Origin of the sequence: Paracoccus zhejiangensis (assembly GCF_002847445.1) — a bacterium.
In the GTDB taxonomy this organism is placed as follows: Bacteria; Pseudomonadota; Alphaproteobacteria; order Rhodobacterales; family Rhodobacteraceae; genus Paracoccus; species Paracoccus zhejiangensis.
Genome location: NZ_CP025430.1, coordinates 3,900,241 through 3,955,747, shown reverse-complemented (window position 1 = coordinate 3,955,747; position 55,507 = coordinate 3,900,241). Strand labels below are relative to the sequence as shown.

The following is a 55,507-nucleotide window of genomic DNA, read 5'->3' as shown; positions in this document are numbered from 1 at the left end:
GGAAGACCATAGGTTCTTCGCGGGTGACTGCAGTGCGGGTATATTCGCGCCCCGCTGCGTGCGCGTTCCAACCGCCTGGAAGAACTTTCAGTTTCGGTTGTGGTTGTTGTTCTTTACCAGAACCAGGCACTAACGAACCCGTCGCCTCGTAACAGGCGGACAGCCACGTGTTACAGTGATCCAAACAAACGAGGTGCGACTAACACAATAAATACAATATGTTGCTCTAATAAGTAACTAGTAACGGACGTAACCGCGCATGAGCAAAGCCCGCTGTGAATTCTTGATCTACCCAACCGCCCCGGCGCGTCATCCTGAGACTCAAGAACAAGTCGCCCGACCAATCCCCCACCCCGCCGCGAGCCGAAACAAGAATCCGTGGTAGCCCGGTGGTAGCCCGCATAAAAAAACCGCCTCGGCGAAATGCCTAAGCGGTTGATTTAAATGGCGGACCCGGAGCGATTCGAACGCCCGACCCCTAGATTCGTAGTCTAGTGCTCTATCCAGCTGAGCTACGGGTCCGTCGTAGGGCGGTGATCTAGATGGTGGCCGCGGGGGATGCAAGGGCAAAATGTCGGAAAAATCAGTTTGCCGCCGCGGCCTCGCTTGCGGGCAGGATCGCCATGTCGCGCGGGATGTGGATCATGAACTCGCTGCCCTCGGAATCGCTGCGCAGAAGCTCCAGCCGGCCGCCATGGCCGCGGATCAGGTCGGCGGCGATGGTGAGGCCCAGACCGGTGCCGCCCTTGCGCGCGCTGCCGGTGAAGGGCTGGAACAGGTAGTCGCGGGCCTTGACCGGCAGTCCGGGCCCGGTATCGCCGACGCGGATCCACCAGTCGCTGTCGCCCTCGCCGGCACCGATCTCGACCGTGCCGGGCTGGCCCGCGCCCTCAATCGCCTGCCGGGCGTTGCGGGCGAGGTTCGACAGCACCCGGTACAGCTGTTCTCGGTCGGCGCGGATGTTCAGGCTGACGGGAATGTCGGTGACGAACTCGACCGGGTGCTTCGCCCCATCCCCGGCCAGCGACTCGGCCTCGATCACCTCGGCGGTCAGCTTGCCGAGGCTGAAGCGCGACAGCGAGGGCGCCGGCTCCTCGGCCTTGCCGAAGGCCAGCGTGGTCTCGCACAGGTTCACCGCCCGGCTGATCGAATTGACCAGCTTCGGCGCGGCCCGGCGCACCTTGGGATCGGCGCTGTCCTCCAGCCGGTCGGCAAAGATCTGGCTGGTGGTCAGGATGTTGCGCAGGTCATGGCTGATCTTGGCCACCGCCTGCCCCAGCTGCGCCATGCGTTCCTTCTGCTTCAGCGACGAGGTCACGGTCTTCTGCATCGAGGCCAGCGCCTGTTCGGCCTCGCGCAGCTCGGCGATGCGGGCGTCGGGCTGGATGATGTGACGCACATCCTCGGGCGCCTCGGCATAGGCGGACATGTGCTGGATGACCCGGCGCATGGGTTTCAGGATCAGCCGCTGCGCCACGAGGTTCAGCATCACCGCCGTCGCCACCGAGAAGGCTGCCGAGATCATCAGGATGCGCAGGCCGAAATCGACCATCGCCTGCTGCAGCGGCTGCGCGTCCATGGTGATCTCGATCAGCTGCCCGGCCTGGTTCACCGGCGCGCCGATGACCCGGATGACCCGGTGCCGCGAATCGCCAAGCTGCATCAGCGCATCGTCGATCGACCCCATCATCGAGGTCTCGCGCAGGTCATAAGTCGCCTCGACCGGGCCGGGCAGTTGCGAAGACAGCACAAGCTGGCGGATATCGTCGCGCCTCAGCACGACGTTGAAGACCCCGGCATTCTGCAGAAGTTCGCTTTCCAGTTCCGAGGCCAGCGTCTCGTCGGTCGCCAGCAGCGCCAGGCTGGCGATCTGGGCCCGTTCCAGCCGCGATTCCAGGTAGTCACGGCGGAAATCCGACAGCGCCGGCAACAGGATGAACAGCTCCGCCAGCACGACGAACAGGATCGTCAGTGCCGCAAACCTGCCGGACAAGGTATTCAGTCGCTTCATAATCCCGGTTCTGACGCCGTGCGTGATCCGCTTCAAATGGGTGCTCGCCCCATCGAGGTCAAACAAACGTGATCGCTTTCCGGTTCCCTGTCCATGGGTGCGGATTCGGTGGTTGACTTGGCAGCCCCCCTGCCCTATCCAGCGCATCTCGAATGAACCGGCGTCATGCGCACGGGCCCGAGGCTATTGCCTGTCCGTGCCTTTCCCGCTATCGCCACCCGCAAGAACACGACCCGGAGACAAGACCATGAAGCGCACCTTCCAACCCTCGAACCTTGTTCGTGCGCGCCGTCACGGCTTCCGCGCCCGCATGGCCACCAAGGCCGGCCGTCTGGTGCTGAACCGCCGCCGCGCCAAGGGCCGCAAGCGCCTGTCGGCCTGATCCTGCTGGCGGGCTTGCGCCCGCCGCATTGACCGGAGGCCCGGACGATGCCGCCTCTGCCCCATCCCGACGCTGATCCGCAGCCAAAGGATGCCGGCAGGGCGGCTTTTCGCATGGCCGACACCCTGCGCAAGCGCGCCGATTTCCTTGCCGCGGCCAAGGCCCGTCGTCAGGGAATGCCCGCCTTCCTGCTGCAAGCCCGTTTGCGTGGCGATGAGGCAGGGCCGCGCATCGGCTATACCTGCTCGAAGAAACTCGGCAATGCGGTGATGCGCAACCGCGCCAAGCGGCGGCTCAGGGCGTTGGCGCGCGAGGTTCTGCCGGGGCGGGCACGGGATGGCTGGGATTACGTGCTGGTCGGCCGGCCCGAGGCCACGGTCAGCCGCGACTTCGCCGCCATGCGGGCTGAACTGATCGCCGCGCTGGACAAGGTGCACCGGGCATGAGCCCGCTTGCCCATCTGCTGGCCCTGCCGGTACGCGGCTATCGCCTCGTGGCCTCGCCCTGGGTCGGGCATGGTTGCCGCTTCCAGCCCACCTGCTCGGCCTATGCGCTCGAGGCGCTGTCGCTGCATGGCGGGGTGAAGGGCGGCTGGCTGACCGCGCGCCGCATCTGTCGCTGTCATCCCTGGGGCGGGCATGGATATGACCCGGTGCCGGGCAGTCCCGGCGATCAGGCCGAGCGCGCCGGGTCCGATCATGTCTGATGCCCGGCCCATCCTGCGCGGGTTGATTGCCATTGTCGTCGCGGCCATCGCCGCGGTGGTCGTGTTTCTTCTGATTCTGGGAAGCTTCTGATGCTGGACGAAAGCGATACCGACGAGATCCATCCGCTGTTTGCCGGAGCCCCCTCTTCGACCGAGTTCCGCAAGTTGCGCAAGCGGCTGGTCCGCGACACCCGGGCCGCGATCGAGGATTACGGCATGATCCGCGAGGGCGACCGCTGGCTGGTCTGCCTGTCGGGGGGCAAGGACAGCTATACCCTGCTGGCGGTGCTGCATGAATTGCAGTGGCGCGGGCTGCTGCCGGTTGACCTGCTGGCCTGCAATCTCGACCAGGGTCAGCCGGGCTTTCCAGCGACCGTGCTGCCCGAGTTTCTCAGCCAGCGCGGCGTCGCCCACCGGATCGAGTATCAGGACACCTATTCCATCGTGAAAGAGAAGGTGCCGCAGGGCCGGACCTATTGTGCGCTCTGCTCGCGCCTGCGCCGGGGCAACCTTTACCGCATCGCGCGCGAGGAAGGCTGTTCCGCCGTGGTCCTCGGCCATCACCGCGACGATATTCTGGAAACATTTTTCATGAACCTCTTCCACGGCGGCAGGCTGGCGACCATGCCGCCGAAGCTGCTGAACGAAGAGGGCGATCTGACCGTGCTGCGCCCGCTCGCCTATATCGCCGAGGCGGATTGCGAGCGTTTTGCCCGGGCGATGAACTATCCGATCATCCCCTGCGATCTCTGCGGTAGCCAGGAAGGGTTGCAGCGGGTGCAGGTCAAGAAGCTTCTGGACGAGTGGGAGGCGCGGACCCCGGGCCGGCGGCAGGTGATGTTCCGGGCGCTGGCCAATGTCCGGCCCTCGCATCTGCTGGACCCGAACCTCTTCGATTTCAGCGCGCTGCTGCCCGAAAGCTCAAATGCGACGGAATTTGTGCTGCCGCAGGACGCGGAACATTAACCGAACGACAAGGCTTCTGCCCTAGACCTGTCGCCTGTGGCAGCCAGGCGAGGATGGAATGCGCTACGGATCGCTGATCGACAGATGGTGCCAGGGTCTCGGGCGGTTCGGGGGCAGCTTGCGCCGTCCACAGGCCCGCGACCGCATCGCGCTGCTACTGAAGCTGGAAAACATGGACCTGCTCGGCGACAGGCTGGGGCGAACCGGGCTGGCGCATCTGTTCACCCAGCTGTCCCTGCGCATGATCGGTACCATGCGCCCGCATGATTTCGTCCAATGCGCCTCGCCCGGCGTCTTCACCATCCTCCTGCGCACCCGATCCGAGATCGAGGCGATGCGCATCGCCCGGCGATTGCAGCTGCATTGCCAGTCCGAGGCGCATGTCGGCGGCATCACGCTGAACCCGGTGATCAGCGGCGTTCTGGTGCAGAACCTGGGCGCGCGCCATGTACTCTTGCGCCAGTTGATGACTTGCGGGCTGCATCACCTCTGTCCGACCGACCCTGCCCACCTGGGTCGCATCCGGCTGATCGCCTATGACGAGCGCGGCCAGGGCGCGCAGATCCCCGCCACCGTCGAGGAGGCGGCGCAGTCGGGCCAGATCGAGGCCTTTTTCCAGCCGCAGATCTGCTGCGATACCGGCGCCGTTACCGGCTTCGAGGCGCTGGCACGCTGGCATCACCCCAACCGCGGCCTGCTGACGCCGATGGATTTCATCCCCGGAATGCACCGGGCGGATCACGGGGCGCTGACGCTGACCATGCTGCGGCAATGCCTTGCGGCGCTGCAGCTCTGGGATGCACAGGGTTGGGGAGTGCAGACGGTTTCCCTGAACGTGGCGCAATCGGAACTGTCCGATCCGGATTTTGTCCAGATGGTGCTGTGGGAGCTGGAATGCCACCAGATAGCCCGCGGCCGGCTGGTGATCGAGGTGCTGGAGAGCATCGGGCCGATCAACAGCGGCGACCTGATCCGCTGGCATCTGCAGCAGCTGGCCCAGGCCGGTTGCCTGCTGGACCTCGACGATTTCGGCACCGGCTATGCCAATCTCGAATCCCTGCGCCATTTCGGCGTCAACCGGATCAAGATCGACCGCAGCTTTGTCACCAACTGCCACCGCGACCGGGACCAGCAGCGCATGATCAGGGCCATGCTCGCGCTGGCCGAGCAGCTGGGCATCTCGACCCTCGCCGAGGGTGTCGAATCGGCCGAGGAGCACAGCTTCCTGGCGCAGATGGGCTGCGGCCATGTGCAGGGCTATGCCATTGCCCGCCCGATGCCGATCACCGAGATCGGTGACTTCATGTCGCGCTTTCGCCGCGACCGCCCAACGCTGCCCGACCTGACCCCGCGCAAAGCGGGCTGAGCCAACGACTCAGCGCGAGCCAGCCGAGCGGGCGGCCGGAAGTCGACCCCGAGGAAGAACCTCGCGCGCCCCGGATCCGCCGTCACGACCGATCGCCGCAGCGCGGCGTCAGCTTGCCGCCCGGAGCGCCCGAAAACCAGCGCGCATCGCGACGATTTGCGCCCCCCGGGCCTTCGCTTTCACGGGATTCCGCTTGACCTTTCACCCCCCCTTCTGTTGAACCGGCGCGACTGACGCGATGACGGTGGACACGGAATGGAAGACAATAACCGCAATCTCATCCTGGCGACGGTCCTGTCGTTCCTGGTGATCCTGGTGTGGTACACCGTCTTCGCCCCGGAGCCTCCAGCCCCGCCGGCCGAGCCCACCGCCGTTACCCAGACCGAGGGCGGCGTCACCGCCCCTGCAAGTGAGGCAACGACCGCAGCCGCCACCGGCGGCGCGCAACTGGGAGAAGGGGCCGGCAGCACCGATCCTTCGGCCTCGGCTGGCCGCGTCACCATCGACTCGCCGGCGCTGTCGGGCTCGATCTCGCTGGCGGGCGGTCGCATCGACGACCTTCTGCTGCGCAACTATCACGAGACGCTGGACGACAAGTCGCCGCTCGTTCGGCTACTGACGCCCACCGCCCCGGGGGCTGATCAGCAGATCACCCAGACCGGCGCCAAACCCTATTACGCCGTCTATGGCTGGATGCCCGCCGCTGGCACCGATCCGGCGCTGGTCCCCGGCCCGGCGACGCTGTGGCAGGTCGAATCCGGCGATACGCTGGCGCCCGGCAAGCCGGTCACGCTGGTCTGGGACAATGGCGCCGGCCAGATCTTCCGCCGCATTTTCGAGCTGGATGACCATTACCTTTTCACCGTGACGCAATCGCTGGAAAACACCGGCACCGCCGCCTTCTCGGCCGCGCCCTATGGGATCATCGCCCGCCACGGCCTGCCCGATACGCAGAACTTCTTCGTGCTGCACGAGGGCGTCGTCGGCATGCATGACGGCGAGCTGATCGAGCAGAAATACGACGACATCGCCGAGCTAGACCCGATCGACCGCGAAGGCCGCGCCGATATCTACGAGGTCTCCGAGAACGGCTGGATCGGCTTCACCGACAAGTACTGGATGACCTCGCTGGCACCGGCACCGGGCCAGTCCTTCACCGCCGTGGCGAAATATGCCGATGGCGTGGACATCTATCAGACCGAGGCGCGCTTCCCGGTGCAGACCGCCGCCCCGGGCGCGACCGTCAGCGCCGGCAGCTACCTCTTCGCCGGTGCGAAGGTCTGGGAAGTCATCAAGGGCTATGAGGAAACCCCGGGTATCCAGCGTTTCGTCGACTCGATCGACTGGGGCTGGTTCTATTTCCTGACCAAGCCGATCTTCCGCCTGCTGCACTGGCTGAACGGCCATATCGGCAATATGGGCTGGGCGATCATCGCGCTGACCTTCATTCTGAAGCTGCTGGTCTTCCCACTGGCCCGCAAATCCTACGTCTCGATGGCGAAGATGAAGGAATTGCAGCCCGAAATGGAGGCGCTGAAAGAGACCACCGGCGATGACCGCGCCAAGTTCCAGAAAGGCATGATGGAGCTTTACAAGCGCGAGAAGGTGAACCCGGCCGCCGGCTGTCTGCCGGTGCTGTTGCAGATCCCGATCTTCTTCTCGCTCTACAAGGTGATCTTCGTCACCATCGAACTGCGCCACGCCCCCTGGGTCGGCTGGATCCGCGACCTCTCGGCGCCCGATCCCTCGAGCCTGTGGAACCTCTTCGGCATGCTGCCCTGGGCCGCGCCCGGCCAGGGAACGCTGTTGCACAGCGCCTCGCTGCCGATCCTGGCGATCATCCTCGGCATCAGCATGTGGATGCAGCAGAAGCTGAACCCGGCCCCCACCGATCCGGCGCAGAAGATGATCTTTGCCTGGATGCCCTGGGTGTTCATGTTCATGCTGGGCGGCTTCGCCTCGGGCCTGGTGCTGTACTGGATCACCAACAACGTGATCACCATCTTCCAGCAGTACACGATCATGTCGATGCACGGCCACCGGCCGGACCTGTTCGGCAATATCAAGTCCTCGATCCCGACGCGGCCCAAGAAGGGCAGTAAGTGACGGCACGGCTGGCCCATATCCGGTCCCATCCCATCAAGACCCTTGGTGCGGATGACCTGTCGGACGTGGTGCTGACCGCCGGCGAGCGACTGCCCGGCGACCGCCGCTATGCCGTGATGCACGAGGCGGCGCTGAAACATCTGACCGATGGGCAACTGACCCGCTGGCTGCCCAAGGCCGCCTTCCTGCGCGGCGCCGCCTGCTTCGACCTGCAGGCGGTGAAGGGCGGCTGGCGCGAGGGCCGGATCGCCCTGACCCACCCGGACCAGCCCGCGATCGAGATCGATCCCGAAAGTGCTGACGACCGGCAGGCGCTGATGGACTGGCTGGCCCCGCTCTGGGGCGCCGACAAGTCGCCGCCGGCCCAGTTGGTCCGAGGCGCCGAGGCGCTGACCGATCAGAAGACCCCGCTGGTCTCGATCCTGTCGCTGTCGTCGCTGAAGGCGCTGGAGGACCATCTGGGCCAGCCGCTCGGCATCGACCGCTGGCGTGGCAACCTGTGGGTCGAAGGCTGGGAGCCGCTGGCGGAGCGCGCAATGGTCGGGCAGGAGATCGCCATCGGCGACGCAAGGCTGACCGTGCGGGAACCGATCGGCCGCTGCATTGCCACCGATGCCGATACGGCAACCGGCAAGCGGCAACTCGACATGCTGGCCGCCCTCAACGACTTTACCGGCGACGAGGATTTCGGCATCTTCGCCGAGGTCACCCGTGGCGCAACCATCGCCCTCGGAGATGAGGTTCACGCATGAAGGTCGCCTTCCCCGTCGCCCCCGAACCCGAGGCCGAACCCGCCGAGGCGGCGCGGCTGCTGTTTGCCGGTCCGGTCGATTTCCTCAAGGGCGTGGTCGCCATGGACGGGCTGCCGCCCGCCGACCGGCCCGAGGTCTGCTTTGCCGGGCGCAGCAACGTGGGCAAGTCGAGCCTCATCAACGCGCTGACCGGCCGCAAGGGCCTTGCCCGTGCCTCGAACACGCCGGGCCGGACGCAGGAGATCAACTATTTCACCCTCGGCGATCACGGCTATCTGGTCGACCTGCCGGGCTATGGCTTTGCCAAGGCGCCGGTGGCGGTGGTGGCGAAGTGGCAGGCGCTGTTGAAGCAATACCTTGCCGGGCGGCCGACGCTGCGCCGCGCCTTCTGCCTGATCGACGCGCGCCACGGGGTAAAGCCGGTGGATCACGAGATCATGAAACTGCTCGACCGCTCGGCCGTGCCGTTTCAGGTGGTGCTGACCAAGACCGACAAGCTCGGCCCCAATGCCATCAAGCCGGTGATTCAGCAGGTCGAGGACGAGCTGCAGAAACACCCGGCCGCATTCCCCGAGATCGTGCTGACCTCGTCGGACAAGGGCGAGGGCATCGCCACTCTGCGCGCGATCATCGCCGGGCTGGAGTGACCAGTCACGGTTGACCGGTCTGGCCTGACTGGTCTGGACGGACCCGCCCGCGCGACCTAACCTGCCCCGCGACCAACAAGGGCAAGAGAATGAGAAAGCAGAACATGAACCGGGACTGGATCGCCACCGCGCATACCCTGTCAGAGGCCCTGCCCTACCTGCAGCGCTATTCCGGCGCCGTGGTGGTGGTAAAATTCGGCGGCAATGCCATGGGCGATGACGAGGCCATGGCCGAGTTCGCCCGCGACATCGTGCTGATGAAACAGGTCGGCATGAACCCGGTCGTCGTTCATGGCGGCGGCCCGATGATCAATGACCTGCTGGGCAAGCTCGGCATCGAAAGCCATTTCGTCCGTGGCAAGCGGGTGACCACCAAGGAAACCGTCGAGGTGGTCGAGATGGTGCTGTCGGGCCTTGTGAACAAGCGCATCGTGCAGGCGATCAACGATGCCGGTGGCCGCGCCGTCGGCATCAGCGGTAAGGATGACGACATGATGGTCTGCGAGGCGGACGACCCGGAACTGGGTTTCGTCGGCCGCCCGGTCGAGATGAACATCCAGATCATCCGCGACCTCTATACCGCCGGGCTGATCCCGGTCATTGCCCCGGTCGCCACCGGCATGGCCGATAACGAGACCTTCAACGTCAATGGCGACACCGCCGCCGGCGCCATCGCCGGGGCGCTGAAGGCTGATCGCCTGCTGCTCTTGACCGATGTCTCGGGCGTCAAGGATGCCTCGGGCGAGGTGCTGACCCAGATGCATCCCGACCAGGTGCGCGCCATGATCGCCGATGGCACCATCGCCGGCGGCATGATCCCCAAAACCGAGACCGCGCTGATGGCCGTGGCCGAGGGCGTGCGCGCTGTGGTCATCCTTGATGGCCGCGTGCCCCATGCCTGCCTGCTGGAACTGTTCACCGAACATGGCGCCGGCAGCCTGATCCGCTCGACCGAGCCGCGGGTGAAACCGCATGGGCTGCGGCAGGGCGAGGGTGGGCTCTGACCTGACCCCGCCCGAGGGGCTGTTCGTCTCGGGCCATTGCGACGCGGAAGAGGGCGGGGGCACCGTCCTGTTGATCTCGCCCGACGAGCCGGCCTTCTGGCCGCTTTTCACCGCCTCTGCCGAATGGAGCGATGGTGCCCCGGACCCGATGGACCGCTGGTCCAAGCGGGTGATCGGGGCCTGGGCTGGGGCCATCGGCGCGCGCGCTGCCTTTCCCTCGGACGGACCACCCTATCCGCCGATCTTCCGATGGGCACTGGCAAGCGGCAGCTTCTGGCAATCCCCGGTCGGGATGCTGGTCCATGGCCGGATGGGCCTCTTCACCAGTTTCCGCGGCGCGGTGATTCTGCCACGGCGCCTGCCACCGACCCTTTCTTCGCCCAGCCCCTGCGACGACTGCCACCGCCCCTGCCTGACCGCCTGCCCCGCCGATGCCTTCCGGCCCGGCTATCATGTGGCGGATTGCCACGCATGGCTGGACCGACCCGACGGCAAAGATTGCCTGACAGCGGGTTGTGGTGTCAGACGTGCTTGCCCCCTCAGCAGAGACTGTGGCAGGCTGCCCGAACAATCTGCATGGCATATGAGACAGTTCCACACATGACACCGCTTGGACACCGCCGCCTGATCCTCACCCGCCATGCCAAATCGGCCTGGGACGACCCGGCGCTTGAAGATCACGACCGCCCGCTGAACGACCGTGGCCGCCGCTCGGCGCGCGAGCTTGGCGACTGGATGGCCAGCCGCGGCTATGAGCCGGAGGAGGTGCTCTGCTCCTCGTCCCGGCGCACGCAGGAGACCTGGGAAAAGGTCGCCGGCGCACCGCTGGAGGTGCGTCCGATCCTCAGGATCGAGCCGGGCCTCTATCAGGCCAGCCCGGAAAAGATGCTGCAGGTGCTGCGCACGGCCACCCAGCCCACGGTGATGATCCTGGGTCATAATCCGGGTATCGCCGAATTCGCCGCGCAGCTTTGCGCGCGTCCTCCTCTGGACCCGGATTTCCGCCGCTATCCGACCTGTGCCACGCTGGTGGTGGATTTCCAGGTCGATGACTGGAAGGATGTCCGCCCCGGCGAGGGCAGCGTGATGGATTTCGTCCGCCTCGACGGGCGTGACTGAACCTTACCGCTTCATCTTGGCGTAAATATCCCGGGGGGATTCGGGGGGCAGCGCCCCCCGTTTAGCGTCAGTGTCCGAGGATCTGGCTGAGGAACAGCTTGGTCCGCTCGGATTTCGGGTTGTGGAAGAAGTCATGCGGATTGTTCTGCTCGACGATCTGGCCCTGGTCCATGAAGATCACCCGGTTCGCCACGGCCTGCGCAAAGCCCATCTCGTGGGTCACGCAGAGCATGGTCATCCCCTCTTCCGCCAGCTCGATCATCGTATCCAGCACTTCCTTGATCATCTCTGGGTCAAGGGCGCTGGTCGGTTCATCAAACAGCATGATCTTGGGCTGCATGCAGAGCGAGCGGGCGATGGCCACGCGCTGCTGCTGACCGCCTGACAGCTGGCCGGGATACTTGCCGGCCTGTTCAGGGATCTTCACCTTTTCCAGAAAGCGCATGGCCGTCGCCTCGGCCTGCTTCTTCGGCACCTTGCGCACCCAGATCGGCGCGAGGGTACAGTTTTCCAGCACCGTCAGATGCGGGAAGAGGTTGAAGTGCTGGAACACCATGCCGACTTCAGAGCGCACCTTGTCGATGTTCTTGATGTCGCTGGTCAGTTCGATCCCGTCCACGACGATATGGCCCGACTGATGCTCCTCCAGACGGTTGATGCAGCGGATCAGCGTCGACTTGCCCGAACCCGAAGGCCCGGCGATGACGATCCGCTCGCCCTTGTGGACGGTCAGGTCGATGTCGCGCAGCACGTGGAAGGTGCCGTACCACTTGTTCATGTTGCGGATGTCGATGGCGACCTCGTCGCTGACCTTCATGTGGCTGCGGTCGATGTCGCGGGTGATGGCTTCGCTCATGGCTCGGTCCTTAACGATGTTCGCGACGCAGCCGGCGTTCCAGGAACATGGAATAGCGCGACATGCTGAAGCAGATGATGAAGAAGATGGCGCCGACGAAGATGAACGGCTCCCAATAGACGCCCTTCCAGGCAAAGTTGGCGCGGACGAAATCCGACACGCCCTTCAGCGGATCGAACAGACCGACGAAGACCACCAGCGTGGTGTCCTTGAACATGCCGATGAAGGTCGAGACGATGCCGGGGATACTGATCTTCAGCGCCTGCGGCAGGATGATCAGCCGCTGCGCCTTCCAGTAATCCAGCCCCAGCGCATCGGCGGCCTCGTATTGCCCGCGCGGCAGGGCGGCGAGACCGCCCCTGATCACCTCGGCCATGTAGGCGGCGGCGAAGATCGTCACCATGATGATGACGCGCAGGATGATGTCGAAATTCGTCCCCGGCGGCAGGAAGTAGTTCAAGAGCAGCGAGGCGACGAACAGGAGCGTGATCAGCGGCACGCCGCGGATGAACTCGATGAACATGACCGCCAGCGTATGAACAAGGAACATGTCCGACCGCCTTGCCAGCGCAAGGATGATACCCAGGGGCAGCGACAGCGCGATGCCGGCGACACCGATGGTGATCGACAGCAGGAAGCCGCCGAACTGGTCCGAATCGACGGCGGTGATGGCGAGCGGAATCAGCCGCTGCGCATCCTCGGCGGCGGGGCCGACCGCGACCAGCCAGAGGATCAGCGTGACCAGCACGCCGGCCACCATCGCCAGCAGCGGCGAGACGCGCACCAGCAGCTTCCAGGCCAGCCAGCCCAGCCCGATCGAGGCCAGCACCATGATCTGCGGCCAGAGCGAGCCACCCCAGAGCAGCCAGATGCCCAGAAGCGGATAGAGCACCGAGAAGATCAAGAGCCAGGGCGCATGACGCTCTGCAATGACCACGGCGCCGATCATGACCACGGCGGCAAAGGCCAGCCAGACCATCGGCGCGCCCAGAACCGCCATCAGCACCAGCGTCAGCGCGGCCGAGACGATCAGCACGATCCGGCGGATCTGCAACGATTCCGAGAACAGCACCGGGGCCAGCGCCACCATCAGGAAGCCGAAGGCCATGACCGGGCGGAAATACAGCTCCATCGGGTAGAAGCCGAAGAGATACTGGTTCCAGCGTTCGCGGATGACCGCCCAGCAGGCGCCGCGAGCCCCCTCGCCCCAGGTCTCAGCGATGATCTGGCGGCATTCCGCAAGGCTCGCGGCGTTCCAGACGGAATGGGCGAACCAGTCCCAGAAATGGCTGACGAGGAACCAGATGATCGCCAGGCCCAGGAGGGTCAGGATGGTGTTGACCGGCCCCGAGAACAGGTTCTCGCGCAGCCAGCTCAGCGCCCCCGTCTGCCGCGTGGGTGGCGGCGCGGGCGGGATCATGGTCTCGCGGACGAAGGAGACGGTCTGTGCGTGAAGCTCGCTCATCTCAACGCTCCTTCAGCTTGACGCGGTTGTTGTAGACGTTCATCGCGCCCGAGATGATCAGACTGAGCGCCAGGTAGATCAGCATCATCAGCACGATGGCCTCAAGCTCGCGGCCGGTCTGGTTCAGGGTGGTGCCCCCCAGCGTGCCACGCAGGTCCATGTAGCCCACGGCAATCGCCAGCGAACTGTTCTTGGTCAGGTTCAGGTATTGCGAGATCAGCGGCGGGATGATCACCCGCAGCGCCTGCGGCAGGATCACCAGGTTCATCGTCCAGTTGGGCTTGAGGCCAAGCGCGAAGGCCGCTTCGGACTGGCCCTTGCTGACGGCCAGAATGCCGGCGCGGACGATCTCGGCGATGAAGGCGCCGGTGTAAAGCGTCAGCGCCAGCCACAGCGCGACGAAACCGTTCTGCACGTTCAGTCCGCCGGCGAAGTTGAAGCCCTTCAGCTCCGGCGGCACCAGGTGCAGGCCGAAATACCAGATCAGCAGCAGCGAGGGCACCGTCATGATGGCCAGGTTCTTCCACCAGGTCACCGGCCGGTCGCCGGTCGCGTCCTGCACCTTCTGGGCGTGGTTCAGCACCGCCTTGCGCAGGAACCAGCCGCCGATCAGCACCACCGCGAAGGCGATGACCGCCCAGTTGATGAGGATACGATAGCCCAGATCGAGATCGCCGGGATTGTTGGTCATCCCCAGCGACGGGATCGCGGTATAGCGGTTGGTCAGCGCGACATTGTCGAAGAGGATCATCGACGCCGCCGGGTCCTCGCCGCGATAGGCGTTCGGCGGCGGCAAGACCTCGGTGAAGATCGCATAGACGATCAGGATCCACAGCAGCAACGGGATGTTGCGGAACATCTCGACATAGATCGTCATCAGCCGGGCAAAGAGCCAGTTGTTCGACAGCCGGGCGACACCGACGGTAATGCCCAGCACGGTGGCGGCGATGCAGCCGAGGACCGAGACGATGACGGTGTTCAGAAGCCCGACGATGGTCGCCCGCAGATGGGTGTCGTCGGAGGTATAGGGGATTGGCGGGGACGGGATGTCATAACCCGCGCGCTGTCCCAGGAAGCCGAAGTCGAAATCCTTGCCCATGACCCGCAGGTTCTGGATCGTGTTGCCGACCAGCCACCAGGCAAAGGCCATGACCAGAATGAACACGAAGACCTGGATGGTCATCGACCGGTAACGGCGGTCGTAAAGCAGCATACTCAAACGGAACGGCGTGGCCGCCGGTGCCGAGATGTCAGCCATATTTTTCCCCTGTTCCCGTGCATCGGCTTTGCGCCGTTATTGATTGCCCGGGCTTATCTTTCTTGGCCGGCCGCGCGGAGAAGCCCCCGCGCGGCCGGGATTGTCAGAAGCCGATCAGCGGAACGGCGGGGCGTAGAGCAGGCCGCCCTGGGTCCATTGCGCGTTCAGGCCACGGGCCAGACCGATCGGGGTCTCTTCGCCGATGGTCTTGGCGAAGACCTCGCCATAGTTGCCGCTGGCCTTGATGGCGTTCTTGGCCCAGTCCTTGTCCAGCCCCATCATCGCGCCCAGTTCGTCGCTGGCACCCAGCAAGCGCTGCACTTCCGGGTTCTCGGAATTGGTCGCCAGTTCCTCGATATTGGCCGAGGTGACGCCGTATTCCTCGGCGGCGATCAGCGCGTTCAACGTCCAGCGAACGATATCGCCCCAGTTGTTGTCGCCATGGCGTACCGCCGGCCCGAGAGGCTCTTTCGAGATGATCTCGGGCAGGATGATGTGGTTTTCCGGGTCGGCAAAGGCCGCGCGGGTCGCCGCAAGGCCCGAGGCGTCGGTGGTATAGGCATCGCAGGCGCCAGCCATGTACTGCTGTTCACCCTCGGCGTTGCTGTCGATGTTGACCGGCTGGTAGCTCATGTTGTTGGCCTTGAAGTAATCGGCCAGGTTCAGCTCGGTGGTGGTGCCGGTCTGGATGCAGATGGTTGCGCCGTCCAGTTCCTTGGCCGAGGTCACGCCCAGATCCTTGCGGACCATGAAGCCCTGACCATCGTAATAGTTCACGCCGATGAAATCGAGCTTCAGGTCGGTGTCGCGCGAATAGGTCCAGGTCGAGTTGCGGGCCAGGACATCCACCTCGCCCGAGCTCAGCGCGGTAAAGCGCGTCTGCCCGGTGGTCGGGACGTATTTCACCTTGGCCGGATCGCCCAGAACGGCGGCCGCCACGGCCTTGCAGACGGCCACGTCAAAGCCGGCCCAGTTGCCGCTGGCATCGGGGGCGGCGAAACCGACGAGCCCGGTGTTCACGCCGCAGATCAACTCGCCACGCGCCTTCACAGCCTTCAGCGTATCGCCCTCGGCTGCCATCGCCGCGCCGCCAATAAATGCGGCCGTCGCTGCGACGGTGCCAAGAAGTACGGATTTTTTCATGTTTTCCTCACTGTTGGTTGACCGGGGCACAGTCACGCACCCGCGGTCGGCATGAGGCTTTGCCGGGTCTCGAAGAGGCACCAAGCACAGCCCAATAGGCGGCATTGTGCCGATACATGCCCATCCGTCAAGGAAGAAGCAGGGGAACGCCGCGTTGCGTCAACCCTGGCGCGACAGCTTCCAGAAGCGTTCTGCCGCCAGCATGGCCTGCCTGCGGTTTTCGGCGGCAGTGTCTGCTTCCTCGTCGCGTCCCCAGCGACCGGCCTGAAACTCTTCGTCCAGACGCGACAGCGCGAAGGCCTGATCGGCGGTCAGCCGACCTTCCAGCACCGCGAGGCCGAGGATCAGCGAGCCGGGCAATGTGACCAGATCATGCAGCGCGGTCAGGCCAAAGGCATCCAGCGTCGCGACCCGCGCGCGCAGCCGCGCCACAGCCTCAGGGTCCTGCGCCACCGGGATCACCCCCTGGGCCAGCCGCAGGGGCGCGCGCAGATGGGTGGCCGACCAGTCGATCAGCGGGTCCCAGTCACGCGCCTGCGTGGCGATCAGTTCCTCGGGTTCGGTGGCGCGATAGCAGAGCAGATCGGTGCCGCCGTAATCGCCCAGCATGTCGGCCACGGCGTCGAATTGCGGCGTGACCTTCTCGATGGCGGAATTGGCGGCGCGGGTCAGCGGCATCACTGTCGGGTCGATCACATCGGTCTGCGCGTCCCATTCCGCCGCGATGGCGCGGGCCAGCGCCTCGGTCGGCAGAAGCAGCGGCAGCTTGCCCGGCGTGCGCAGGGGTTTCTCGTCCAGCAGAACCTCCCAGCCCGCGCCGGTATCGCGCACCGTCGCCTGTTTCCAGAATCGCCGCGCCTTCCACTCGGTCATGCCGCCCATCCCTGCAACTGGCGGGTCAGCCCCGCGAAATCCTGCGCCACGTCCTGCGCCCCTGCCCCGCGCAGCGCGGCGCTGTCGTGATAGCCCCAATCGACGCCGTAAGCGGTCACGCCAGCCGCGCGGCCCATCTCGATGTCAAAGCTGGTATCGCCGATCATCACCGCGTCAGCCGCCACCGCGCCGGTCTCGTCCAGCGCCGCCAGCACCATCGAGGGATGCGGTTTCGAGGGGTGGCCGTCGGCGGTCTGCAGGCTGGCGAACATGCCCTGCAGGCCATGCGCCTCGATCATCGCGTCCAGCCCCCGGCGCGACTTGCCGGTGGCCACGGCCAGCACCCAGTCGTCGCGACCGGCCAGCGCGTCGAGACAGTCGCGCGCGCCGGGGTAAAGCGGCGCGGGCTCGCGCAGCCGGGCGACGTTGAAGGCGTTCTTGTACTCGGCGACCAGCCGGTCCTGCGTCGCCGCATCGGCCTCGGGCACCAGCCGGGCGATGGCCACGGGCAGCGACAGGCCGACGATCTGCAGCACCTGCGACAGCGGAAGCGGCGGCAGGCCCACCGCCTCGAAAGCATGGGTCATCGCCCCGTGGATATGGTGCTGGCTGTCGACCAGCGTTCCGTCCACGTCGAAGATGAACAGCTTCATGCCTCGTCCTCGAAGGGATCGGCGGGAGCGTCGCCCTCGGCCCAGCCAAGGGTCTTCCACGTCCGCTTCATGTGATCGGGCAGAGGCGCGGTCACGGTGATGCGCTCGCCGGTGATCGGGTGGTCAAAGCTGAGGCTACGGGCGTGCAGGTGCAGCTTGCGGCTGATCTCTCCGCCCAGTTGCGCGCCCCAGCCATCGCCCAGGTTCTCCTGCCCCGAGCCACCATATTTGCCGTCTCCGACAATCGGATGGCCCAGTTCCGCCATATGTGCGCGCAGCTGATGGGTGCGCCCGGTGATCGGCACAAGCGCGGCCCAGCTGACCCGGCCGCCAAGCCCCTCGATCACCGCGTAATCGGTGGTTGCGCGCTTGGCACCTTCGGTCGCGTCGATGTCGCGCGGATGAACCGCCATCATCTTCTCGCCCTCGCCGCCGCGGCCATGACCCGGCGCCTTCACCAGACCGTAACGGATGGTGCCCTTGCGCGGGCTGGGCACGCCGGCCACCGCTGCCCAGTAGATCTTGCGTGTGGTGCGCGACCGGAACGCCTCCGACAGCGCCCGCGCGACGCGGTCGGTCCGTGCCAGCAGCAGCACGCCCGACGTATCCTTGTCCAGCCGGTGCACCAGCTTCGGTCGGTCCTTGTAGCCAAATTTCAGCGCCTCGCTGAGGCCATCGACATGGCGATCGCCCTGCCCGCTGCCGCCCTGGCTGGGCAGCCCCGGCGGCTTGTTCAGGGCGATGATGTGCTGATCCTTCCACAGCACCGCCGCCTGGATCATCTCTTCATCGCTGGCCGAGACCCGCGGACCCGAGGGTTTCAGCAACTCGGGCACGGCATCGGGGATCGGCGGCACGCGGATCTCTTGCCCAGCCTCGATCCGGGCATTGGCCTTGACCCGCCCGCCATCTACCCGCAGCTCGCCCTTGCGGCACATCTTTTCGACGGCGCCCTGGGTCAGTTGCGGGAACTTCTTCTTCAGCCAGCGGTCCAGCCGCTGATCGCCTTCATCCGCGCCAATGCGAATCAACTGCACGCCGCTCATGCCCAAAGCCCCCGTCCAAGCGCCAATCCGGCAATCACCGCCACCAGCGACAGCAGCACCGAACCGATGACATAGGTGGCCGCGCCGACCACCTGTCCGCGTTCCCACAGCGTCAACGCATCCAGCGAGAAGGCCGAGAAGGTGGTGAAACCGCCCAGCACCCCGGTCAGCAGCAGCGGCGCCCAGTCATTGCCGATCCGATGCGCCATCAGCGCGGCAAGAAGGCCCATGACAAGGCTGCCCGCGACATTGACCACGACGGTAGCGACGGGAAAGCCCGGCCCGTGGACGGCCAGCATCCGATAGGTGGCATAGCGCGCGGTGGCGCCGACGGCCCCGCCAAGGGCGACTTGCAGGAATGGGTTCATCATGGCGCGTTCCTCTGCGCAGGGCCGGGTAAAGTCAACCGCCGCGCTTCAGCCGCTGCGCCACGAACCAGTCGAGCCGCTTCTTCAACTCGCGCTCGAAGCCGCGTTCGACCGGGCTGTAGAGGACCGGCCGCTTCATCCCGTCGGGGAAATAGTTCTGCCCCGAGAACCCGTCCTCGGCATCATGGTCATAGGCATAGCCGGCGCCATAGCCCTGATCCTTCATCATCTTCGTGGGCGCGTTCAGGATATGGGCTGGCGGCATCAGGCTGCCGGTGCGCCGCGCCTCGGCCCGCGCGCCCTTGTAGGCGACGTAACCGGCGTTGGATTTCGGCGCCAGCGCCAGATAGATCACCGCCTGCGCCAGCGCCAGCTCGCCCTCGGGACTGCCGAGGCGTTCGTAAAGCGACCAGGCGTCGAGGCAATGGCGCTGCGCCGCCGGATCGGCCAGACCAATATCCTCGACCGCCATGCGGGTCAGCCGGCGGGCGAGATAGCGCGGGTCCTCGCCGCCCTCAAGCATCCGGGCGAACCAGTAAAGCGCGGCATCGGGGTCGGAGCCGCGCACCGATTTGTGCAGCGCCGAAATCAGGTTGTAATGCTCGTCCCCGGATTTGTCATACTTGGCCGCCCGCCGCATCAACCGCTGCGCCAGCGCGTCGGTGCCCAGCTTGCCCTCGACCTTCCAGGCCGCCACCTGCTCGATCAGGTTCAGACAGGCGCGGCCATCGCCATCGGCCATTTCCAACAGCGCCTCGCGTGCCTCGCCGGTCAGCGGCAGCTTGCGGCCCAGTTCCGCCTCGGCCCGCTGCGCCATACGCTCGAGGTCCGACAACTCCAGCCGCTTCAGCACGATGATCTGCGCGCGCGACATCAACGCGGCATTCAGCTCGAACGAGGGGTTCTCGGTGGTCGCGCCGACCAGAAGGATGGTGCCATCCTCCATATGCGGCAGGAAGCCGTCCTGCTGCGCCTTGTTGAATCGGTGGATCTCGTCCACGAACAGCAGCGTCCCCCGCCCCTGCTGGCGGCGCAGCTTGGCGGCATCAAAGACCTTGCGCAGTTCCGGCACGCCGGAAAAGATCGCGCTGATCTGGACGAAGGCCAGATCGGTCGCATCGGCCAGAAGCCGGGCAATGGTGGTCTTGCCGACCCCGGGCGGTCCCCAGAGGATCAGCGAGGACAGGCTGTGCGCGGCAAGCATCGCCCCGAGGGGGCCATCAGGACCCAGCACCTGGTCCTGACCGATCACCTCGGACAGCCGGGCGGGCCGGATACGATCGGCGAGCGGGCGCGGCAGAGAGGGTTCTGCGCGCCCCGACTCGGGCATGGTGTCAAACAGGTCTGTCATGGCGAGAGTGATCTAATCACGTCGCCGCGACATTGTTATCCCCAGAAGCGCAAAGATGATGCGCCCTGCCTAGTGCAGCTTGGCCGCCAGGTTGATCGAGACACACTGGAACTTGCCATCGTCGATGGTCAGCATCGGCCCGATCGCCTCGGCCTCGAGACCGCAGCGGCCATACCAGCGCGACCAGTTGCCAGCGGTCAGCGCGATCAGCTTGGTCGCGCCCAGTTCGCGCGCGGTGACGGTCATCGCGTCGACCATCTGCTTGTGAACCGTGCGACGGTATTGCTGCGGGATCGTGTGGCTGACGAAGACCCGAGTGCATTCCCAGACATTCGGGTCCTGCGGCGCATCACCATAGAGAAGCTCTTGCGGGATGGTGCCGCCCAGAATGCCCTGCTGGGCGTCGCGAATCATGTAGGAATAAATGCCGCAGCGCGCCGTGGTCGGCGTCAGGCGAAAACCGGCCATGACCTGGCCCAGATCATGGATCGCCACCCAGCGGCTTTGCGGGGTGTCATACTGGTCGAACTCCATCCCCTCTGCTTCGGGCAGGTCCCAGTTTTTCTGAACGATGAAACTCTGGCGGCGGGCCCGGAAAAGATTGGCGAAAAGCTCACCGTGGTTGTGGATATTGGAGAATGAAAGTGTCGTCGTCTGCATGGTTACAACTCCTGGGGTTGAGGGCAGCCTTCTCCGGTTTCTTGCGGTCCCTCATGGACGATCCCCCTACAACAGACGGTATTCTTTGGCTCGCTGAAGCGCCTCGGCCGTGGTCCGGGCCATCAGTCTTTCCCGAACCGAGATCAGCCTCGCCTTGAACGCGCTTTCAGTGATGCCAAGCTTGGCGGCCGCTGCTGCGTGACGATCGCCCTCCGCAATACACCGAAGGGCCTCTTTCTGAGCCTTCGTCAGGCTCGCCGGCGGCTCCGTGATAGCATGGAGCCGACGTATCGTGGCCGAGATTTCCAGAATCTCGTCATCCGTAAACTCGCGGTCATCGCGCGCAAAGCTGGCGATGGTGCGCGAGGCGATCACCCCGTAAGAGGTGGTCAGGCCGTAGACCAGGCCATGATCCGCCGCATCCTTCAGGATGCTGAACGGATCGGGCACCGGCAGGTTGGACCAGCGACAGGCGCCCGTGGTCGACAATCCCCAGGCGATTGTCGGGTCCCGCAAGGCGTATCCGTTCGAGGAATAGAATTCGGACCATTCTTCCGGATATGTCTGGAACTGCATCAGCGGCGCAGCAAAACGGATGTGCAGTCCGACAAAATACCCGACGGGTGTCAGACGGTTAAGCGTTCGCAACGCGGCGTTGATATCAGCTCTTGGAGACATAACCTTTTAGACAAATTGTAAGTTTTCTGTGCAACGCTAAATTAGCCTCGATGAAGTCTGTACACCAGAAAGGTTAACAAGGCTTCAACGACTTACCAGAGAATTCTGTTCAGCACCTCAGATAATCTCGCGTCGCATTTCTGCCAAGATCCAGCAAACGTTGCAGCAACTGCAGGTTTAGGTGGCTGGGCGGTTCTGACCGCTGTCGTGACGTTCCGTCATAAAAAGACCCCGCCAGCGAAGCTGCGGGGTCTTTTCAGGTCTGGCGAAGCGATCAGGCTTCGGCGTCGGCCTGCGATTCGGCCTCGGTGCGCGCGTGATCGGCAGCGCCTTTGGCGGCCGGGTCACGGTCGACCAGTTCGATGATCGCCATCGGCGCCATGTCGCCATAGCGGAAGCCGGCCTTCAGGATGCGGACATAGCCACCCTGACGGTCCTTGTAGCGGGCGCCCAGCACCTCGAACAGCTTGGCGACGTGCTGATCCTGCTTCAGCTGCGCATCGGCCTGACGGCGAGCGTGCAGGTCGCCGCGCTTGGCCAGCGTGATCAGCTTCTCGACGATCGGACGCAGTTCCTTGGCTTTCGGAAGCGTGGTCTTGATCTGCTCGTGCTCGATCAGCGAGCCGGCCATGTTGGCGAACAGCGCCTTGCGGTGTTCGTGGGTGCGGTTGAGGCGGCGATAGCCACGTGCGTGACGCATGATGGTCTCCTTTTACGTCTTTTGCTTTGTCTGGCAGCCCATGCGTGCGGGCCGCTCTCCTTGGGGCGGGATGCCCGGGGTTCGGCGGGGCGGCATGACCGCCCCGGCCAGAATCAGAATTGGTCGTCGAAGCGCTTGGCCAGGTCTTCGATGTTCTCCGGCGGCCAGTCCACGACATCCATGCCAAGGTGCAGGCCCATGCCGGACAGCACTTCCTTGATCTCGTTCAGCGACTTGCGGCCGAAGTTCGGGGTGCGCAGCATCTCGGCTTCCGTCTTCTGGATCAGGTCGCCGATATAGACGATGTTGTCGTTCTTCAGGCAGTTGGCCGAACGCACCGACAGTTCCAGCTCGTCCACCTTCTTCAGCAGGCGCGGATCGAATTCCAGGCCGTCATCATCGGCTTGCGAGCGAGCGGCCTCGGGCTCTTCGAAGTTCACGAAGACCGACAGCTGGTCCTGGATGATGCGCGCGGCATAGGCCACGGCGTCGTCCGGGGTCAGCGAACCATCGGTATCGACCTTCATCGTCAGCTTGTCATAGTCCAGCACCTGGCCCTCGCGGGTGGGCGTGACTTCATAGCTGACGCGCTTGACCGGCGAGAAGATGGCGTCGATCGGGATCAGGCCGATGGGCGCATCCTCGGGACGGTTCTTGTCGGCGGCGACATAGCCTTTGCCATTGGCAACGGTCAGTTCCATCGAGACCTCGGCCCCGTCATCCAGATGGCAGATGACATGGTCGCGGTTCAGGATGGTGATGCCGGCGGTTTCCTGGATGTCGCCAGCCTTGACCTCGCCCGGACCTTTGGCGGTCAGGGTCAGGCGCTTGGGGCCGTCCACATCCATCTTCAGGGTCACGCCCTTCAGGTTCAGGACGATGTCGGTCACGTCCTCGCGGACGCCGGCGACCGACGAGAATTCATGCAGCACATTGTCGATCTGCACGCTGGTGATGGCGGCGCCCTGCAGCGACGACATCAGCACGCGGCGCAGCGCGTTGCCAAGGGTCAGGCCAAAGCCACGCTCCAGCGGTTCGGCGACGACAGTAGCGCTGCGGGTCGCGTCGGCGCCCGGCTTCACGTCCAGCTGCGTCGGCTTGATCAGCTCTGCCCAGTTTTTGTGGATCATGCGAGTGCCTCCATACTTGTCCCCTGCCCATGACCAAGGCCGGGAACGCCCGAGGTTGAAACGAAAATGCCCGAACCGCGCGTCGAAACGCGCGGCCCGGTGAATTACTGTCTGCGATCAGACGCGGCGGCGCTTGGGCGGGCGGCAGCCGTTATGGGCGATCGGGGTGACGTCACGGATTGCCGTGATGTTGAACCCGACAGCGGCCAGTGCGCGCAGAGCCGATTCACGACCCGAGCCCGGACCCTGAACTTCGACTTCCAGCGTGCGGACGCCGTGTTCCTGTGCCTTCTTGCCCGCGTCTTCTGCGGCCATCTGCGCGGCATAGGGGGTCGATTTGCGCGAGCCCTTGAAGCCCATGGTGCCAGCCGACGACCACGAGATCGCATTGCCCTGCACGTCCGAGATCAGGATCTTGGTGTTGTTGAACGACGAGTTCACATGAGCAACGCCGGTGGCGATGTTCTTGGAAACCTTCTTCTTCGTACGACGAGTATCGCGTGCCATGATGCTGCCCCCTTACTTCTTCTTGCCGGCGATCGGCTTCGCCGGGCCCTTGCGGGTGCGGGCATTGGTGTGGGTGCGCTGGCCACGAACCGGCAGGTTGCGGCGGTGGCGCAAGCCACGATAGGAACCGAGGTCCATCAGGCGCTTGATGTTCATCTGCACTTCGCGGCGCAGGTCGCCTTCGACGGTCAGGTTCGCGTCGATGTATTCGCGGATGGCCAGAACCTCGGCATCCGACAGGTCGTTGACGCGGCGGGTCGGATCGATGCCGACCGCTTCCACGATCTGGGTGGCATACATCGGGCCGATCCCGTGAATGTAAGTCAGTGCGATGGGGACACGTTTCCCCGTCGGAATATTGACGCCAGCAATACGAGCCACGCGTTTGTCCTTCCTGGTTGCGGTTCCGTAGCACCGGAACCTTTTTTCACAACGAAGGGCCCGAAAGCCTAGCCTTCGGGCCGGTCTATGGGCCACCCGTCAATTAGGGTGATTCTCTCTCGAGAAGTCGTCAAATATAGGTCAAGCGAAAAAAGGTCAAGGCCGGGACGCCGCATTGCGGCATCCGGCCCCTGCCCGCGGTTCAGTGCTTGTCCAGAACCGCCGAAATCTCGCCGGCAACCGCCTCGATCTCGCCCAGGCCGTCAACGGTGCTGAGCTTGCCCTTGGCGTAGTAATAGCCGATCAGCGGCGAGGTTTTCTTGTAATATTCCAGCAGCCGGGTCTTCAGGCTGTCCTCGTTGTCATCGGCGCGGCGGCGCAGGTCGGTCGAGCCGCAGACATCGCAGACACCCGGCTTCGCGGTCGGCTTGGTCTCGTCGTGATAGACCTCGCCGCAATTGCCGCAGGTGAAACGCTTGGTGATGCGGTTCACCAGCGCCTCGTCATCGACGCGCATCTCGATCACCGCATCCAGCGGCATGCCGGTCTCGTCCAGCAGCGCGCCAAGCGCATCGGCCTGCCCCAGCGTGCGGGGGAAGCCATCGAAGATGAAGCCCACGCCGCCCTCGGCCAGCTTCTCGCGGATCAGGCCGATGACGATCTCGTCCGTCACCAGCTCGCCCCGGTCCATGACCGCCGCCACGCGCTTGCCCATCTCCGAGCCGCTGGCCTTGGCCTCGCGCAGCATGTCACCGGTGGACAGCTGAACCATTCCCCTTTCCTCCACCAGACGGCGGGCCTGTGTGCCCTTGCCTGCGCCCGGCGGCCCCAGAAGAATGATATTGACGGTCATGGTCTGTCCCCTCGGTCAGTTTCTCGTTTCCGCGTCCTCGGCCGGTGCTCAGCGGCGGGCGGGCGCCCGCTTTTTCTTCGCCCCGTCCTTGCCGCCCCCGCGCTTGCCACGCAGCTGCGATTTCTCGATCAGGCCCTCATATTGATGCGCCAGCAGGTGACTTTGCACCTGGTTGATCGTGTCCATGGTTACCGAAACCACGATCAGAACCGAAGTCCCACCAAAGTAGAACGGCACCTGCCACTGGCTGCGCAGGATCTCGGGCAGAAGACAAACGGCCGCCAGGTAGCCGGCACCGATCACCAGAACCCGGTTAACCACGTAGTCCAGATAATCCTGGGTCCGCTTGCCCGGACGGATGCCGGGAATGAAGCCGCCCTGATTCTTCAGGTTCTCGGCCACCTCGTCGGTCTTGAAGCTGACATTCTGGGTGTAGAAATAGGCGAAGAACACGATCATCGCCGCGAAGAACACCAGGTAAAGCGGCTGGCCCGGGCCGAAATAGGCCAGGATGGTCGACATGACCGGGCCGGTCTGGTTGCCCGAGAAGGTCGAGATCGTCACCGGCAGCAGCAGAAGCGAGCTGGCGAAGATCGCCGGGATGACGCCGGCCGGGTTAACCTTGATCGGCAAATGCGACGACTGGCCGTCATAGATCTTCATGCCGACCTGGCGCCGCGGGTACTGGATGTGGATCTTTCGCAGCGCGCGCTCCATGAACACCACAAAGGCGATCACGGCCACGACCATCACGATCACACCCAGAATCACCGGGGTCGAGATCGCGCCCGAACGGCCTTGCGCAAAGAAGTTCGCCAGCGCTGCCGGAATTTCCGCCACGATGCCGACGAAGATGATCAGCGAGATGCCGTTGCCGATGCCGCGGGCGGTGATCTGCTCGCCCAGCCACATCAGGAACATGGTGCCGCCGACCAGCGTGATGACCACGGCGGCCTGGAAGAACAGGCCCGGATCATGCGCCAGACCACCGGCCTCCAGCGATTTCGCGAGGCCATAAGCCTGGAACAGCGCCAGCGCCACGGTGCCATAGCGGGTATACTGGTTGATCTTCTTGCGGCCCTGCTCGCCCTCTTTCTTCAGCTGTTCCAGCGAAGGCACCATCGAGGTCAGCAGCTGCACGATGATCGAGGCCGAGATATAGGGCATGATCCCCAGCGCGAAGACGCCCATCCGCCCCAGCGCACCGCCGGTGAACATCGACAGGATGCCGCCGATGCCCGATTGCGCCTGTTCCATGAAGTTGCGCAGCGCCGCGCCGTCGATGCCGGGCACCGGGATATAGGTGCCGAGGCGATAGATGATCAGCAGGCCGATCGTGAACCAGATGCGCTGGCGAAGTTCCGTGGCCTTGCCCAGAGCCCCCCAAGAGAGGTTCGCGGCCATCTGTTCTGCGGCTGACGCCATATTATTCGTCCTGTCTCATGACAGCGCCGCCGAACCGTTCCCCGGTCGGCGGCGCCTTGGAAAACCTGTTTGCTATCTATGGGGCGCGCGCGCCCCCTTCAACAGCTTATTCGGCCGCCGCTGCTTCCTTGGCCGGGGCGGTCACGGTGACCTTGCCGCCGGCTTTCTCGACCGCCTCGATGGCTGCCTTCGAGGCACCGGTGACGGTCAGGTTCAGCTTGGCCTTCAGTTCACCCTTGGCCAGCAGGCGGATGCCGTCCAGCTTGCGGCGCACGGTGCCCGAGGCAACCAGCGCGTCTTCGGTCACGTCAGCCTTGGCGTCCAGCTTGCCCGCGTCGATGAAGGCCTGGATCTGGCCGAGGTTCACGACGGCAAAGCTCTTGGCGTTCGGCGCGGTGAAGCCACGCTTCGGCAGACGCCGGTAGAGCGGCATCTGGCCACCCTCGTAGCCGTTCAGCGCAACGCCCGAACGCGATTTCTGGCCCTTGATACCCCGGCCGGCAGTTTTGCCCTTGCCCGAGCCCGGACCACGCGCAACGCGCTTTTTCTTGCGGTTCGCGCCATCATTGTCGCGGATTTCATGCAGTTTCATGTCGCTTCTCCTTGCCGGACGCGCCCCCGAAGCGATGATGGGACGGACACGGCGTTTCTTGCTTGTTGAGTCGTTTTCAGTCGGCGGCCCGTGCGGGCACCGGCGGTCCCTAGCGAATGCGGGGCGCCGGGTCAAGGCCCGGGTCTGGGGCCGAGCCTGCGCGACGCATCGCCGCAGGCGGCCGGACGCGATGGCCCATGAGCAGGCCCGTCCCCGCGCGTCAAAATATATAATATTTGAATAATGATAATCCAATTGAAAATTAAAATGATTATCAATAATAATAATGACGCGCCAAAATGGCGGAATCACCCGCCGATTTCGAGTTATCTGGAGAGAACTCATGACCAAGTCGATCATAGTGCGCGATGACAATTTCGGCCTGCGCATGGCCACCGGCAGTCGCGGTTTCGACACGCTCGACCGGGGGCCGGTCATGGGCGCGACCAACGGGGTTCCGCCCAAGCCGTCGATCGAGGTCGAGGACCTGTCGAAGGACGACATGAACGACCTGCGACGCGATCCCTCGGTCCGGGCGATCACCCAGTCCATGCCGATCCAGCTGATCACCCCCACCGAATCGGCGGCGGCGGCGGGTGGCGGCAGCGTTACCTGGGGCGTGAAGGCGGTTGGCGCGGATGTCTCGGCCTTCGACGGGGCCGGGGTGAAGGTCGCGGTGCTGGATACCGGCATCGACCCGACCCATGTGGCCTTTGCCGGCGTCAACCTGCAGATGAAGAACTTCACCGGCGGCCCCGACAGCGCCCCCGATGGCAACCGGCACGGCACCCATTGCGCCGGCACCATATTCGGGCGCGATGTGGGCGGGCTGCGCATCGGCGTCGCGCCCGGGATCACCGAGGCGATGATCGGCAAGGTTCTGGGTGACGATGGCAGCGGTGGTTCGGAAATGCTGTTCGAGGGGATGAAATGGGCGCAGGCCGGCGGCGCGAAGGTCATCTCGATGTCGCTCGGCTTCGACTTCCCGGGACTCATCAAGCGGCTGATCGACCAGGGCTGGCCGGCGGAGCTGGCGGGATCGGTCGCGCTCGAGGCCTATCGCGGCAACCTGCGCGCTTTCGATGCCATCATGGACATGTTCCGGGCGATGGCACAGTTCGATGGCGGCACCGTGGTCGTTGCCGCGGCCGGCAACGAATCCGAACGCCAGATCAGCGCAAACTTCGAGGTCAGCGTCTCGGTCCCCGCCGCCGCCTTCGACGTGATCTCGGTCGGCGCGCTGGCCGAGGGGGCGCAGGGGCTGACGGTCGCCAATTTCTCGAACACCAACCCGATCCTCTCGGCCCCGGGCGTCAACGTCATCTCGGCCAAGGTCGGCGGTGGCACGGTCGCGTTGAACGGCACCTCGATGGCCTGCCCGCATGTCGCGGGCCTGACCGCGCTCTGGTGGCAGGCGCAGGCCGGACTGCCGGTGCCCCTGACCAGCGACGGCGTCAAGGCGCGGCTGCGCTCGGCCACGGATAGCGGCGCTTTCGCGGCTGGCGTGGATGTCGCGGATCGCGGTGAAGGTCTGGCGAAGGCACCCCCGGGCGCGGGCGTCTGACGGGCTGCAGATCACCGAAGAACGGGTCAGCGCCAAAGGCGGCGCTGGCCCGCAGGTTCAGGCAGGGGCGATCAGGACCGCAGCCCGGTCTCCTCCAACAGGCCCATGCGCTTGGCCTCGTAGTAATAGCCGCGCGCATACCAGCCCACGGCCTCGTCATGATCACCCTGCGCGACCAGGTAGGCCCCGCGCAGGTATTTCACCGCGTATTGCAGATTGGTGTCGCCGTTCAGCAGCCCCTCGGCCGGGCCCTGGTAGCCCATGGTCCGCGCGGTCTGCGGCAGGATCTGCATCAGCCCGTAATAGGGGCCGTTGCGCGCGCCGGGGCGATGGTCGGATTCGCGCAGGATCACCCGATGGACCAGTTCCACCGGCACGCCGTAATGCTTGGACCAGCGGTTGATGCTGGCGCGCAGCTCGGGCGTTTCGTTCGGATAGAGCCCCGCCTGCGTCACCGAGGGATCGGCGAGGTAATTGCGGTCCTGCCCGCCGCCACAGGCCGAAAGGACGGTCACGCCGGCGATGGCCAGCACGCGCATGAGGGACAACATCACTGCCTCGATATTATGGTTCTCGTTGGCGCGGGACTATATGCCTCGGCCGGTCGTCGCGGAACGCGGAAAACCGGGGCGCACGAGGCGCTCCGGTCGACCGGCGGAAATCCGCCAGCGAAGATCCCGGGTCAGGCGCGCTGCGCCGCGCCGTAACGATCGCGCAGGTAATCCCGGTACAGCGCCTTCGCCAGCGACAGGCACATGCCGATCATCACGAAGGCAAAGGGCAGCGCGCCGATGATCATCGCGTTCTGCAACGCGCCAAGGCCCCCGCCCCCGGCCAGGACCAGCGCCGCGATCACCAGCGTCAGCAGTACGCCCCAGATGATCCGGTGGCGGATGCCGGTATCCACCGCGCCGCCGGCCATGATCGTGTTCATCACCAGGATGCCGGAATCGGCCGAGGTGACGAGGAAGGTCAGGATCAGCACCACCGACATGACCGCCACCGCCTGGTACAGCCCCTCGGGCAGCATCATCTGCAGCGTGACGAACAGCTTGTTGGTCAGCGAGGCATTGACGATGGCGCCATTGGCAACGCCCTGCAGCTCGAGATCGATGGCCGTGCCGCCCAGCAGTGTGAACCACAGGAAGCAGACCAGCGCCGGGGCGATGACCGCGCCAAGGATGAATTCGCGGATCGTCCGCCCCTTGGAAATCCGGGCGAGGAACAGGCCGACAAAGGGCGAGAAGGCGATCCACCAGGCCCAGTAGAAGGTCGTCCATCCCGATTGCCATTTGCCCAGCTCGCTGTCGGTCGAATAGGCCTCGAAGGACAGGGCGGGGAAATGCAGCAGGTAATCGACCATCGCCCGGCCATAGGTGGTCATCGCGAAGAGGAACGACCCGAAGATCGCGAAGACCACAAGCAGGACACAGGACAGCACCAGGTTGATGTTCGACAGGTATTTCACCCCACGGCCCACACCCGAGACAGCCGAGGCGATGGACATGCCCATGACCAGCACCAGCGCGAGGATCAGCCCGACGGATGAAGGCACCGGCGCGCCGCCATCTTCCCCGGGTTGCAGCAGCCACTCGATGCCGAGGATCGAATAGGCCCCCTCGACCAGTTGGCTGACACCGAAACCGATGGTCACCGCGACGCCAAGAATGGTGGCGACGACCCCAAGGATGTCCACGACATGCCCCAGCGGCCCGTTCAGCGCCCGTCCGAAGATCGGGGTCAGGGCCGAGCGAATGGTCAGCGGCATGTCCCGCGTATAGCTGTAATAGGCAAGGGCAAGCCCGGTGACGACATAGATTGACCAGGCGTGGAAGCCGTAATGCATAAAGCTGTAGCGATAGGCGGTCTCGATCGCCGCGACGGTGTTCGGCTCGACATTGCCGCGCAGGATCTCGGGGTTCGAGCCCCAGAGGCCCATCGGCTCGGCGGTCGCATAGACCATAAGCCCGACACCAAGACCCGCGCCAAACATCATCGCGAACCAGGAGAAGGTGGAGAACTCGGGTGCCTCGTCCCCGCGACCAAGCCGCCGCCGCCCGGTCCAGGGAATGACGGCAAGGACCAGCAGGAACCAGGCGAACAGCCCGACCGACAGCACGTAGAAGGCGTTGAAGATGTTCAGCAGCCCGGTATTTACCTCGGACAGCATCAGGTTCGCGTTCAGCGGGAAAAGCAGGGCCCAGACCACCAGAAGCGAGATCCCGATCTTCGAGACGAGGGCGATGGGAAGGGACTGGCCCTCGTAAAATCCGTCAGGCTGGGTGGCAATCTCGACATCCGTAAAGGGCGGCCGAATATTCTTCATATTCACGTTCTCCTTTGAAAGTCATTTGTCGATGTAAGGGCGGCAGCCGTCGGATCAGCCTTTCAGCAGGTGGGCATGGCGGCCGCGAAAGCGGGCAATCTCGTTCGGGCTGGGGGCAATACCGGTATAGACCTCGACGTAATCGGGCATCCGGTCGATCCGCACCCCGGGATCGTCGACGATCATCATCGAAATATAGCCGACCTGGGTGAAATAGGCCGTGTGCGAACGGACCAGCGCGCTTTTGTCGTCATAGCCGAACCGTTTGAACATGCGGATCAGCGCGTCGATCCGCTGGCCGTCGGCATCGGCCAGCGTGCCAGTCAGCGCCGGGTCGTTCTTGGCCCAGTTCCTGACCGCAAGATCGAAGGGGGCATCGAACAGATCGGCATTCAGCCAGCAGTCGAACATGTTGAAGACCGCCTCGTTGATGGTCTCGGCATAGCCCTCGACCTGCCGCACGAAATTGTCGGTATTCTTGGCCTTCCAGCGCTCCAGCAGCCCGTCCAGCAGGGCCTCGCGCGCGGCGAAGTGCCAATAGAAGGCGGTGCGGGTGCTCTCAACCATCTCGGCCAGCGCGGCGATCCGGATCTTGTCCACGCCCTGGGTGATCAGGACCTGGTAGGCCGCATCCAGCCACGGTCTTGCCCCGTCAGGCTCGCCGGTCAGATTCGCGCTGGTCTGGATGATGTTCATTGACATCTATTGCCCGAACATCACGCTATTGTCAAATCAATTGACATCGTCGTTCTTGTAGCTGACACTAGTGTCAATTGGAGCCTTTTCCGGGGAGGACGGCGGCCATGAAGATCACCAATATCCGCGTGACCCATGTCAACCTGCCGCTGGACGCCCCCTTCTGGTGGACCGGCGGCCTTTACCCCGGTGCCTCGAAATCCATCATCGAGGTCGAAACCGACGAGGGACTGGTGGGCCTTGGCGAAGCGCCCTGGTGGCATTTCGGCGAGGTGGTCGAGCGCGAGATCGCCCCGGCCCTGATCGGCGCCGATCCCATCGACCTTGCCGATTGCGAATCGCGCTGCGTGCCGCCCTGGCAGATCACAGCAAATACCGGAGAGAACGCCGTCAGCGTGGCCTTCGGCGCGGTCGAGCTTGCGCTCTGGGACATTCGCGGCAAGGCACTTGGCCTGCCGCTCTACCAGCTTCTGGGCGGCGCGGTCCGCAAGCGGATCGCGTTCTCGGAATATTTCTCGTTCCGCCCCGCCCAGAACGGTGCCGGCGGCGAGATGACACCCGAGGCGATCCGGGATTACTGCCTGCGGATGCGCGACGACCATGGATCGACGATCTTCGAGGGCAAGTTGATCCAGGGCGATCCGCAGCTGGAGATCCGCACCGTGGCGATGCTGCGCGAGGCGCTTGGACCCTCGGCCCAGATCCGGCTGGACAGCAACATGCAATATTCGCTGACCAGCGCCAGGTGGCTGCTGCGGGAACTCGAGCCCTTCAACATCCGCAATTACGAAGACCCCGTCGCGACCTTCGAAGAGATGGCCGAGCTGCGCCGGCACAGCATCATCCCCTTCTCGACCCATATCCCCGACCTGCGCCGCGCCTGCGCGCTGGGGGCTCCCGACTATTTCGTCTGCAACTTCGCCGCGCTCGGCGGGATCGGGCGGACGCTGAAATTCATCGCCGCCTGCGAGGCCATGGGCAAGGGTTTCTGGTGCTATTCCAATGACCTCGGGATCATGACCGCCGCCTATCTGCATGTCTCGGCCGCGACACCCCATATCACCGAGGCCTCGCAATCGCTGTTCCGCTGGCAGATCGGCGACGTGATCGAGAACGGCCCCTTCCGGCAGGTCGATGACACCGTCGCGGTGCCCGAGGGTCCGGGCCTCGGCGTGACGCTGGACCGCGACGCGCTGCGGTACTGGGCCGAACATTTCCAGACCCATGGCCCGATGGGTCATTTCAACGATCCCGCCTCCCCCGGTCGCTATCGCCGCCTGCCCCTGCATTGACCCGACACTCCGAAGGTTCCACTGCCATGAGCAAAGACCCCCTGCTGCAGCCCTTTCAGCTGAAGTCCCTGGTGCTGAAGAACCGCATCGTCACCACCCCGCACGAACCGGCCTATTGCGAGGACGGCCTGCCCAAGGAACGCTACCGCGCCTATCACCTCGAGCGGGCCAAGGGCGGGGTTGCCATGGCGATGACGGCGGGATCGGCCATCGTGTCGCGCGACAGCCCGCCCGCCTTCAACAACATCCTCGCCTATCGCGACGAGGTGGTGCCCTGGATCCGTGACCTGACCGACGCGTTGCACGAGCATGACACCAAGGTCATGATCCAGCTGACCCATCTTGGCCGCCGCACCGGCTGGAACAAGGGTGACTGGCTGCCCTCGCTCAGCTCGACCCGGCTGCAGGAACCCGCCCACCGGGCTTTCCCTAAGCTGGCCGAAGACTGGGACTTCGCCAGGATCGTCGATGATTTCGCCTCGGCCGCCGCACGGATGAAAGAGGGCGGCATGGACGGGATCGAGCTCGAGGCCTATGGCCACCTGATCGACCAGCTCTGGTCGCCGCTGACCAACCAGCTCGAGGGCGAATACGGCCCGCAGACGCTGGACAGCCGGATGCGGCTTGGCGCCGAGGTGCTGGGCGCGATGCGAAAGGCGGTCGGCCCGGATTTCGTCCTCGGTATCCGCATGGCGGTGGACGAGGCCGAGGCCGGCGGCGTGACCGCCGACGACGGGCTGGAGATCGCGCGACGGCTGCGCGACGCAGGGCTGATCGACTATATCTCGGTCATCCGCGGGCGCATCCATACCGATGCAGCGCTGACCGATGTCATCCCGGTCCAGGGCATGCGCGCCGCGCCGCATCTGGATTTCGCCGGCCGCGTCCGCGCCGAGCTGGGAATGCCCACCATCCACGCCGCCCGCATCCCCGATGTGGCAACCGCGCGCCACGCGGTTGCGGCGGGCCTCCTGGATCTGGTCGGCATGACCCGCGCGCATCTGGCCGATCCCCATATCGTGCGGAAGATCGCCGAGGGTCGCGAGGATGACATCCGCCCCTGCGTCGGCGCCACCTATTGCCTCGACCGGATCTATCAGGGCGGCGAGGCTTTGTGCATCCACAACGCCGCCTCGGGGCGCGAGTTGTCGATGCCCCATCGCATCCCGCCGGCCGATCAGCCGAAATCGGTGATGATCATCGGCGCTGGCCCGGCGGGGCTTGAGGCCGCGCGCGTGGCCGCCGAACGCGGCCACTGCGTCAGCCTTCACGAGGCGGCGGCGCAGCCCGGCGGGCAATTGCGGCTGACGGCACGCTCGCCCCGGCGGCGCGAGATGATCTCGATCATCGACTGGCGCATGGCCCAATGCGAGGCGAAGGGTGTCACCCTTCAGTTCAATCACTTTGTGGAACCCGAGGATGTTCTGGAGGCTAAACCCGATCTGGTCATCGTCGCCACCGGCGGTCTGGCCGACACCGATTGTCTTGAAAGCGGCGAGAGCCATGTGGTCTCGGCCTGGGACATCCTGTCGGGCGATGTCGATTGCGGCAGTGACGTGCTGGTCTTTGACGATGCGGGCGATCACGCCGGGCTGCAGGCCGCCGAGATGATCGCCGAGAAGGGTGGACAGGTCGAGATCATGACCCCGGACCGCAGCTTCGCGCCCGAGGTCATGGGCATGAACCTCGTCCCCTACATGCGCGCGCTGCAGGACAAGGAGACGCGCTTTACCGTCACCTACCGGCTGAAGACGGTGCGCAAGGACGGCAACCGGCTGATCGCCGGCATCGGCACCGATTACAGCGACTACCGGACCGAGCGCAGCTTTGACCAGATCGTCGTCAACCACGCAACCGTTCCGCTGGACGATCTCTACCATGCGCTGAAGCCGCATTCGACCAATGGCGGCGAGGTCGATCACGATGCGCTGCTGTCCGGCCGCCCACAGGCGCTGGCCCGCAATCCGTCCGGCAGCTTTCAGCTGTTCCGCATCGGTGACGCGGTCTCGCCGCGCAACACCCATGCCGCCATCTATGACGCCCTGCGGCTGATGAAGGACCTCTGACACCCCTGCGTCGAAAGGTTCGGATTGAAAGAGGAGTAGCTCCATGCAGAGCACAAAGACCGTTCACGTGATCTCGGCCCATGCCGAAGGCGAGGTCGGCGACGTGATCGTGGGCGGCGTCGCCCCGCCACCCGGCGAGACCCTGTGGGATCAGTCGCGCTTCATCGCGCGCGACCAGACCCTGCGCAACTTCGTCCTGAACGAGCCGCGCGGCGGGGTGTTCCGCCATGTGAACCTGCTGGTGCCCCCCAAGCATCCCGAGGCGGCGGCGGCCTTCATCATCATGGAGCCCGAGGACACCCCACCCATGTCCGGCTCGAACTCGATCTGCGTGTCGACCGTGCTGCTGGACGGTGGCATCCTGCCGATGGTCGAGCCGGTGACCGAGTTTACCCTCGAGGCACCGGGAGGGCTGGTGCGCGTCCGCGCCGAATGCTCGGGCGGCAAGGCCCGGCGGATCCATGTGCAGAACCTGCCCAGCTTCGCGCAGAAGCTGGATCAGCTGCTCGAGGTCGAGGGGCTGGGAACGCTGACCGTGGACACGGCTTTTGGCGGCGACAGCTTCGTCATGGTCGATGCGGCGGCGCTTGGCTTTGCCCTGACACCCGACGAGGCGCATGACCTGGCACGGCTCGGTACGCGGATCACCAATGCCGCGACCCAGGCACTGGGTTTCGATCACCCGACCAATCCCGACTGGCGGCACATCTCGTTCTGCCAGTTTGCCGGCCCGCTGGAGCGCGATGCCGAGGGCCTGCGGATGCGATCCGCCGTGGCGATCCAGCCCGGAAAGATCGATCGCTCGCCAACTGGCACGGCGCTGTCGGCACGCATGGCACTGCTCGCCGCCCGCGGGCAGATGGGGATGGGCGAGACGCTGACGCAGGTGTCGCTGATCGGCTCGACCTTCACCGGTCGGATCGTCGGGGAAACCATCCTGGGCGAAGTTCCGGCGATCCTGCCCGAGATCAGCGGCCGCGGCTGGGTCACCGGGATTCACCAGCACATGCTGGACCCGACCGATCCCTGGCCCGGTGGCTACCGGCTCAGCGACACCTGGGGCGCGCGCTAGGCGATAAGGGTATCGCCTGCGCGCCTCAGACCTCGACCGACACCAGGCCCTGCGGCCGCGCGCAGCAGGCGAGGATATAGCCCTCGGCGATCTCCTCTTCCGAGATGCCGCCGTTATGGACCATCAGCACCTCGCCCTCGCGCTTCAGCACTTTGCAGGTACCACAGAGTCCGAACTGGCAGCCCGAGGGGATGTTCAGCCCCGCCTGGCGCGCCACGGCCAGCACCGTGTCATCGCCCTGGCAATCGGCGGTGATCCCCGACAGGGCAAACTCGATCTGCGCCGCGCCCGGCGGTGGCGAGGGCTCGACCGGCACCTCGACCAGCGCCGGGGCATCGAAGCTTTCCTCGTGATAGCGGGCCAGATCGAAGCCGAGCGATTCCAGCATGTCGCGCACCGCCGCCATGAAGGGCGCGGGACCGCAGCAGAAAACCTCGCGTTCAAGATAGTCGGGCGCCATCAGCCCCAGCATGATCTGGCTGAGCCTGCCGTGATAGCCGGGCCAGACCGCATAGGCATCGACCTCCTCGACGGTGAAACGCAGCTGCAGCCCCGGCACGCGCGAGGCATATTCCTCGAGCCGGCGGCGGAACAGGATCTCCGAGGGTTTGCGGGCGGCATGGACATAGACGATGTCGGGCATCTCGCCCGAATCCCAGGCCCAGGTGGTCATCGACATCAAGGGCGTCGCCCCGGAGCCGGCCGAGATGAACAGGTATTTCGCCGCCGGATGGCGCAGGAAGGTGAATTGCCCCGCCGGACCATAGGCCCTGAGCCGCATCCCCGGCTTCAGCTGGTCCAGAAGCCAGCGCCCGCCCACCGATCCCGGCCGCGCCTTCACCGTGACCGATAGCGATTGCGGCCGCGAGGGCGAGGACGAGATGGTATAGGTCCGCTGCACCGCCCCGCCCGGCACCGGCAGGTCCAGCGTCAGGAACTGGCCGGGCTGATAGTCAAACCATGCCCCCGAGGGCGGGCGGAAGGCGATGGTGGCGCAGTTGTCCGATTCGGGGATGACCATGGTGCATTCCAGCATCTCGCTGTCCTGCCACGGCTCGGCGGTCCAGTTCTGGCGGGTCTTCGCCATCGCTATTCCGCCGCCACGCGGGCCGGGCCGCTGATCCCGCGCAGCATCGAGCGCACATACCAGTCGACGAACTGGATCACCCCGCCCTCCTGCCGCTGCGAATAGGGGCCGGGCATGTAGGCGGGCGAGTTGATGCCCAGCTGGTTTTCCTGCACCACGCGGCGATCCTCGTCATTGGTGGCGATCCAGACCTCGGTCAGCCGGGTCAGGTCATAGTCGCGCCCCTCGACCGCGTCCTTGTGGACCAGCCAGCTGGTCGTCACCTCGGTCTCGGTCGCACTGACAGGCATGACGCGGAAGTTCAGCACATGGTCCGAGAGGTAGTGGTTCCAGGTGTTCGGGTAATGATAGAAAAGCAGCGTTCCGGCATTGGCAAAGGGCATTCCGGGCAGCAGCGGCGCCGCAGGCTTGCCGTCCATCGTGTAGCTGACCGTCTCGCCGACCAGCGGGATGCGCACCAGCCGCCACAGCTCGTCTTCGGGCGCCAGATAGCGCGAGGGCAGGCCCGCCGCCTCGCAGCGTTCGACATGGGCGGCGCCAAGGGCCGAACCCTGGCTGTCACCCGAGCCGAAGAGATCGGGATCGTCAAGGAAGGTGCGGCACAGGCCCGGATGCGAACCGGCGCAGTGATAGCATTCGCGGTTGTTCTCCATCACCAGCTTCCAGTTGCCGCGCTCGATGATCCGCGACTGGTGCGCCACCTTCAGCTCGTCAGGCCGATGCGGCGCGGCATAGCGGTCGGCAGCCTCGCGCAGGGGCGCGAAATCGGGGGCATTGCGCGCGACGCAGACATAAACCATCCCGCCGGCAGAGGCGCAGTGGACCGGCTGCAGGCCGTGGGACGACATGTCGAAATCCGGCCCCATGTCGCGGGCCCAGAGCAGTTGCCCGTTCGTGTCATAGGTCCATTGGTGATAGGGGCAGACCAGCTTGGTCGCCTGCCCCGATTCCTTGGGACAGATGCGGCTGCCGCGATGGCGGCAGGTGTTGTGGAAGGCCCGGATCTCGCCATCGCCGCCCCGGACCACCAGTACCGGATAGCCGCCCAGCTGGAAGGTGACATAGGAGCCCGCCTTGGGCAGCTCGGCCAGCGGCGCGGCGAAGATCCATTCCCGGTACCAGATGTTGTCCAGGTCGGCCTGGTAGAGCCCGGGATCGGTATAGAAGGGCCGCGCCAGCGACTGGCCGGACAGCTGGGCCTGCAGAAGGGAGCGAAGATTGCCTTGATCGGTCATGACGGGCTGCTTTCACTGAAATGGCGTAGCACGGCTGGCGGGAAAATGCGGGCCTGCCTGCGGCCACGATCATCCGTCCGCACGTTGCGCTCAACTCCAGAAATTCTCGACATATCGATAACCTGAAGTTATGTTTCCAAGCGCATTCGACGGGATTGATCCATGCCCAGCCTGCGCCGGAACCTGTCATCGATGAGTGCGCTGGCGACTTTCGAGGCGGCGGCGAGACTGTCCAGCTTTACCCAGGCGGCGGGTGAGCTGGGGGTGACGCAGGCCGCCGTCAGCCGCCAGATCAAGCAGCTTGAATCCGATCTGAACACGGTGCTGTTCCGCCGGGCACACCGCCGGGTCGCGCTGACCCCGGCGGGTGCGGCGCTGGCCGGCACGGTAACAGCCGCATTCGACAGCATGGCCCTGATGATCGAGACGCTGCGCGCGCCCGAAGACCGCGACGTGGTGACCGTGGGCGCAACGCTGGCCTTCAGCCATTTCTGGATCCTGCCCCGGCTGGCGCAGCTGCGCGCGCGCCATCCCCAGGTCAAGCTGCGCCTCATCTCGGACGACGGCCCGACCGACCTGCGCCGCGACCGGCTGGATGTGGCGATCCGCTTTGGCCGCGCGCCCTTCGCCGATGGCCGCAGCCTTGCCAGCCATGCCGACGAGGTATTCCCGGTCTGCAGCCCGAAACTGCTGGAAGCAACCGGCATCCCGGCGGCCGAGGCCGAGATCATGAAACTGCCGCTGATCGCCTCGGACACGGTCAACCCGTCCTGGCTGACCTGGCGATCCTGGGCGCAGGCGGTGGGCCTTGGCCCGGGACCCGGCATCGCCTCGGACCGCAGCCCGCTGCGCTTCAACCACTATACCGAGACGATTCAGGCCGCCGTCAACGGCGAGGGCGTGGCGCTTGGCTGGTCCACCCTGCTCTCGACCCATCTGGACGAGGGCCGGCTGGTCCGGCTGGGGCGCGACAGCCTGCGGCTCGAGGATCGCTATCACGTCATCGTCCCCAAGACCGGCGAGCCGCGCCCGCCGGTCGCCATCTTTCTCGACTGGATCGGCGCGCAATTCGCAGAGACGCCGCAGCCGAACTGATCGCGTCTACACCCGTCAGCCCGAGACCGCGAAGGTGGTCATCATGCCGCTGGCCAGATGCGGCATGTGATGGCAGTGCAGCATCCACTCCGCCGCCTCACCCGCATCCACGGCCACCGTCACCATGCTCATCGGCGGCACGTAGACCGTGTCGCGCAGCGCCCCTGCGAAGCGCGTGCCGTTAATCGCCACGACCTGGAAATGATGGCCGTGCAGATGCATCGGGTGGCCCATCATCGACATGTTGTGGAAAGCGATCTCGACCCGCTGGCCGCTGCGCGCGGTGACCGGCACCCGGTCCTCGAACACGCGATCATTGATCGTCCAGCGATAGGGCTGCATCTGGCCGCCCAGCATCAGCATCGGCGTCGCATCGGCCACCCGCTCATCCAGCGGCGACAGCGCCCGCAACCTTGCCTCCTGTGCGAGATCCACATCAAAGGCCGGCGCAGCCTCGTCCGCTAGGCCCAAGATGATCGGCACCTCGGCCCCGACCGTGGCGAGGATCAGGCCGGTGCGCTCATGCGCGCCTTCGCGCCGCGCGAGGATCGGCCATGCGCCCTGCCCGGCTGGCAGGTCAAGCTCCAGGTCGAGACGCTGGCCCATCGCGACGCCAAAGCGCGCGCCCGACAGCGGCTGCACCGGCTGGCCGTCCACGGCGACCAGCCGCCCGGGCAGCGCACCGCAATCGACCCAGAACACCGTGGCGGCGGCCGCGTTGATGACGCGCAGCAGAACCCGCCCGCCCTTTTCGACCTGCACGACCTCGGGATCAGCCAGCGTGCGGTCATTGGCCAGGTAGGCGTCGAAATCGAAATCGTTCAGATCCATCGCCATACCGGCCATGCCTTGCATCGGCATGTCCTCCATGCCCTGCATCCCGGACATGGTCGTCCCTCCGCCCATGTCGTGGCCTGCATGGGGGTCGGCGGCCTGCGCCTCCTCAGCCGCGCCGGCCCCAGTGTGACCCGCACCCGACCTGATCTCGTCCAGCACCTCCTCGGGCGTGCGGAACGAGAAATCATGCAGGAACATCGTGACCTCCTGCCGGTTGGCGCGCAGATCCTCGGGCCGGCGAACGATCAGCGGCGCGGCCAGAAGGCGCATTTCCTGCAACGGCACATGGCTGTGCATCCAATGTGTGCCAGCGGCGGGGTCATAGTCATAGGACCGTGTCTCGCCGGGTTGCAGCAGTGGCATCGGCATGTCGGGCACGCCATCCTGCGCGTTCGGCGGGATCTGCCCGTGCCAGTGGATGATCGTCGGCTCGGCCAGATCATTGGTCAGGTCAAGACGGAAACGCTGACCCGGGTCCAGCACAAGGCCGGGTGTCCCAGTGCCATTGAGCAGCCCGAACACGGTGGCGGCGCGGCCATCGATGTCCAGCGTGCGGGTGGTGGCCTGCAGCGTCAGGCCGGTTGCTTGCGCAAGGCTCGGGCGCGGCAAGGCGAGGGCTGCGGCCATGCCGGCGGAAGCGGCCAGAAAGCCGCGGCGGGTGAGTATCTGTGCCATTTGTAAAATCCATCATGCCCCTAGGGGCGAAGAGGTTCGGCACCGTCAGGCGGTGCGGCGAAGCGGTTGCTCAGATGGATGTCGGCGGGCGATAGCCCGGGCCGACACGCAGCCCCTCATGGCTCAGCGCGGTGAAGCGCCATTTCAGCGACCGGCCCGCCTCGGTCGGGGCCTGTTCGGCAAGGGCGCCCCACGGCGCGGGCGTGCCAAGGCACAGGATCGCACAGGCATCGGACAGTGTCTCAGCCCCTGTGTCATGGGATTTTCCGTGCTGATGCCCCTCGGCATGGGACGCGTCAGTGGCGATGGCAACCGCATGATGACCCGGAGCATGACCCGCTTCCGCCACCTGCCCATGCGACAGCACGCCGCCAAGGGCGATCAGCACGACCAGCAGTGAACATATCCAGCGGCGCATCTTTCGATCCAAGTCGGAACCTGTGAGGATGTGCCGAGGATAGTCAGGACGAAGCCCCGGTTCAAATCACGGATCGCTCAGCCGGGGCGAGGGGCGCTTATACCGCAACTGTCGCGAAATCGGACAAAGGCGACAGGCCAGCACAGCCTCCCATGCGGCGGGCAACAGATTCACCTTACCCCTGATGCCACGCGAAGTCAGCGCCTCGAGGATCGCCGCGTGGGCCGTCGCTCAGGCGACCGGGGCGCTGTCGATGGAATGCCCGATGCAATTCCGCTATCACAGCGAAACCCCCGCGCGGGTCGGCGCGGTCACCGCCATTGCCTCGGGTAGCCCCCACCCCGCCCCATGAACCGAACGGAGTCCCCCATGTATGACCAACGCACCGACGAGTATCAGGACATCCGCGACGCGGTCCGGGCGCTTTGCGCGGAATTTCCCGACGAATACCACCGCAAGATCGACCATGAACGCGCCTATCCGGAAGAATTCGTCGAGGCCCTGACCCGCGCCGGCTGGATGGCGGCGCTGATCCCGGAAGAATATGGCGGTTCTGGCCTGGGGCTGACCGAGGCCAGCGTCATCATGGAGGAGATCAACCGCTCGGGTGGGAATTCCGGGGCCTGCCACGGGCAGATGTATGTCATCAACACGCTGATCAAGCACGGCTCGGAGGAGCAGAAGCGCAAGTATCTGCCGCGCATCGCGACAGGCGACCTGCGGCTGCAGTCGATGGCGGTGACCGAACCGACCACCGGCTCGGACACGACCAAGATCAAGACCAATGCTGTCCGCAAGGGCGAGAACTGGGTGATCAACGGCCAGAAGGTCTGGATCAGCCGGGTGCAGCATTCCGACCTGATCATCGTGCTGGCGCGCACTACGCCTGTCGACCAAGTCAAGAAGCCCTCGGACGGCATGTCGATCTTCATCGTGGATGCGAAAGAGGCGCAGGCCAAGGGGCAGCTGGTGGTGAAGCCGATCCCGAACATGGTGAACCACGAGACCAACGAGCTGTTCTTCGACAATCTCGAAGTCCCCGCCGAGAACCTGATCGGCACGGAGGGTGCCGGTTTCAAACACCTGCTCTCCGGCCTCAATGCCGAGCGCGTGCTCATTGCCGCCGAATGCATCGGCGACGGCTACTGGTTCACCGACCGGGTGGTGAAATACACCAAGGAGCGCGTGGTCTTTGGCCGCCCCATCGGTGCCAATCAGGGCGTGCAATTCCCCATCGCCGAAGCCTTCATCGAGGTCGAGGCGGCGAACCTGATGCGCTGGCAGGCCTGCCGTCTTTACGACGCCGACCAGCCCTGCGGGGCGGAAGCCAACATGGCGAAATACCTCGCGGCGAAGTCCAGCTGGGAGGCGGCGAATGCCTGCATCCAGTTCCATGGCGGCTTCGGCTTCGCCAATGAATACGACGTGGAGCGCAAGTTCCGCGAGACCCGGCTTTACCAGGTCGCGCCAATCTCGACCAACATGATCCTCGGCTATATCGGCCAGCATGTCCTCGGCCTGCCGAAGAGTTACTGATGGGCGCGCTTCCCCTGTCGGGCCTGACGGTCATCGCCATCGAGCAGGCCGTGGCCGCCCCCTTCACCTCGTCGCGTCTGGCCGATGCCGGCGCACGGGTGATCAAGATCGAACGGCCCGAGGGCGATTTCGCCCGTGGCTATGACGATGTGGCCAAGGGTCAGTCGAGTTACTTCGTCTGGCTCAATCGCGGCAAGGACAGCGTGACGCTGGATCTGGCCAGCGAGGCGGGCAAGGCAGAACTGGCCCGGCTTCTGTCTGGCGCCGATGTGCTGATCCAGAACCTCAAGCGCGGCGCGCTTGCGAAGCTCGGTTTTACCTTCGAACGGCTGGAACGTGACTACCCCCGTCTCATCACCTGCTCGATCACCGGCTATGGCGAGGACGGGCCGATGGCCGACCGCAAGGCCTATGACCTCTTGATCCAGGCGGAATCGGGGCTGTGCTCGATCACCGGCGGACCCGAGGAACCGGCCCGCGTCGGCATTTCCATCGTCGATATCGCCACCGGCGCCACCGCCCATGCCGCGATCCTCGAGGCGCTGATTGCGCGCGGTATCACCGGCAAGGGAGCCAATATCTCGGTCTCGATGTTCGATGTGATGGCCGACTGGCTGACCGTGCCGCTGCTGAATCACGAGGGCGGCAAGTCGCCCCAACGTATCGGCATGGCCCATCCCTCGATCGCGCCCTATGGCACCTTTATCACCAAGGACGGCCAGCCCATCCTGATCTCGGTGCAAAGCGACCGCGAATGGCGAAAGCTGGCTGAGGTGTTCCTCGGCAAGCCTGAACTGGGCGCCGATCCCCGCTTTGCCACCAATGTCGCCCGGGTCGCCAATCGTGCCGAGACCGACGCCGCCGTGGCCCACGGCTTCGCCCGTCTGAACGCGGACGAAGCCATTGCCGCGCTTCTCGAAGCCGATGTCGCACTCGCCTCGGTCAGCGACATGGCGGCACTGGCCCAGCATCCGCATCTGCGCCGGATCACCGTCGAGACCCCCAACGGTCCCGTCAGCTATCCCGCCCCCGCAGCCATCGTCGCGGGCGAGGCACGGGACTACGGCCCGGTGCCGGCGTTGAAGCAAATGACCTCGCAAGGAGAACCCGAATGAAAATCCTCGTCAGCTAACTCCTCATCGTGGGACCGGAATTGACCGAGAGGCTCCGACAGCTTCTCGCTCACCCAAATATCCCGGGGGTGATGCGCGACCGGCCCGAACACCGAACCGCCCACCGGCAATGGACCAAGGCGTCCGCGCGTCGTAAGCTTGATGACACAACTCCGTAAGCTGCTCTCAGGCATCGGGTATGGCGCGTGATCTGAACCTGCTCTCCATGGCGCATTTCGAGGCGGTGGCGCGGCTTGGCGGGGTGATGCGCGCGGCCGAAGATCTGCAGGTCTCGGCCTCGGCGGTCAGCCAGCAGATCAAGCTGCTGGAGCAGAGCCTGGGCGTAAAGCTGTTCCACCGCGAAAAGCGCCACCTGCGCCTGACCATTGATGGCGAGCGGCTGTTCCAGACCGCCTCGCAGGCGTTCCAGTCGATCCGCGAGGTGCGCGCCGCCATCGTGCGACAGCGGGAAACGCATCACCTGTCGATCCGGGTCAGCCCTTCCTTCGGGGTGCGCTGGCTGGCCTCGCGGCTGTCGGACTTCTGTCTCCAGAACCCGGATTGGGATCTGAGGGTGGACGCGACCCCCAGCTTTACCGAATTCGACACCGAGGTCGTCGACATGGACCTGCGCTATGGCGAGGGCGATTGGGAAGGCCTGCATACCGATTGCATCGTGCATGATTTCGTCTTTCCCATGTGCTCACCCGGTTACCTGGCCCGATTGCAGGCGATCTCGGACGACCCGCGCGAGCAGCTGCGCCATGCCCGACTGATCGACAGCGTGAAAGCCTATTATCGGTGGGATTACTGGCTGCCGCGCAATGACGTGTCGGGCGCCTCGATGTCCTATCCCTGCCGTTTCGACCGCTCCAGCATGTCGGTGCAGATGGCCAAGGATGGCGGCGGGCTGATCCTCGACAGCATGACGCTGGCCTTCGAGGAACTGCGCCGCGGCGAGCTGGTGCCGGTCTCGACCGAATTCGAGGTGATCGAGTTTCCGGGCTATTGGGTGGTCTGCCCGCATCGCCATGTCGGACGCCGGGCGGTGAAGCTGTTCTCGGACTGGATCAGGGACAAGGGCAGCCAGCACATGGCCGAGGCGCGGCACTGGCTGGACGGGCGCGGGCTGCGCACCCGGTTCGAGCGGCGGGCGACCTTTGCCGGGCCGGACGAGCGGTAGACAGGCGAATGCCAGGCGTTGCCGCCCGGCATTCGTGATGGATTCCCGGCCTCAGTAGATCGTCAGGGCCGGGATGAAGGTGAAGGCCAGCAGGACCACCACCGCGACAAGGTAGAAGGGCAGAAGCGCCTTGGAGGTCTCGCCGATCCCGGTTCTCGCAATCGCCATCGAGATGAACAGTGTGGTCCCGACCGGCGGCGTGTAGAGGCCGACCGACAGGTTGATCACCATCATCAGGCCCAGTTGCACCGGGTCCAGCCCGATGGTGTTGCCGATGGTGACGAACAGCGGCGCCAAGAGCAGCACGGCGGCGGGCAGGTCGAGGAACATGCCGACCACCAGCATCACCAGGTTCAGCGCGATCAGCACCATCCAGGGCTCGGTCAGATGGGTGCCGACAAAAGCGGCCAGGTTCTGCGGCACCTGCTCGGCGGTCAGGATCCACTGGATGGTGCCCGAGGCCATGATGATCAGCATGACCGCGCCGGTCATCATCCCGGTCTCGACCAGCGCGTTCCAGATCAGCCGCGGGGTGACATCGCGGTAGAAGAAGATGCCGATCAGCAGGGCATAGGCGACGGCCAGCACGCTGACCTCGGTCGGCGTGGCGATGCCGAAGCGCAGGGTGCCGATGATGAAGATGGGCATCAGCAGCGCCGGCAGGGCGAAGACAATCTGGCTCTTGAAGGCACGGAAGCCACCGGGAAGCGGCGCGGCCGGCAGGCCACGACGGCGGGCCACATACCAGACCATGGCCATCATGCCAGCGGCCAGCAGCAGGCCCGGCAGGATGCCGGCGACGAACAGGTCGACGATCGAGACATTGGCGACCAGCCCGAAGAGGATCAGCGGGATCGAGGGCGGGATCAGCACCGATACGGTCGAGGACGAGGCGTTGATCGCGGCGGCGAAGGGCGCGGGATAGCCGTCGCGAACCTGCACCGGGATCAGCGCATTGCCCATGGCCGAGGCATCCGCCACGGCCGAGCCCGACACGCCGCCGAACATCACCGAGCCGAGGATGCTGACCTGGCCAAGGCCACCGCGAAAGCGGCCGACGATCAGCCGGGCGATATTGACCAGGTATTCCCCGAACTTGCCGTGCATCATCAGCGATCCGGCAAGGATGAAATAGGGGATGGCCAGCATCGGGAAGGCCTGCGTCGGGGCGTAAAGCCGCTGCGCGATCACCGCGAGGGGCTTGCCATCCATCATGAGGGCAAGCGCGGTGCCGCCCAGCATGGCATGGGCCACCGGCACCGACAGCGCCATCAGGCCGAAGAACGCAAAGACGAGAATGGGGGTCATGTCATATCCTCCTCAGCTGAGGCTCGAAGCGGTTTCGACATCGCGCAGCACCCGGCCCATCGTCACCGCGATCAGGTCGCAGGCGCAGATGACGGCAATGCCACCGAAGCCATAGACAAGGCTGGCATAGCCCCAGAGCTGGCTGATGCCGCCAAGGGCGGTGATTTTCTGGAACTGCGCGGCGCGGATGATCGGGAAGGACGACCAGACCACGAAGACCGAGATCAGCAGCGTCAGCGCCGTCATGATGATGAACAGCAGCTTCCTGCCCTGTTCCGACAGCAGGTCCGGCAGGATGGTAATGGCGATGTTGCGGCTGTAGACCGTGGCGATCACCACCCCGCCGGCGATCATCCAGGGCAGCAGGATGGCGTGGATGTCATAGGCCCAGCCCAGCCCCTGCCCCGAGACATAGCGCAGCACCACGTTCACCATCAGCGCCACGAAGAGGATGATCAGCGTGCCGACGCAGATCACCTGCCCCGAGACATCCAGCGCCCGCACGATCCCCTGCAGGGCAGAGGGCGCGGGGCGCCCTCCGTTGCTGTCGGGGTCCGGTTGCACCGCGCCGCTCATTTCGCGGCCTCGGCGGTGATGGTGTCGACCAGTTCGGGGAACTTGGCGCGGTATTCCTCATAGACCGGCGCGGTCGCGTCGATGAAGGCCTGCCGGTCCGCGATCTCGGTCACGGTTGCACCCTCGTCGATCAGCTTCTGCTTGACCTCGGCCTCCTGCTCGGTCGCGGTCTGGCGCTGGAAGGCGGTTGCCTCATCCGCCGAGGCTTGGACGCAGGCCTGATCCTCGGGTGACAGCGACGACCACCAGGCCATGCTGGCCAGCAGCGGCGAGGTCTCGTACTTGTGCCCGGTCAGCGAGATGAACTTGGTGATCTCGTGGATCTTGGACGAGTAGATGTTCGTCAGCGGGTTCTCCTGCGCCTCGAACACGCCCGATTGCAGCGCGGTCGGCAGCTCGGCAAAGGTCAGCGGCGCAGGGTTGCCGCCAAGCGCGTTGAAGATGGCGATGGTCATATCATCGGGGGGCGTGCGGATCTTGACGCCTTGCAGGTCGGCGGGCGTGGTGATCGACTTCGACAGGTGGCTGACATGGCGGATGCCGTTATCCCAGAGGCCCAGCAACTTCAGTCCTGCAGCCTGCGCGCGCTCATCGATCTGCGCCTTGATCTCGCCATCGATCACCTTCCACGCGCTCGGCGCATCGGCAAAAAGGAAGGGCAGCCCGATCACGTTCAGCTCGGGGATGATCTGCGCCGTGGCGCCCTGGCTGTTGGCGGTGATCTGGATGACATTGGCCGAGGTCGAGGTCAGCGCCTCGACATCATCGCCCATGGTCGCCGCGCCGGCGACATTGACCTCGATCCGGCCCTCGCTGCAGGCCGCGACTTTTTCGGCAAAGAAATCGGCGGCCAGCGAGCGCGGGTTTCCCGGCGGCTGTGCATGGGCGAGGATGACGGTGTCGGCGCTGGCGGCACCGGCAAAGACGGTGCTGCACAGGATGGCGCCAAGGATGCTGCGGTTCATGATGATACCTCCCGGTAAGACTGGTGATGGATGCCCGCCGCCTCCTCGCGGCAGGCGGGTTTGTCAGTGGATCAGCGATCCGCCGTTCACGTCGACCTCGGTGCCGGTGCAATAGGCCGAGAGGTTCGAGGCGAGAAACAGGCAGCAGCCGGCGACATCGCTGGCCTCGCCCGCGCGGCCCATGGGGATGCCGGCCAGAATGCCCTCCATCATGTCGGGGGTCAGTTTCCCGGCGGTGATGTCGGTGGCGATGAAGCCGGGGCAGACGGCGTTGACGCGGATGTTCTGCGGTGCCAATTCGCGCGCCATCGCCTTGGTCAGGCCCAGCACCCCGGCCTTGGCCGCCGAGTAATGCGGCCCGCCAAAGATCCCGCCGCCACGCTGCGCCGAGACCGAGGACAGGTTGACGATGCTGCCCTCGTTCTGCTCGCGCATGGCCGGGATGACCGCCTGGCTCATGTAAAGCGTGCCGCGCAGGTTCACGTCCAGCACCGCGTCGTAATTGCCGGGGGCGATATCCATGACCTTCAGGGGCTGGGTGATGCCGGCATTGTTCACCAGCACATCGATCCGTCCCCATTGCTGCAGCAGGTCATCTGCCGCCGCCTTGCAGGCCTCGAGATCGGTCACATTGCAGGCGAGGCCCACATGCCCCTCGCCCAGATCGGCGGCGGCGGCCTTGGCCTGGTCCGCGTTCAGATCGAGGATCGCGACCGTCGCGCCCTGATCGGCGAACAGCTGCGCCGTGGCCTTTCCAAGACCGCGCGGCGAGGCCGCCCCGGTCACGATGACATATTTTCCGTCCAACAGGCCCATGGCCTTCTCCTTATTCTGGGGGACTTAAAGCCAGCCCTTGATGCGGTTGGTGATGCTGTCGACCGTCAGGCCGTACATCTCGTGCAGCGTCGGCAGCGCGCCGGCCTCGAGGAACTGGTCCGGCAGGCCGATCATGCGGAAGGCGGGGGTGACGCCATTGGTCATCAGCGTGGTGGCAACAGCCTCGCCCAGACCACCGACAACGGTATGGTTCTCGGCGGTGACGACCAGCCGGCCGCCCTTGCGGGCCTCGGCCAGAATGGTGGCGGTATCCAGCGGCTTGATCGTCGGCACATGCAGCACGGCGGCATCGACGCCATCGCGGGCCAGCGCCTCGGCCGCGTCCAGCGCCCGCATGGTCATGAACCCGGTCGAGATGACCAGCACATCCTTGCCCTCGCGGATCACCTGCGCCTTGCCCAGCTGGAACTTGTAATCCGGCTTGTGGCGGGTCAGCACCGAGGGCACCTTGCCGCGCGGCAAGCGGCTGTAGACCGGGCCGTCATGGGCGGCGATCTGCGGCACCATGCCGATGATGTCATCGGCGTCGCAGGGATCGATCACCGTCATGTTCGGCAGGCCGCGGAAGATCGCCAGGTCCTCGGTGGCCTGGTGGCTCGGCCCGTAGCCCGTGGTCAGGCCCGGCAGGGCGCAGACGATCTTGACCGGCAGGTTCTCCTCGGCAATGGCCATGGCGATGAAGTCATAGGCCCGACGGCTGGCAAAAACCGCGTAAGTGGTGGCGAAGGGGTTGAACCCCTCGCGCGCCAGCCCGGCGGCGGCCGACATCAGCAACTGCTCGGCCATGCCCATCTGATAGAAGCGGTCGGGCATCGCCTGCGCGAAGATGTGCAGGTCGGTATATTTGGCCAAATCGGCGGACAGCCCGACGATCTTGTCGTCCTTCTTGGCCGCCTCGACCAGCGCATGACCAAAGGGCGCCGCGACCGTCTCATAGCCCTCGGCAGCCAGCGAGGCGATCATCGCCGTGGTGGCGACGCGCGGACCCTCGGGCAGGCGGCGCGGTTCGTATTTGCGTGTCATCGATGCCAGCGTCATTGCGGCTTCCCCTCTTCCAGAACGGCCAGGGCCTTGGCCCATTCATCCGCCTCGACGCGGACGAAATGCGTGATCTCGCGGGTCTCGAGAAAATCGACCCCCTTGCACATGGTGGTATCGAAGATGATGACGCGCGGCCCCGGATGGCTGCTGGCCCGGGCGGTGTCAAAGGCGGCGACCACGGCGTCGAGATCGTTGCCGTCCACCCGCTGCGCGTGCCAGCCAAAGGCCTGCCACTTGGCAAGCTCGTCACCCTGCGCCAGCGCGGCAGTCGATTTGCCATCGGCCTGCTGGTCGTTGAAATCGACGAGGCAGATGAGGTTGTCCAGCTTGTGCTGGACCCCCGACATTACCGCCTCCCAGGTCGAGCCCTCGCCCAACTCGCCATCCGACATCAGGTTATAGACGAAAGCCGGGCTGTTCTTGCGCTTCAACCCCAGCGCCATGCCGACGGCGATCCCCAGCCCATGCCCCAGCGAGCCGCCGGTAATCTCCATCCCCGGGGTGTAGGACGCCATGCCCGACATCGGCATGCGGCTGTCATCCATGCCATAGGTTTCCAGCTCGTCCTCGGGCAGGATGCCGGCCTCCATCAGAACGGCGTAAAGCGCGATGGCGTAATGCCCGATGGACAGCAGGAAACGGTCGCGCCCCTCCCATTCCGGGTCCTTCGGGTCATAATTCAGCGCGTGGAAATAAGATGCGGCCAGAACGTCCGCGACGCCAAGGGCCTGGCCGATATAGCCCTGCCCCTGCACCTCGCCCATCAACAGGGCCTTGCGGCGAATATTCCATGCCCGCAGCGCCAACGAGGTGTTGGACGCCGCGAAAGAGCGGCTTTCGACTGTCATGAGTTCCTCCGATCGGCTTGTGCCGTAGGGGAAACATGCGCCGAATCGCCGGGCCAAGTCTTGTATCGATTCTTTGTAAATTGTTTAGCTGTACTTCATGAATGCGAGAGCGCGCGCCTGCGATCGGGGCAAAGCGACCAGTCGCACCCCGGGTGCGGGACCTTGCCCCCCGCGACCCATGGCCCTTCCTTCCGACCTGGCAGGAAACCCGCGATGGCAGGATATTCTATCCACTGACAGATACTTCTTTAGGCCAAGAGAGGATTGTCATCGCAACCATCGTCCCGCGTTTTGCCGAGCATTCCGCACGTAGGCGCTTCAAGGACCTGCACGATGTCGCCAACCGCAAGGCCCGCCGGATCGTGCATGATCCCATCGGCGTAGCTGCCGCCGTCACCGTTGGATTGAGAAGCCGGGCGGGCATCGATGAAGACCTGTTGATCGGCGGGTCTGGTTACCGCGGGCTTAGAGACGATCATGGGCATCGGAGACTGGGTCTCGGTCTTTGGCGCGGCCTGCGCCAATTGCGAGCTGATCAACACGCTCAACATGGATGCGATCATGCCGCCGGGCCATGTGACGCCCTATGTGCTGCCGCGGATTATGGCCGTCGGGGGAATCGCTCGCGCGCGATGGCAAGTCGGTGATCGAAGCCATCACCGTCTCGCATGTAGTTTCCTGCCACGGCGGCATGAGCATGGATTCCCTGTGCGACACCAAGGAAGATCAGATCGATCCCCCCGGTCTTCGGCGCCACCGCCGCCATGGGAATGTTGCGCGGCCATTCTACCGAGGTGCCGACCAAAGGGGCTGGGTAATTACGGCTTGATCTCGCTGTTCAACTCGATGGTCGCTTGGTTACAACACGCCCCTAGTTCGACCATCAAATACCTGCATGCCGGGGTGCTAACGTAGTCGGCCTTCACCGCCGCCTATGCGGCCGAACTGGGTTATCGCGGCGACCTGCAGATCCTCGATGACGAGGAGTTCGGCTATCGCCGACAGGAAGATGGATGGTCTAGGGTCCAAACTCAACCAAGATCTTGAAGTAGGTTATTTTGTTTGATTCACTCGCGGTGAACCCATGAGGGAGGCGGGGAATGTCGGCATTGTTTTGGCTTTCGGATCGTGCTTGGGCGGCGATCGAGCCGATTTTGCCGAGGAACCAGCCGTGCGCCCGGCGGGTGGACGACCGCCGCGTCATCAGTGGCATCATTCACGTCTTGCGGGTCGGGTGTCGCTGGCAGGATTGTCCGCCCGACTATGGTCCTTCGACGACGATCTGCAATCGCTTCAACCGGTGGAGCCACAAGGGCCTCTGGACGCGCATTTTCACCACCCTTTCAGCGCCGGCCGAGCTTCCTGGAGATCTCAGCATCGACAGCACAGCCGTGCGGGCGCATCGCTCTTCCCATGGCGCAAAAGGGGGGCGCAGGTTCAGGCCATCGGGCGTTCGCGTGGTGGACCGACCACCAAAATCCATGCTCTGACAGATGGTTGCGGGCGTGCGATGGCCTTCATCCTGAGCCCGGGAAACTGTGCTGACATCTCGGTGGCACCAGCGTTGCTCGACAGGATAGCACCGCCAACCCGCCTCCTCGCCGACAAGGGATATGATGCCAACAGCCTGCGTGAACGCCTCGCCACAAGCAGAACAGAGGCCGTCATCCCCTCGACCAGATCCCGCAAGGTGCACATTCCATTTGACGAGACGGCATATACCAGCAGAAACCTGATCGAACGGGCATTCTGCCGATTGAACGATTGGCGCAGGATCGCCACCCGCTACGACAAGCTCAAGACCAACTTCGAGTCAGCAATCGCAGCCATCGTACGCTGGCGGACCTGATTGAGTTTCGACCCTAGGACACGGGCCAGATCATGCGCCTGACCATCCCCGCTGCCACCACCGCAATCGCTGCCAAATGGGCCGAGAACCTCCCCATGACGCACGCGCCCCGGAGCCCTGCCCTGCACCATTTTGAAACGGCGCAGGTGCTTCGCATGGCCGAGCGGCTGGACGTGGCGGATTACGACGCGCTGCTGACGGTGTCGGTGAGCGATCCCGCCGCCTATTGGCAGGTGGCACAGGATTGGCTTGGGATCTAATGGGACCAGCAGCCCGAGGCCCTTGTCGATCCGTCGCGCGCACAGGAGTTTCCTCAGTGGTGGCCGAGCGGGCGGCTCAACTGGGTCAATACGGTGCTGCAATATGCCGAAGCCGCGCCCGACCTGCTCTTCCCCCTAAGAACTGGACCATTTGAGGCTGGAGTTTTCAGTTAACATTTCCTGGTTGGGAAAGGAGCTGAGAACAATGCAGGCATCGAAGTTTGCGGAAGCGCAAAAGGCATTCATCCTGAAACAGGTCGAGGAAGGCACATCGGTTGCCGAGATCTGTCGTAAGGCCGGGATCGGCCAGTCGACCTACTTTGCGTGGAGGAAGAAGTATGGCGGCTTGCTACCGGACGAGATGCGCCGGCTGAAGCAACTCGAGGACGAGAACGCGCGGCTGAAGCGCAATTTGGCCGACCTGACATTGGATCGCCAGATGGTGCAGGGTGTCGTGCGGCGAGAGCTCTGAAGCTGGAACGGACGCGCGAGCTGGTTCGCGGGATGTGCGCAGACTGGGCAGTTTCGATCTGCACGGGGTTGTCGTCGGCGCGCCATCGGTCCGAGCGCAGATGACAACGGGGCCCTCCGGTTCGACTGTTCGAGCTGCCACTACAAATCCCGCCGCACCGATCCGGCAGAGCTGAAACGGCGGATCCGAGAGATCTGCGAAATATGAGCCGTCGAGGCGCCATCGGTTCGAGCCCGACGGCGATTAATGTGCGGTATGGGCATCGCCGGGTTTACGTCGCCCTTGATCGGGAAGGATTGGAGGTCAATATCAAGATAGTATATAATTTTTTTACAAAGAGTTATGCCTCCGTCTGCGGAACATCAAGGCGTGCGCCGCCACTGGTCCAAGGCCACGCCGAAGGCCGAAGCGGCGGGTGAGGGCCAAGCTGCGCGATGACCGGGCGGAAGCTGTCGGGCCGAACGACGTGTGGGCCATGGAATGAGGTGGATCAGAAACGGCCCGGGGGACTGTTTTCCCGCCGAATGTTCATGACCAACTGGCTCTGGGTAAGAAGCTGAGACTCCTGACCATCGTCGATACTCACTCGCGCTACTGCCCAGCCACCGACGCGCGGTTCCAATACCGCGGCGAGGACGTGGTCCAGACGCTGGAACGGATTTGCAGCAAGGTCGGCGATCCGAAGACGATCCGGGTCGACAATGGCAGCGAATTCATCTCGCGCGATCTCGGTCTCTGGGCCTATTCAAAACACGTCACGCTCGACTTCTCGCGCCCTGGCAAGCCAACTGACAATGGTTTTATCGAGGCTTTCAACAGCAAGATCAGGTCAGAATGCTTGAACGCCCACGGGTTCATGAGCCTTGCGGACGCGGTCGAAAAGCTGGAGGACTGGCGCAGACACTACAACGATGATCGACCCCATCGAGCCATCGGACACAACGTCCCGAGCGCACTGCACTTTCATTGCGGCGTCACCAGCCCGCCGCCATGATCAAGGCCGGAAACTCGGGCTTCAGGCTGTCCAAAATCGGTAGGCCGAGCACGCTCGGTGCGCCTCTTCGCCCATGTCGTCGAGCATTTGGCCGCGTGCCGCCAGCCCGACCTGACCGAAATCGAGGCGGTGGGCTACCTGATGCGGACCACGGCGGTCTATGGTTCGGGCAAGTTCGGCGCGGCGGACCGCAGCGCCATCGCCGGGCGCCCCGAGATGGCCGCCCCGTTTCAGGCCGAGATGCTGTCGGTCTGGCTGATCCGGCAGTTCACCACCGATCTGGTCGAGCACCTGGCCAAGGCGCAGGCGAACGCTGCCAGCTGGAGCTCGGTCCATCCAGTTCAGCAGGCTCGATTGCGGGATCTGCGGGCCGATTTCGACCGTATCGGCACGCGCATCGCGCAGTTTCCCGGCGACGAAGCTTTGCCTTGGAATGCCCTCTGGCAATGGGGCGAGACCACGCTGACACCCGAAGGACAAGAGGCGCTGCTGGCGCTGCTGCTCGAGCCGCATGGCGAGCTGGTCGATGATCTTGCCCGGTCGATGAGCCTCGACGAGGCCGCCGAATTTCACCTGGATGGCCGCATGACCGTCGCGACTTTGCGGCGCGTCCTTGAGACGCACTATGACTGGGCGGTGTCAATCGATTTCACCCGGCCGGAAAACCAGGCCCGGTTCTGGTATGTCTCGGAGGAAAAGCAGGAGCCGCGCCTTGGCCGGCGCCAAAGCGATGCCGACAGCGCGCTGGAACAACCGCTTTGCGTCGCGCGCCTGGCAGCCGAACTGGCCATGGCGCTGCGCGACTGGCCCGGGGACACAGCCCTTGCCACCTTCCTGCTGCGCCACCCGCAGCATCGCTTCATGGTGCGCCGGGCGCAGATCACCGCCCGCAGGCCATATGCCGAGATCCGTGACAACCTGATTTCCGAAGACATGCTGCCGATCGACCTGATGCGCTGCAAGCTGGCCTATTTCGGCGCCAGCCATTTCGACCCGCGATCCGACAAATGGGTCAGGATCTGCCTGTTCCAGAACGCCCCCAACCCGCTGGTCCTGTCGACAGAGAGGGGTTCGTGATGGCCGAGCCGAACGATCCAACCCGCTCTGGCCCGCCCTTGCCCGATGCCGGCATGGTCTCGGTGCTGCTGTCACGAAACGAGGTCGA

At 64.8% G+C, this 55,507-nt stretch carries 56 protein-coding genes, 1 tRNA gene and 2 pseudogenes (1 of these 59 cut by a window edge); 25 read left to right on the top strand and 34 right to left on the bottom strand.

The features are described 5' to 3' along the window. Positions 1–445: 445 nt before the first annotated feature. Together CX676_RS19250 and CX676_RS19245 are read right to left on the bottom strand one after the other, a co-directional pair. Positions 446–522, bottom strand: a tRNA-Arg gene (locus tag CX676_RS19250). 61 nt (positions 523–583) lie between these two features. Next, positions 584–2,011, bottom strand: coding sequence for a sensor histidine kinase (locus CX676_RS19245; protein ID WP_101754014.1), 1,428 nt, complete (start codon positions 2,009–2,011; stop codon positions 584–586). A 247-nt stretch (positions 2,012–2,258) separates the two neighbouring features. Here CX676_RS19245 and rpmH point away from each other — a divergent pair, with 247 nt between their 5' ends. The 11 genes from rpmH to CX676_RS19190 all read left to right on the top strand — a co-directional run bounded on the left by rpmH (position 2,259) and on the right by CX676_RS19190 (position 11,059). Beyond that, positions 2,259–2,393: a 50S ribosomal protein L34 gene (gene rpmH, locus CX676_RS19240; protein ID WP_101459243.1), complete on the top strand. Its 135-nt coding sequence runs from the start codon at positions 2,259–2,261 to the stop codon at positions 2,391–2,393. A 47-nt stretch (positions 2,394–2,440) separates the two neighbouring features. Beyond that, on the top strand, positions 2,441–2,839 hold the full coding sequence (rnpA, locus tag CX676_RS19235; RefSeq protein ID WP_101754013.1) for a ribonuclease P protein component: 399 nt from the start codon (positions 2,441–2,443) through the stop codon (positions 2,837–2,839). Beyond that, on the top strand, positions 2,836–3,099 hold the full coding sequence (gene yidD, locus CX676_RS19230; RefSeq protein WP_101754012.1) for a membrane protein insertion efficiency factor YidD: 264 nt from the start codon (positions 2,836–2,838) through the stop codon (positions 3,097–3,099). The genes rnpA and yidD overlap by 4 nt, the downstream gene beginning before the upstream one ends. Before the next feature lie 90 nt (positions 3,100–3,189). Next, positions 3,190–4,065, top strand: coding sequence for a tRNA 2-thiocytidine(32) synthetase TtcA (gene ttcA / locus CX676_RS19225; RefSeq protein WP_101754011.1), 876 nt, complete (start codon positions 3,190–3,192; stop codon positions 4,063–4,065). Between the two features lie 58 nt (positions 4,066–4,123). Continuing rightward, a complete protein-coding gene (locus CX676_RS19220) occupies positions 4,124–5,431 on the top strand; it encodes an EAL domain-containing protein (protein ID WP_101754009.1) in 1,308 nt (435 codons plus the stop codon). Between the two features lie 255 nt (positions 5,432–5,686). Next, positions 5,687–7,537, top strand: a complete 1,851-nt coding sequence (yidC, locus tag CX676_RS19215) for a membrane protein insertase YidC (RefSeq protein ID WP_101754008.1) — start codon at positions 5,687–5,689, stop codon at positions 7,535–7,537. Continuing rightward, positions 7,534–8,289: an MOSC domain-containing protein gene (locus tag CX676_RS19210; protein ID WP_101754006.1), complete on the top strand. Its 756-nt coding sequence runs from the start codon at positions 7,534–7,536 to the stop codon at positions 8,287–8,289. The genes yidC and CX676_RS19210 overlap by 4 nt, the downstream gene beginning before the upstream one ends. After that, entirely contained in the window at positions 8,286–8,936 is a 651-nt protein-coding gene (gene yihA / locus CX676_RS19205) for a ribosome biogenesis GTP-binding protein YihA/YsxC (protein ID WP_101754005.1), read from the top strand. The genes CX676_RS19210 and yihA overlap by 4 nt, the downstream gene beginning before the upstream one ends. Before the next feature lie 104 nt (positions 8,937–9,040). After that, on the top strand, positions 9,041–9,940 hold the full coding sequence (argB, locus tag CX676_RS19200; protein ID WP_101754004.1) for an acetylglutamate kinase: 900 nt from the start codon (positions 9,041–9,043) through the stop codon (positions 9,938–9,940). Beyond that, on the top strand, positions 9,930–10,544 hold the full coding sequence (locus CX676_RS19195) for a ferredoxin (RefSeq protein ID WP_232816533.1): 615 nt from the start codon (positions 9,930–9,932) through the stop codon (positions 10,542–10,544). The genes argB and CX676_RS19195 overlap by 11 nt, the downstream gene beginning before the upstream one ends. Next, entirely contained in the window at positions 10,541–11,059 is a 519-nt protein-coding gene (locus tag CX676_RS19190) for a SixA phosphatase family protein (RefSeq protein WP_101754002.1), read from the top strand. Before CX676_RS19195 ends, CX676_RS19190 begins: the two co-directional genes overlap by 4 nt. 67 nt (positions 11,060–11,126) lie before the next feature. On the opposite strand, the gene CX676_RS19185 is transcribed toward CX676_RS19190, so the two are convergent. From CX676_RS19185 to rplO, 18 genes are all read right to left on the bottom strand, one after another. Then, positions 11,127–11,915 carry an amino acid ABC transporter ATP-binding protein gene (locus CX676_RS19185; RefSeq protein ID WP_101754001.1) on the bottom strand — a complete coding sequence of 263 codons (789 nt, stop codon included), beginning with the start codon at positions 11,913–11,915 and terminating at the stop codon, positions 11,127–11,129. A gap of 10 nt (positions 11,916–11,925) precedes the next feature. Then, complete coding sequence (locus CX676_RS19180) at positions 11,926–13,380, bottom strand: amino acid ABC transporter permease (protein ID WP_101754000.1); 1,455 nt, start codon at positions 13,378–13,380, stop codon at positions 11,926–11,928. A 1-nt stretch (position 13,381) separates the two neighbouring features. Then, complete coding sequence (locus CX676_RS19175) at positions 13,382–14,638, bottom strand: amino acid ABC transporter permease (RefSeq protein ID WP_101753999.1); 1,257 nt, start codon at positions 14,636–14,638, stop codon at positions 13,382–13,384. A gap of 114 nt (positions 14,639–14,752) precedes the next feature. Beyond that, positions 14,753–15,781, bottom strand: a complete 1,029-nt coding sequence (locus CX676_RS19170) for an amino acid ABC transporter substrate-binding protein (protein ID WP_101753998.1) — start codon at positions 15,779–15,781, stop codon at positions 14,753–14,755. A gap of 159 nt (positions 15,782–15,940) precedes the next feature. After that, positions 15,941–16,654, bottom strand: coding sequence for an ATP12 family chaperone protein (locus tag CX676_RS19165; protein ID WP_101754448.1), 714 nt, complete (start codon positions 16,652–16,654; stop codon positions 15,941–15,943). Further along, positions 16,651–17,307, bottom strand: a complete 657-nt coding sequence (locus tag CX676_RS19160; protein ID WP_101753997.1) for an HAD-IA family hydrolase — start codon at positions 17,305–17,307, stop codon at positions 16,651–16,653. The genes CX676_RS19165 and CX676_RS19160 overlap by 4 nt, the downstream gene beginning before the upstream one ends. Then, on the bottom strand, positions 17,304–18,353 hold the full coding sequence (locus CX676_RS19155; RefSeq protein WP_101753996.1) for an RluA family pseudouridine synthase: 1,050 nt from the start codon (positions 18,351–18,353) through the stop codon (positions 17,304–17,306). Before CX676_RS19155 ends, CX676_RS19160 begins: the two co-directional genes overlap by 4 nt. Next, positions 18,350–18,724 carry a fluoride efflux transporter CrcB gene (gene crcB / locus CX676_RS19150; RefSeq protein WP_101753995.1) on the bottom strand — a complete coding sequence of 125 codons (375 nt, stop codon included), beginning with the start codon at positions 18,722–18,724 and terminating at the stop codon, positions 18,350–18,352. The genes CX676_RS19155 and crcB overlap by 4 nt, the downstream gene beginning before the upstream one ends. Positions 18,725–18,755: 31 nt before the next feature. Continuing rightward, positions 18,756–20,072 (bottom strand): replication-associated recombination protein A, encoded by a 1,317-nt coding sequence (locus CX676_RS19145; RefSeq protein WP_101753994.1) that lies wholly within the window; start codon positions 20,070–20,072, stop codon positions 18,756–18,758. 69 nt (positions 20,073–20,141) lie between these two features. Continuing rightward, complete coding sequence (locus CX676_RS19140; protein ID WP_101753993.1) at positions 20,142–20,732, bottom strand: acyl-homoserine-lactone synthase; 591 nt, start codon at positions 20,730–20,732, stop codon at positions 20,142–20,144. Positions 20,733–20,798: 66 nt separating this feature from the next. Next, the gene (locus CX676_RS19135; protein WP_101753992.1) at positions 20,799–21,410 is read right to left on the bottom strand and encodes a helix-turn-helix transcriptional regulator; all 612 of its coding nucleotides are present in this window, start codon (positions 21,408–21,410) and stop codon (positions 20,799–20,801) included. A gap of 274 nt (positions 21,411–21,684) precedes the next feature. Beyond that, the gene (gene rplQ, locus CX676_RS19130) at positions 21,685–22,110 is read right to left on the bottom strand and encodes a 50S ribosomal protein L17 (RefSeq protein WP_101753991.1); all 426 of its coding nucleotides are present in this window, start codon (positions 22,108–22,110) and stop codon (positions 21,685–21,687) included. 113 nt (positions 22,111–22,223) lie between these two features. After that, positions 22,224–23,240 carry a DNA-directed RNA polymerase subunit alpha gene (locus tag CX676_RS19125; RefSeq protein ID WP_101753990.1) on the bottom strand — a complete coding sequence of 339 codons (1,017 nt, stop codon included), beginning with the start codon at positions 23,238–23,240 and terminating at the stop codon, positions 22,224–22,226. Positions 23,241–23,357: 117 nt separating this feature from the next. Next, positions 23,358–23,747 carry a 30S ribosomal protein S11 gene (rpsK, locus tag CX676_RS19120; protein WP_101753989.1) on the bottom strand — a complete coding sequence of 130 codons (390 nt, stop codon included), beginning with the start codon at positions 23,745–23,747 and terminating at the stop codon, positions 23,358–23,360. 12 nt (positions 23,748–23,759) lie between these two features. Continuing rightward, complete coding sequence (gene rpsM, locus CX676_RS19115) at positions 23,760–24,128, bottom strand: 30S ribosomal protein S13 (RefSeq protein WP_101753988.1); 369 nt, start codon at positions 24,126–24,128, stop codon at positions 23,760–23,762. A gap of 202 nt (positions 24,129–24,330) precedes the next feature. Further along, the gene (locus tag CX676_RS19110) at positions 24,331–24,981 is read right to left on the bottom strand and encodes an adenylate kinase (protein ID WP_101753987.1); all 651 of its coding nucleotides are present in this window, start codon (positions 24,979–24,981) and stop codon (positions 24,331–24,333) included. Positions 24,982–25,029: 48 nt separating this feature from the next. Next, positions 25,030–26,406 carry a preprotein translocase subunit SecY gene (secY, locus tag CX676_RS19105; protein ID WP_101753986.1) on the bottom strand — a complete coding sequence of 459 codons (1,377 nt, stop codon included), beginning with the start codon at positions 26,404–26,406 and terminating at the stop codon, positions 25,030–25,032. Positions 26,407–26,512: 106 nt separating this feature from the next. After that, positions 26,513–26,998 carry a 50S ribosomal protein L15 gene (gene rplO, locus CX676_RS19100; protein ID WP_101753985.1) on the bottom strand — a complete coding sequence of 162 codons (486 nt, stop codon included), beginning with the start codon at positions 26,996–26,998 and terminating at the stop codon, positions 26,513–26,515. Between the two features lie 343 nt (positions 26,999–27,341). On the opposite strand from rplO, the gene CX676_RS19095 reads away from it, so the two are divergent. Continuing rightward, a complete protein-coding gene (locus CX676_RS19095; RefSeq protein ID WP_101753984.1) occupies positions 27,342–28,562 on the top strand; it encodes a S8 family peptidase in 1,221 nt (406 codons plus the stop codon). 71 nt (positions 28,563–28,633) lie between these two features. On the opposite strand, the gene CX676_RS19090 is transcribed toward CX676_RS19095, so the two are convergent. The 3 genes from CX676_RS19090 to CX676_RS19080 all read right to left on the bottom strand — a co-directional run bounded on the left by CX676_RS19090 (position 28,634) and on the right by CX676_RS19080 (position 31,584). After that, a complete protein-coding gene (locus CX676_RS19090) occupies positions 28,634–29,113 on the bottom strand; it encodes a lytic transglycosylase domain-containing protein (protein ID WP_101753983.1) in 480 nt (159 codons plus the stop codon). Positions 29,114–29,244: 131 nt separating this feature from the next. Then, on the bottom strand, positions 29,245–30,888 hold the full coding sequence (locus CX676_RS19085) for a BCCT family transporter (protein WP_101753982.1): 1,644 nt from the start codon (positions 30,886–30,888) through the stop codon (positions 29,245–29,247). A 54-nt stretch (positions 30,889–30,942) separates the two neighbouring features. Next, positions 30,943–31,584, bottom strand: a complete 642-nt coding sequence (locus tag CX676_RS19080; protein WP_101753981.1) for a TetR/AcrR family transcriptional regulator — start codon at positions 31,582–31,584, stop codon at positions 30,943–30,945. Positions 31,585–31,691: 107 nt separating this feature from the next. Between CX676_RS19080 and CX676_RS19075 the strand changes: the two genes are divergently transcribed. The 3 genes from CX676_RS19075 to CX676_RS19065 are packed head-to-tail and all read left to right on the top strand — an operon-like array spanning position 31,692 to position 36,014. Further along, positions 31,692–32,876, top strand: coding sequence for a mandelate racemase/muconate lactonizing enzyme family protein (locus CX676_RS19075; RefSeq protein WP_101753980.1), 1,185 nt, complete (start codon positions 31,692–31,694; stop codon positions 32,874–32,876). Between the two features lie 26 nt (positions 32,877–32,902). Then, complete coding sequence (locus CX676_RS19070) at positions 32,903–34,942, top strand: NADH:flavin oxidoreductase (protein ID WP_101753979.1); 2,040 nt, start codon at positions 32,903–32,905, stop codon at positions 34,940–34,942. Positions 34,943–34,985: 43 nt separating this feature from the next. Beyond that, on the top strand, positions 34,986–36,014 hold the full coding sequence (locus tag CX676_RS19065; RefSeq protein ID WP_101753978.1) for a trans-3-hydroxy-L-proline dehydratase: 1,029 nt from the start codon (positions 34,986–34,988) through the stop codon (positions 36,012–36,014). Between the two features lie 25 nt (positions 36,015–36,039). On the opposite strand, the gene CX676_RS19060 is transcribed toward CX676_RS19065, so the two are convergent. Continuing rightward, complete coding sequence (locus tag CX676_RS19060; RefSeq protein WP_101753977.1) at positions 36,040–37,101, bottom strand: hybrid-cluster NAD(P)-dependent oxidoreductase; 1,062 nt, start codon at positions 37,099–37,101, stop codon at positions 36,040–36,042. A gap of 2 nt (positions 37,102–37,103) precedes the next feature. Next, complete coding sequence (locus CX676_RS19055) at positions 37,104–38,336, bottom strand: aromatic ring-hydroxylating oxygenase subunit alpha (protein WP_101753976.1); 1,233 nt, start codon at positions 38,334–38,336, stop codon at positions 37,104–37,106. Between the two features lie 162 nt (positions 38,337–38,498). Between CX676_RS19055 and CX676_RS19050 the strand changes: the two genes are divergently transcribed. After that, positions 38,499–39,431, top strand: a complete 933-nt coding sequence (locus CX676_RS19050) for a LysR substrate-binding domain-containing protein (RefSeq protein WP_101753975.1) — start codon at positions 38,499–38,501, stop codon at positions 39,429–39,431. 15 nt (positions 39,432–39,446) lie between these two features. Here the strand turns inward: CX676_RS19050 and CX676_RS19045 are convergent, their stop codons facing one another. Both CX676_RS19045 and CX676_RS19040 read right to left on the bottom strand, forming a co-directional pair. After that, on the bottom strand, positions 39,447–40,943 hold the full coding sequence (locus CX676_RS19045; RefSeq protein ID WP_101753974.1) for a multicopper oxidase family protein: 1,497 nt from the start codon (positions 40,941–40,943) through the stop codon (positions 39,447–39,449). A 70-nt stretch (positions 40,944–41,013) separates the two neighbouring features. After that, positions 41,014–41,361 (bottom strand): DUF2946 family protein, encoded by a 348-nt coding sequence (locus tag CX676_RS19040; RefSeq protein ID WP_101753973.1) that lies wholly within the window; start codon positions 41,359–41,361, stop codon positions 41,014–41,016. Between the two features lie 184 nt (positions 41,362–41,545). Between CX676_RS19040 and CX676_RS22630 the strand changes: the two genes are divergently transcribed. From CX676_RS22630 to CX676_RS19025, 4 genes are all read left to right on the top strand, one after another. After that, positions 41,546–41,713 carry a hypothetical protein gene (locus tag CX676_RS22630; protein ID WP_157935996.1) on the top strand — a complete coding sequence of 56 codons (168 nt, stop codon included), beginning with the start codon at positions 41,546–41,548 and terminating at the stop codon, positions 41,711–41,713. Between the two features lie 17 nt (positions 41,714–41,730). Then, entirely contained in the window at positions 41,731–42,897 is a 1,167-nt protein-coding gene (locus CX676_RS19035) for an acyl-CoA dehydrogenase family protein (protein ID WP_101753972.1), read from the top strand. Next, positions 42,897–44,012: a CaiB/BaiF CoA transferase family protein gene (locus tag CX676_RS19030; RefSeq protein WP_101753971.1), complete on the top strand. Its 1,116-nt coding sequence runs from the start codon at positions 42,897–42,899 to the stop codon at positions 44,010–44,012. The genes CX676_RS19035 and CX676_RS19030 overlap by 1 nt, the downstream gene beginning before the upstream one ends. 196 nt (positions 44,013–44,208) lie before the next feature. Continuing rightward, entirely contained in the window at positions 44,209–45,192 is a 984-nt protein-coding gene (locus CX676_RS19025; RefSeq protein ID WP_101753970.1) for a LysR substrate-binding domain-containing protein, read from the top strand. A gap of 51 nt (positions 45,193–45,243) precedes the next feature. Here CX676_RS19025 and CX676_RS19020 read toward each other — a convergent pair whose 3' ends face one another. From CX676_RS19020 to CX676_RS18990, 7 genes are all read right to left on the bottom strand, one after another. Continuing rightward, positions 45,244–46,500 carry a TRAP transporter large permease gene (locus CX676_RS19020; RefSeq protein ID WP_101753969.1) on the bottom strand — a complete coding sequence of 419 codons (1,257 nt, stop codon included), beginning with the start codon at positions 46,498–46,500 and terminating at the stop codon, positions 45,244–45,246. Between the two features lie 12 nt (positions 46,501–46,512). Continuing rightward, positions 46,513–47,076 (bottom strand): TRAP transporter small permease, encoded by a 564-nt coding sequence (locus CX676_RS19015; RefSeq protein ID WP_101753968.1) that lies wholly within the window; start codon positions 47,074–47,076, stop codon positions 46,513–46,515. Further along, positions 47,073–48,041, bottom strand: a complete 969-nt coding sequence (locus CX676_RS19010) for a TRAP transporter substrate-binding protein (protein ID WP_101753967.1) — start codon at positions 48,039–48,041, stop codon at positions 47,073–47,075. Before CX676_RS19010 ends, CX676_RS19015 begins: the two co-directional genes overlap by 4 nt. Positions 48,042–48,104: 63 nt before the next feature. Beyond that, a complete protein-coding gene (locus CX676_RS19005; protein WP_101753966.1) occupies positions 48,105–48,857 on the bottom strand; it encodes an SDR family NAD(P)-dependent oxidoreductase in 753 nt (250 codons plus the stop codon). Positions 48,858–48,881: 24 nt separating this feature from the next. Beyond that, entirely contained in the window at positions 48,882–49,916 is a 1,035-nt protein-coding gene (locus CX676_RS19000) for a transketolase family protein (protein WP_101753965.1), read from the bottom strand. Then, the gene (locus CX676_RS18995; protein WP_101753964.1) at positions 49,913–50,767 is read right to left on the bottom strand and encodes a transketolase; all 855 of its coding nucleotides are present in this window, start codon (positions 50,765–50,767) and stop codon (positions 49,913–49,915) included. The genes CX676_RS19000 and CX676_RS18995 overlap by 4 nt, the downstream gene beginning before the upstream one ends. Before the next feature lie 248 nt (positions 50,768–51,015). Further along, the gene (locus tag CX676_RS18990; RefSeq protein WP_101753963.1) at positions 51,016–51,330 is read right to left on the bottom strand and encodes a hypothetical protein; all 315 of its coding nucleotides are present in this window, start codon (positions 51,328–51,330) and stop codon (positions 51,016–51,018) included. A gap of 537 nt (positions 51,331–51,867) precedes the next feature. Here CX676_RS18990 and CX676_RS18980 point away from each other — a divergent pair. The 5 genes and pseudogenes from CX676_RS18980 to CX676_RS23340 all read left to right on the top strand — a co-directional run. Continuing rightward, positions 51,868–52,616, top strand: a protein-coding gene (locus tag CX676_RS18980; RefSeq protein WP_408634468.1) for an IS5 family transposase whose coding sequence is annotated in 2 segments (ribosomal slippage) — positions 51,868–52,203 and positions 52,206–52,616 — 747 coding nt in all. Because the reading frame shifts where the segments join, the coding sequence is not laid out codon by codon here. Positions 52,617–52,648: 32 nt separating this feature from the next. Beyond that, a complete protein-coding gene (locus CX676_RS18975; RefSeq protein WP_101753960.1) occupies positions 52,649–52,876 on the top strand; it encodes a hypothetical protein in 228 nt (75 codons plus the stop codon). A gap of 205 nt (positions 52,877–53,081) precedes the next feature. Continuing rightward, positions 53,082–54,342: pseudogene (locus CX676_RS22625) on the top strand (integrase core domain-containing protein). Positions 54,343–54,399: 57 nt separating this feature from the next. Beyond that, positions 54,400–55,419, top strand: a complete 1,020-nt coding sequence (locus tag CX676_RS18960) for a hypothetical protein (RefSeq protein WP_101753959.1) — start codon at positions 54,400–54,402, stop codon at positions 55,417–55,419. Continuing rightward, a pseudogene (locus tag CX676_RS23340) lies at positions 55,350–55,507 on the top strand (DUF3726 domain-containing protein); its annotated part runs 142 nt beyond the window's last position; the annotation flags it as partial. The gene CX676_RS18960 and the pseudogene CX676_RS23340, both read left to right, overlap by 70 nt.

What these genes read in the sequence shown, in the direction of transcription:
- CX676_RS19155 (WP_101753996.1), bottom strand. Translation starts at nt 18,353, where the DNA reads ATGAGCGGCGTGCAGTTGATTCGCATTGGCGCGGATGAAGGCGATCAG.
- CX676_RS19140 (WP_101753993.1), bottom strand. Translation starts at nt 20,732, where the DNA reads ATGCAGACGACGACACTTTCATTCTCCAATATCCACAACCACGGTGAG.
- CX676_RS19185 (WP_101754001.1), bottom strand. Translation starts at nt 11,915, where the DNA reads ATGAGCGAAGCCATCACCCGCGACATCGACCGCAGCCACATGAAGGTC.
- CX676_RS19070 (WP_101753979.1), top strand. Translation starts at nt 32,903, where the DNA reads ATGAGCAAAGACCCCCTGCTGCAGCCCTTTCAGCTGAAGTCCCTGGTG.
- rpsK (WP_101753989.1), bottom strand. Translation starts at nt 23,747, where the DNA reads ATGGCACGCGATACTCGTCGTACGAAGAAGAAGGTTTCCAAGAACATC.
- CX676_RS19040 (WP_101753973.1), bottom strand. Translation starts at nt 41,361, where the DNA reads ATGCGCCGCTGGATATGTTCACTGCTGGTCGTGCTGATCGCCCTTGGC.
- CX676_RS19000 (WP_101753965.1), bottom strand. Translation starts at nt 49,916, where the DNA reads ATGACGCTGGCATCGATGACACGCAAATACGAACCGCGCCGCCTGCCC.
- CX676_RS19030 (WP_101753971.1), top strand. Translation starts at nt 42,897, where the DNA reads ATGGGCGCGCTTCCCCTGTCGGGCCTGACGGTCATCGCCATCGAGCAG.
- CX676_RS19045 (WP_101753974.1), bottom strand. Translation starts at nt 40,943, where the DNA reads ATGGCACAGATACTCACCCGCCGCGGCTTTCTGGCCGCTTCCGCCGGC.
- CX676_RS18990 (WP_101753963.1), bottom strand. Translation starts at nt 51,330, where the DNA reads ATGATCGCATCCATGTTGAGCGTGTTGATCAGCTCGCAATTGGCGCAG.
- CX676_RS19035 (WP_101753972.1), top strand. Translation starts at nt 41,731, where the DNA reads ATGTATGACCAACGCACCGACGAGTATCAGGACATCCGCGACGCGGTC.
- crcB (WP_101753995.1), bottom strand. Translation starts at nt 18,724, where the DNA reads ATGATGAACCCATTCCTGCAAGTCGCCCTTGGCGGGGCCGTCGGCGCC.
- CX676_RS19050 (WP_101753975.1), top strand. Translation starts at nt 38,499, where the DNA reads ATGCCCAGCCTGCGCCGGAACCTGTCATCGATGAGTGCGCTGGCGACT.
- CX676_RS19090 (WP_101753983.1), bottom strand. Translation starts at nt 29,113, where the DNA reads ATGTTGTCCCTCATGCGCGTGCTGGCCATCGCCGGCGTGACCGTCCTT.
- CX676_RS19135 (WP_101753992.1), bottom strand. Translation starts at nt 21,410, where the DNA reads ATGTCTCCAAGAGCTGATATCAACGCCGCGTTGCGAACGCTTAACCGT.
- CX676_RS19175 (WP_101753999.1), bottom strand. Translation starts at nt 14,638, where the DNA reads ATGGCTGACATCTCGGCACCGGCGGCCACGCCGTTCCGTTTGAGTATG.
- CX676_RS19125 (WP_101753990.1), bottom strand. Translation starts at nt 23,240, where the DNA reads ATGATCCACAAAAACTGGGCAGAGCTGATCAAGCCGACGCAGCTGGAC.
- yidC (WP_101754008.1), top strand. Translation starts at nt 5,687, where the DNA reads ATGGAAGACAATAACCGCAATCTCATCCTGGCGACGGTCCTGTCGTTC.
- CX676_RS19020 (WP_101753969.1), bottom strand. Translation starts at nt 46,500, where the DNA reads ATGACCCCCATTCTCGTCTTTGCGTTCTTCGGCCTGATGGCGCTGTCG.
- yihA (WP_101754005.1), top strand. Translation starts at nt 8,286, where the DNA reads ATGAAGGTCGCCTTCCCCGTCGCCCCCGAACCCGAGGCCGAACCCGCC.
- CX676_RS19110 (WP_101753987.1), bottom strand. Translation starts at nt 24,981, where the DNA reads ATGACCGTCAATATCATTCTTCTGGGGCCGCCGGGCGCAGGCAAGGGC.
- rnpA (WP_101754013.1), top strand. Translation starts at nt 2,441, where the DNA reads ATGCCGCCTCTGCCCCATCCCGACGCTGATCCGCAGCCAAAGGATGCC.
- rplQ (WP_101753991.1), bottom strand. Translation starts at nt 22,110, where the DNA reads ATGCGTCACGCACGTGGCTATCGCCGCCTCAACCGCACCCACGAACAC.
- CX676_RS19160 (WP_101753997.1), bottom strand. Translation starts at nt 17,307, where the DNA reads ATGAAGCTGTTCATCTTCGACGTGGACGGAACGCTGGTCGACAGCCAG.
- CX676_RS19170 (WP_101753998.1), bottom strand. Translation starts at nt 15,781, where the DNA reads ATGAAAAAATCCGTACTTCTTGGCACCGTCGCAGCGACGGCCGCATTT.
- yidD (WP_101754012.1), top strand. Translation starts at nt 2,836, where the DNA reads ATGAGCCCGCTTGCCCATCTGCTGGCCCTGCCGGTACGCGGCTATCGC.
- CX676_RS19055 (WP_101753976.1), bottom strand. Translation starts at nt 38,336, where the DNA reads ATGACCGATCAAGGCAATCTTCGCTCCCTTCTGCAGGCCCAGCTGTCC.
- rpmH (WP_101459243.1), top strand. Translation starts at nt 2,259, where the DNA reads ATGAAGCGCACCTTCCAACCCTCGAACCTTGTTCGTGCGCGCCGTCAC.
- CX676_RS19005 (WP_101753966.1), bottom strand. Translation starts at nt 48,857, where the DNA reads ATGGGCCTGTTGGACGGAAAATATGTCATCGTGACCGGGGCGGCCTCG.
- CX676_RS19065 (WP_101753978.1), top strand. Translation starts at nt 34,986, where the DNA reads ATGCAGAGCACAAAGACCGTTCACGTGATCTCGGCCCATGCCGAAGGC.
- CX676_RS19220 (WP_101754009.1), top strand. Translation starts at nt 4,124, where the DNA reads ATGCGCTACGGATCGCTGATCGACAGATGGTGCCAGGGTCTCGGGCGG.
- CX676_RS19095 (WP_101753984.1), top strand. Translation starts at nt 27,342, where the DNA reads ATGACCAAGTCGATCATAGTGCGCGATGACAATTTCGGCCTGCGCATG.
- CX676_RS19085 (WP_101753982.1), bottom strand. Translation starts at nt 30,888, where the DNA reads ATGAAGAATATTCGGCCGCCCTTTACGGATGTCGAGATTGCCACCCAG.
- CX676_RS19015 (WP_101753968.1), bottom strand. Translation starts at nt 47,076, where the DNA reads ATGAGCGGCGCGGTGCAACCGGACCCCGACAGCAACGGAGGGCGCCCC.
- CX676_RS19080 (WP_101753981.1), bottom strand. Translation starts at nt 31,584, where the DNA reads ATGAACATCATCCAGACCAGCGCGAATCTGACCGGCGAGCCTGACGGG.
- CX676_RS18995 (WP_101753964.1), bottom strand. Translation starts at nt 50,767, where the DNA reads ATGACAGTCGAAAGCCGCTCTTTCGCGGCGTCCAACACCTCGTTGGCG.
- CX676_RS19025 (WP_101753970.1), top strand. Translation starts at nt 44,209, where the DNA reads ATGGCGCGTGATCTGAACCTGCTCTCCATGGCGCATTTCGAGGCGGTG.
- rplO (WP_101753985.1), bottom strand. Translation starts at nt 26,998, where the DNA reads ATGAAACTGCATGAAATCCGCGACAATGATGGCGCGAACCGCAAGAAA.
- CX676_RS19165 (WP_101754448.1), bottom strand. Translation starts at nt 16,654, where the DNA reads ATGACCGAGTGGAAGGCGCGGCGATTCTGGAAACAGGCGACGGTGCGC.
- CX676_RS19060 (WP_101753977.1), bottom strand. Translation starts at nt 37,101, where the DNA reads ATGGCGAAGACCCGCCAGAACTGGACCGCCGAGCCGTGGCAGGACAGC.
- secY (WP_101753986.1), bottom strand. Translation starts at nt 26,406, where the DNA reads ATGGCGTCAGCCGCAGAACAGATGGCCGCGAACCTCTCTTGGGGGGCT.
- CX676_RS19010 (WP_101753967.1), bottom strand. Translation starts at nt 48,041, where the DNA reads ATGAACCGCAGCATCCTTGGCGCCATCCTGTGCAGCACCGTCTTTGCC.
- argB (WP_101754004.1), top strand. Translation starts at nt 9,041, where the DNA reads ATGAACCGGGACTGGATCGCCACCGCGCATACCCTGTCAGAGGCCCTG.
- CX676_RS19075 (WP_101753980.1), top strand. Translation starts at nt 31,692, where the DNA reads ATGAAGATCACCAATATCCGCGTGACCCATGTCAACCTGCCGCTGGAC.
- CX676_RS19145 (WP_101753994.1), bottom strand. Translation starts at nt 20,072, where the DNA reads ATGACAGACCTGTTTGACACCATGCCCGAGTCGGGGCGCGCAGAACCC.
- CX676_RS19190 (WP_101754002.1), top strand. Translation starts at nt 10,541, where the DNA reads ATGACACCGCTTGGACACCGCCGCCTGATCCTCACCCGCCATGCCAAA.
- CX676_RS22630 (WP_157935996.1), top strand. Translation starts at nt 41,546, where the DNA reads ATGCCACGCGAAGTCAGCGCCTCGAGGATCGCCGCGTGGGCCGTCGCT.
- CX676_RS19180 (WP_101754000.1), bottom strand. Translation starts at nt 13,380, where the DNA reads ATGAGCGAGCTTCACGCACAGACCGTCTCCTTCGTCCGCGAGACCATG.
- CX676_RS19245 (WP_101754014.1), bottom strand. Translation starts at nt 2,011, where the DNA reads ATGAAGCGACTGAATACCTTGTCCGGCAGGTTTGCGGCACTGACGATC.
- CX676_RS18975 (WP_101753960.1), top strand. Translation starts at nt 52,649, where the DNA reads ATGCGCCTGACCATCCCCGCTGCCACCACCGCAATCGCTGCCAAATGG.
- ttcA (WP_101754011.1), top strand. Translation starts at nt 3,190, where the DNA reads ATGCTGGACGAAAGCGATACCGACGAGATCCATCCGCTGTTTGCCGGA.